The following is a 56,679-nucleotide window of genomic DNA, read 5'->3' on the forward strand; positions in this document are numbered from 1 at the left end:
GAGCATTGGAACCACCTGATCCCATCCCGAACTCAGCAGTGAAACGATGCATCGCCGATGGTAGTGTGGGGTTTCCCCATGTGAGAGTAGGTCATCGTCAAGATTAAATTCCGAAACCCCTATCTGCGTATGCAGGTAGGGGTTTTGTTTTGCCCGCAGGAAAGTTCACAGGACTCGTTCAGGCGTCATGGCGGTGGATTGAAGCTTGAATCATGGCTATATCTTTTTTATCGAATATCGCAATATATAAAACTATATAGCGAAAAAGCTGTGCTTTCGTACAAAAGGAATGAACGATGACAACGGCCCTGAGCGGTAAAGAAGCGGTAGGCGAGCGTTACACGCTGGAAACGATGCGCCATGCACAGCAGATGACCTGGAAGGCCATCGAACAGATTGCCCGGGTTATTTCGCCCGGCATTCGCGAGTCCGAGGCCCAGGCGCGGGGTAAACAGATTCTGTCGGAACTTGGCATGGATCGCATTTGGCACCCACTGCTGATTCGCTTTGGAGCCAATACACTCAAGACGTTCAAACAGCGCTCCGATGGCGATCCTGAACTGGGTGCCGAAGACATTTTCTTCATCGACATGGGCGCGGTCTGGCAAGGGCATGAAGGTGATGCAGGGGCGACTTTCACCACCGGTTCCGACCCGGAAATGATCGCCTGTGCCGCAGCCGCCCAGGAGCTTTTCAATCGAGTCGAAGGCTTTTGGCGTAGCGAGCGGGTTTCCGGCATGGAGCTTTACAGCTATGCGGCCGACCAGGCGCAAGCCATGGGGTGGAAGCTCAACCTGGGCATCAAAGGCCACAGAGTCAGCGATTTCCCTCATGCCATTCACCGTGGTGGTGACCTCGGGGATTTAGACAAATACCCGACGACCGGCCTGTGGATTCTGGAAATCCAGATCGCCCACCCTGAACGTCCTTTCGGCGCGTTCTACGAAGACTTGCTCATCTGATCGAGGAAACTTTATGCCAAACCAAACAGAGCAACCGGTTCTGCTGTTTTCCTACGGTACCTTGCAGGATCAGGCGGTTCAGTTGTCCACCTTCGGGCGCACGTTGAATGGTCGTTCCGATAACCTGCCGGGCTACAAGCAGAACCTGGTCAAGATAACCGATCCGGCAGTGTTGGCCGCGAGTGGGAAAACCCATCATCCCATCGTGCAGGAGAGTGCTGACCTGTCGGACGAGATCACCGGCACAGTTTTCCAGATCACGGCTCAGGAGCTGGTTGCGGCCGACGAATACGAGGTGGCGGACTACAAGCGCGTCAGGGTGACCCTAAAATCCGGCACCAGCGCCTGGGTCTACGTGCGAGCCTGATTGCTGGAGCCCCCCGGTTTCGCTGTAGGCCTTGGGCGTGTTGCCGACCGGAAGACGTCCCCCCTCCATATGATCACCCTGAAATCAAGGCAGTGACGGGCTATGCGCTCGTATGACCCCCGCCTCACCATTGGCCACGAGCCAACGAAACAGCTCGGTCACCGACACCGTGTGGCTACGCTCTATCCAGCGTACCAGCGCCGGGCCGTAGTGTTCGGAGTAGCGGGTGAGCACCAGTTGGCGACAGTCCGGTGACAGGCGCAGGGTGATTTCCCGACAGTGCAGATGCAGATTGGCCGGGTCGTCCCGGATCATCCGTTGCTGCAGAAGCAGGCTATTGCTTTCAGAACCCATCGGCCGCTGCTCCTGTGCACTGTGGGGTGGTGTGCTCTGGCGAGCCTTGTTTGCCATCGGCTACGTAAGCGGCACGATGCTCGGCAACCACGTTACGCAGAGCGCTGTAGTAGTCCGGCAGTTTTTGCAGGCTGTCGGTCAGCGGTAAGGCTTCTGCCCGACCGTCGACGATGCCACCGACCGTGTTAATGGTGGACAGCGTGACCACGGTATCGCTGTTGCTGCCGAACGGATCGACCACAAAACCGAGCACGCGCCCGACGGCGTCGCGGCTGTTGGAAGTGCCGAGCAAAGGCAACTCGACGATCGGGCCGTTGCCAATGCCCCACACGCCGAAGGTCTGGCCAAAGTCCGCGTCGTGACGCGGGATACCGAGCATCCCGGAGACGTCGATCAGGCCCACTACCCCGACTGTAGTGTTGAGCGCGAAACGCCCCAGGGTATTAGCCGAGCGCATCGGGTTGCCTTGCAGCAGGTCATTGATAAAGACCTTCGGCTCGCCAAAGTTCGCTACAAAGTTATGCACACCAGTCTGGAAAAAGTCCGGCGTGTAGCGGTAGCCGCGCGCGACCGGCGCCAGGGCGTAATCATCAACCACCCGGTTAAACGCGAAGACGCCACGATTGAACGGTTCCGCCGGGTCGTACACCGAATAGGCGATGTCGGCGCAGCTCACGTTAGTGGTGGACGGCGGCTGGCTGCTGCAACCCGCCAACCCTGCGGCCAGCACAGCAATCGAAGTATTACGGGCCAGCCAGGGAGCACACTTGAAAGGCAACATGGATGCAGGTCTCGGGAGGAATTCGCCGAGATACTGAGCCTCATGCCTTGCGCGAAGATGTCTGGTTTATTGCGGTGCTGACGTTTTATTGCAGAGTTGAAATATATGACGTGCGGCCATGAATGGTTTTAGATGGCGGTTCCATTCGCCCTTTAAGTGACCTTCGGTGAACAGCCTTTTAATTGTGGACGACGACCTCGAAGTCCTCGATCTACTGAAAAAATTCTTCGTGCAGCACGGCTATAGCGTCGAGGTCGCCACAGATGGCGCGTCACTATGGGCGGCCATAGAGCGCCAGGCGCCGGACCTGATCATTCTGGACGTGATGTTGCCCGGCGACAGCGGGCTGATCCTGTGTCAGCAACTGCGGATTCGACACGCAATACCGGTGATCATGCTGACCGCCATGGGCGAACTCAGCGACCGGGTGGTCGGCCTGGAGCTGGGCGCCGATGATTATCTGACCAAACCCTTCGACGCCCGTGAACTGCTGGCCCGAGTGCGTGCTGTGCTGCGTCGCGTGGACGAGCGTCGTCCGGTTCCGCAAGAGCGGCCACGGCCTCTGATTGATTTTGCCGACTGGCATCTGGACGTCACCTGCCGTGAACTTCGCTCGCCAGACAACGTGATGATCCCGCTGTCGGCCGGTGAATTCGACTTGCTGCTGGTCTTCGTCGAACACCCCCAGCGCATTCTCACCCGCGAGCAATTGCTGGACCTGGCGCGCGGGCATTGCCATGAGGCGTTCGATCGCAGTGTCGACGTTCAGGTCAGCCGCTTGCGGCGCAAACTCGAGTCCGACACCAAACGCCCGGCGATGATTCGCACCGTGCGCAATGGCGGGTATCTGTTTACACCCAGCGTGACGCGGCGATGAGCTGGCTGAAGCGAATTCGTGCCCGAGACTGGCCGCAAGATACGGTCGCGCGCTGGATCGCGTTGACGATCATCCTGGCCATGCTTATTTCACTGGCGCTCAACGGGCTGTTTATCCAACTGGCCGGCGTGTGGGCGCGTCCGCCGCTGACCGAAATCGGCCTGCTGGAAAAAGCCGCCGCCATCACCCGCGTCATCGAGGCTGCTCCGGCGCCCCTGCGCCCCTCATTGGCGCAAGCCGCCAACGAGAGTGGCTTCACTATCACTTGGCACCCTGATCGGCACGATCTCAATCTGCCGACAGTGGACGATCCGAAGTCCGACATCGGTTCGAGCATCCTGCAGCCGATGCTCAGAGCCCATGACCGGCGCATCGAAGCCTATGAGCCGGCCGACTGGAAGGAGCACACCGCGGACGCACATTACGCGCTGCTGATCGAGCTGTCCGACGCATCGTGGCTGATGTTCTCCGCGCCCTCGCGCAGCTGGGGGCTCGACGAAGCGCCACGCTACCTGATCGTGATCCTGCTGGTGCTGATCTCCACCGCCCTGGTCGCGCTGATCGCCACCCGGCGCCTCGCCACACCTTTGCAGCACTTCACCGAAGGCGCCCGCCGCTTCGGTGTGGACTTCCGCGCACCGCCGATCAAACCGCTCGGCCCCCACGAAATCCGCCAGGCGATCCTCGCGTTCAACGCCATGCAGGCGCAGCTGCAACACTTCATCCGCGACCGCACGCAAATGCTTGCCGCCATCTCCCACGACCTGCGCGCCCCTCTGACGCGGATGCGCTTGCGTGGTGAGTTCATCGAAGATACCGAGCAACAGCAGCGGCTGTTTCGTGACGTGGATGAAATGCAGGCCATGATCAACTCGGCGCTGGAGTTCTTCCGCGACGACGCCCGGCTTGAACCGGCCACCCAATTTGATCTGGCGGAACTGCTGCAAACGTTGCTTGATGATTATCGAGATCAGGGAGTCGACATTACGTTTAGCGGGCCGCTGCGGTGGGTGTATTTCGGGCGTCCGTTAGGGCTTAAGCGGGTGATCACCAACTTGCTTGATAACGCCATCAAGTACGGTAGCAAGCCGGAAATTGAACTGATTCCCGGTGCTGGAGAGGTGCGGATCAAAATACTGGACCGTGGGCCGGGTATTCCTGAGTTCAGTCTTGAACAGGTGTTTACACCGTTTTTTCGTCTGGAAGGCTCGCGGAACAAGAGCACCGGTGGGGTTGGTTTAGGGTTGTCGGCGGCGCGGGCAATTGTGCTGGAGCATGGCGGAGAATTACGGCTGCGTAATCGGGCGAAGGGTGGGTTGGAAGCGTTGGTGCTGTTGCCGGTGCAGGTGGAGTAGGGCACAGGTCATCCCAATCGTCTTCGGTCACTTTGTGCGCGAAGGCTCTATGCCATCACTTTTTCGTCTGCTAAGGTTCTGCCGCATAAATAGATCCACATCTCATGGAGTAGCAGATGTTCAAGTCTCTTACGGATAAAGCGCGAGCTCTGTCAGGCGGGATCACCGACAAGGCCATGGCAGCCAAAGACAGTGTGTCTGGCAATTTTTCGGCAGGTACATCGAAAGCCTCGGAGTTTTTGGAAAATAACTGGGGCAAGGTCGAAAACGTTTTGGTCAATGGCCTGCTGACTGTCACGGAAGAAAAGCTCAAGGATGATGAGGTCTTCATCCTGTTGGTCGAAAAAGCTTATGAAATGCTGCCAACGCCTGTCCGTTTGATCCTCTCTCGTACGACGTTCATCAATCACACCCTGACCCATCGAGAAAGCCTGGTCGCCAAGTTGCAGGAGAAGAAAGCCCTGCGATTGCTAAACGACAGTGCGTTGACTAATCAAGCGCTGCTCATTGATGACGGCAGTGTGATCGAGACTGTTGAGGCCCCGCGGTAGTTGTTGCCAAGGTCTGATCAGGACCAGGGATCGACGTTCAAACAGAGAACTAATATGGACTTTAAATGGCACCGCTTCATACAGATTGAAGCGATCCTTCTGCTGCTCATCACACCGCTTTTTGCTCAAGCGGATATTACCGCGGAAGAAGCGACTGCCCATTGCCTCAAGATCAGCGAGTATTCCACCAAGGGCGGTGAGTTTTACAATCTCAAGCAATACGCCAAGGCTCGGGAGCAATATGAGCAGCAAGCAGGTTGGTCTGAAAGCTGTCAGCTGGACGAAGATAAAGTCGCGATGGCCTACAACAACGTTGCGCTCACCTACATACATGAGGGCAATTACCTGAAGGCCCGAGCGTGGTTGAGTATTCTGCCCAACGACAAAAAATCGATCTTCAACCTTGGCAAGATCCGTGGCGATATAAAAAACGCCCTTGAGAAACAGTCGAATAGACCGCAGGGGCAGTATTGGCAATATGCCGGGGCTTCGTTATGGAATTCCATGACGATCAAGCCAAAAGGCAATCAATACCAAGTTGATTTCGAGGGCTATTACGCTGGCTTGATGGCGATGTATTACGGTCCCAATCTCGGTGAGTTTTCAACGGTATTAACGTTTGATAACGGCAAGGCGCATTACGCCATGAGCGGAGATGATGGCGACTGTGAATACAACTTCGACATTAAAAAGGATTTGCTCACGGTGAAGCGCACGGCAGGTGAGTCATGTGGTTTTGGCCACAATGTGGGTGCTGAAGGCACTTATCACAGGGTCGAGCTGTAGTTTGAAAAGATTGAAAGCCCCGAAAAACTCGGGGCTAATCCCAAGGATCGTGTAAATCTAAGCCTCCCAGCCCGCTCCACTAACCGCCGCCTGCGCCAGTGGGTGCAAGTCTGCCCCTTGGTGCTCCGTCTGCCAGGCCAGCAACTCCATGCGCATGCCGGGCGTCCAGTACATCTGCAGATGATTGCGCACGCCGAGCACGGCCTGTTGCTGATCCGGTTCGCTGGCGAAGTATTGGGCGATCTGGTTGGCCATCTTGATCAGGTTGGCGGTACTCATCGACGTACCTCGGCTTTTGTCCCGGCGCTGCGTTCATGGCGACGTTCGTCGAGCAGGCGTTGTTGTTCGTCGCTGAATGCCTGGTAGCGTTTTTGCCATTCGGAAGGGTGGTAGACGCGGCTGACCTCCACGGCGGTGACCTTGTACTCCGGACAGTTGGTGGCCCAGTCGGAGTTATCCGTGGTGATGACATTGGCCCCCGATTCCGGGAAGTGGAAGGTGGTGTACACCACGCCCGGGGCAACCCGTTCGGTGACCCGCGCACGCAATACGGTCTGGCCGGCGCGGCTGCCGATGCCGACCCAGTCACCTTCGTTGATACCACGGCTCTCGGCGTCGGTCGGGTGGATTTCCAGGCGGTCTTCGTCGTGCCAGGCGATGTTTTCGGTACGCCGGGTCTGGGCGCCGACGTTGTACTGGCTGAGGATGCGCCCGGTGGTCAGCAGCAGCGGATAGCGACTGTTGACCTTTTCCTCGGTGGGCACGTAGCCGGTGAGCATGAAGCGCCCCTTGCCGCGCACGAATTGCTCGATGTGCATGGTCGGCGTGCCGTCCGGTGCCGCGGCGTTGCACGGCCATTGCAGGCTGCCATGGCGCTCCAGTTCGGCGTAGCTGACGTTGGTGAACGTCGGCGTCAGGCTGGCGATTTCATCCATGATTTGCGACGGGTGCTGGTAGTTCATCGGGTAGCCCAGGGCGTTGGCCAGAGCCACTGTGCCTTCCCAGTCGGCCTTGCCGCCCAGCGGCTCCATGACCTTGCGCACCCGGGAGATGCGTCGCTCGGCGTTGGTGAAGGTGCCGTCCTTTTCCAGGAACGAGGCGCCCGGCAGGAACACATGGGCGAACTTGGCGGTTTCGTTGAGGAAAATGTCCTGCACCACCACGCATTCCATGGCCGACAGCGCCGCGGTGACGTGCTGGGTATTCGGATCGCTCTGGGCGATGTCTTCGCCTTGGCAATACAGGCCCTTGAAGCTGCCGGCCAGGGCAGACTCGAACATATTGGGAATGCGCAGGCCCGGATCGGGTTGCAGGGTAACGTTCCAGGCCTGTTCGAACTGCGCCCGTACCACCTCGTTGGAGATGTGCCGGTAGCCAGGCAGCTCGTGGGGGAAGGAGCCCATGTCGCAGGAGCCCTGAACGTTATTCTGCCCACGCAGCGGATTGACGCCCACGCCTTCGCGGCCGATGTTGCCGGTGGCCATGGCCAGGTTGGCGATGCCCATGACGGCGGTGCTGCCCTGGCTGTGCTCGGTGACGCCCAGGCCGTAGTAGATCGCCGCGTTGCCGCCGGTGGCATACAGACGGGCGGCGGCGCGGATATCGGCGGCGACTACACCGCAGATGTCGGCCAAGATTTCCGGCGAGTTTTCCGCACGGCTGACGAACTCGCTCCAGCGGGCGAAATCGCTGCCCTCGCAACGGGCGTCGATAAAGGCCTGGTTGAGCAAGCCTTCGGTGACGATGACGTGGGCCAGGGCGTTGAGCATGGCGACGTTGGTGCCCGGGCGCAGGGCCAGGTGCAGTTCGGCGCGGGCATGCACCGAGTCCACCAGATCAATGCGTCGTGGGTCGATGACGATCAGCCGTGCGCCTTCACGCAGGCGGCGTTTGAGCTGGGAGGCGAACACCGGGTGGGCGTCGCTGGGGTTGGCGCCCATCACCAGAATCACATCGGCCTGCATTACCGAGTCGAAACTCTGGGTGCCGGCGGACTCGCCCAGGGTTTGTTTCAGGCCATAGCCGGTCGGCGAGTGGCAGACCCGCGCACAGGTGTCGACGTTGTTGTTGCCAAAGGCGGCGCGTACCAGTTTTTGTACCAGGTAGGTTTCTTCGTTGGTGCAGCGGCTGGAGGTGATGCCACCAATGGAGTCGCGGCCGTATTTTTGCTGCAGCCGGCGGAATTCGCTGGCGGCGTAGGTCACCGCTTCATCCCAGCTGACTTCCTGCCAAGGGTCGTTGATGTGCTTGCGGATCATCGGCTTGGTGATGCGATCCGGGTGGGTGGCGTAGCCCCAGGCAAAGCGCCCTTTGACGCAGGAGTGGCCGTGGTTGGCCTGGCCATTCTTGTCTGGAACCATGCGCACCAGCTGCTCGCCTTTCATCTCGGCGCGGAACGAACAGCCCACGCCGCAATAGGCACAGGTGGTGATCACGCTGCGTTCGGGCTGCCCCAGTTCCACCACGCTTTTTTCCATCAGCGTCGCGGTAGGGCAGGCTTGCACACAGGCGCCGCAGGACACGCATTCGGAGTCGAGGAAGTTCTCGCCACCGGCGGCCGCGACCCGGGATTCGAAACCGCGCCCGGTAATGGTCAGGGCAAACGTGCCCTGGGTTTCTTCGCAGGCGCGCACGCAGCGGTTGCAGACGATGCACTTGCTCGGGTCGTAGTCGAAGTAGGGGTTGGAGGTGTCCTTCACGTCGGCCAGATGGTTCTCGCCTTCATAGCCGTAACGCACTTCCCGCAGGCCGACCTGGCCGGCCACGGTTTGCAGCTCGCAGTTGCCGTTGGCCGAGCAGGTCAGGCAGTCCAGCGGGTGATCGGAGATGTACAGCTCCATGACATTGCGGCGCAGGGTGGCGAGCTTCGGCGTCTGGGTGTGCACGCTCATGCCTTCGCTGACCGGTGTGGTGCAGGACGCTGGGTAGCCGCGCATGCCGTCGATCTCCACCAGGCACATGCGGCAGGAGCCGAAGGCTTCCAGGCTGTCGGTGGCACACAGTTTGGGAATGGTGGTGCCCAGCAGCGCGGCGGCGCGCATCACCGAGGTGCCTTCGGGCACGCTGATGCTGCGGCCGTCGATGTTCAGGGTGACTTGCACCTGGCTGTCGCGGGCCGGAGTACCAAGGTCAATGTCTGTTTTCGGGTCGAAGAGAGTGATCATTGGTCGGCCTCCGAGGCTTGCAGACCGAAGTCGGCGGGGAAGTGCTTGAGGGCGCTGACGACCGGATAGGAGGTCATGCCGCCCAACGCGCACAGCGAACCGTATTGCATCGTGTCGCACAGGTCCTTGAGGATGATCACCTGCTCATCGCGACCGTTCTGGTCAGGCGCGGCCAGCAGGCGATCGATCACCTCCACGCCCCGGGTCGAGCCGATGCGGCATGGGGTGCATTTGCCACAGGATTCCTCGGCGCAGAACTGCATCGCGAAGCGCGCCATGCGGGCCATGTCCAGGCTGTCATCAGCCACCACCACACCACCGTGACCGAGCATCGCGCCCATGGCGGCGAAGGCTTCGTAATCCAGCGGCGTGTCGAATTGCGAGGGCGGCACCCAGGCGCCGAGAGGGCCGCCAACCTGCGCGGCCTTCAGCGGCCGGCCACTGGCGGTACCACCACCGTAGTCTTCCACCAGTTCCCGCAGGGTCAGGCCAAAGGCCCGTTCCACCAGGCCGCCACGACGAATATTGCCCGCCAACTGGAAGGGCATGGTGCCCAGGGAACGGCCCATGCCGTAGTCGCGGTAGAACTGCGCGCCCTTGGCCAGAATCAGCGGCACCGAGGCCAGGGTCAGCACGTTGTGCACCAGGGTCGGCAGGCCGAACAGACCCTGCAACGCGGGGATCGGCGGCTTGGCGCGGACAATCCCGCGCTTGCCTTCGAGGGAGTCCAGCAGCGCGGTTTCCTCACCACAGATATAAGCGCCGGCACCGACCCGCACTTCCATATCGAAGGCCAGGCCGCTGCCGCCGACATTGGCGCCGAGGTAACCGGCGGACCGGGCGATGTCCAGCGCCGTGCGCAGGGTGGCCACGGCTTGTGGATATTCCGAGCGCACATAGATGTAGCCGTAGCTGGCGCCGACGGTGATGCCGGCAATGGCCATGCCTTCGATCAGCAGGAAGGGGTCGCCTTCCATCAGCATACGGTCGGCAAAGGTGCCGGAGTCGCCTTCGTCGGCGTTGCACACAATGTATTTCTGCGCCGCTTGAGTGGCTCGCACCGTGCGCCATTTGATCCCGGCCGGGAAGGCCGCACCGCCACGGCCACGCAGACCCGAATCGAACACCTCAGTCGCGGTCTGTTCGCCACCGATGGTGACGGCTCTTTTCAAACCTTCGAAACCGCCGTGCGCCCGGTAATCGTCGAGGTACAGCGGCCGGGTGATGCCAGCGCGGGCAAACAGCAGGCGTTGTTGAGTCTTGAGATAAGGCAACTCTTCCACCAGGCCCAAGGCCAGCGGATGAGCGGATGGCTCGCCTTGCAGCGCATCGAGCACGGACGGCACATCGGCAGCTGTCAGCGGGCCGAAGCCGATACGGCCTTGCGGGCTGTCCACTTCCAGCAGCGGTTCCAGCCAGTACAAGCCGCGAGAACTGGTGCGTTGCAGGTCCAGATTGCGTTCCGCAGCTTGAGCGGCGAGGGCCACAGCCACTTCATCGGCACCCACGGCACGGGCAAGAGAATCACAGGGCAGATAAAGACTCAGCATCATGCGTCCTCCTGGCAAGCATCGAGCAGGGCATCCAGACGCTCAGCACTGAGCCGCGCATGCACCTGACCATCCAGCTCCAGGGCCGGCGAGCAGGCGCAGGCGCCGAGGCAATACACCGGCCGCAAACTGATGCTGCCGTCGGCGCTGCTACCGTGATCATCCAGTTGCAGACGTTCGCGCAACTGCGCGGCAAGCTGCTCGGCGCCACGGCTCTGGCAGGACTCGGCCCGGCACAGACGCAGGATATGCCGGGCCGGAGGCGCGGTGCGGAAGTCGTGGTAGAAACTGATCACCCCGCGAACCTCGGCCTGACTCAGGTTGAGGGCGTGAGCAATCTCGGGAATGGCGGCATCGGGGATGTAACCGATGCCCTCCTGAATCTCATGAAGGATCGGCAACAGTGCGCCGGGCGAACCCTTGTGGCGCGCCAGCAGGCTGTTGACCATAGGCAGGTGCAACATCTCATCAGGCATACAGCATTCCTCACGGTCACGGACAAACCAGGCGGTTGTCGGTCGTCCGAAAGTGTCGGCTGCGGCATTCACACCACGTCACGGTATCGTGGCATTGTCAGGCCGTTGGCCAGGGCACCCTGAGCGGGCATCTTGTTGTGCCCGGCGCGGTCTTCGCCGCACCTCTTAAAGGGCATTAAGGCAGCTTGCCACGCTGCCTTTGATTCATCTGCACCAAAGCGACGTGTTCGATTCTGTCTACGACTATCTATTAAGTCTAGAAGAGCGCAGGCCGAGGCGTTCGCTCTCTGAGTATTTTTCAGGTAATCCTCGAGCTCGATGAGCGAGCTGTCAAAACACTCACTTGGCGGGAAGGATCATCACCCACAACACCACCGTGATCATTGCCGCCAACACACTGCACGCTCCGGCGATCAAATGACGGACGACGGGGTATTCAGACTGCTTGAGCCTGGCGATCACCAGAAGCCAAGTTCCGACAAAGGCACCTAAAACCGCCATCATCGTATAGAACATGAATACAACGCCCCGTGCAGAGTTTCCTCCGGGGGCAAGCCATTTGTTGAACAGAATCAGCACCGCCATCCCGACAATAAAACTACCCACGGCACCCGCCAGATTAGCGAGCCACAGATTCACGGTGCCACGGTTCCTCACCACCCAAATCCACATCCCCACTGTCGCAGCGAAGAACACCAACATGGCGATTAGCTTCATTCAATCCCTTTCCTTGTTAACACTGCCCCGGAAACCGCCTTTGGTTTCTTTGATGAGATGAGGCGATGGAGGCACGATATCAAACCGATGGCTCTGCGCTGAAGGGCGTTGTTGTCCCGCGTGGGTTTGGGTATCGCTCACTGAATATCTTTCAGGTAATCCTTGAGCGCGCTAAGTGGTGCATCGAGTTGTTCCAAGGTCTGAGCGCCGCGCAAATCAGTCGACAATCTATGTAGCTCGCGCCCTAGCGGCGTATTTACGCCGCCTATAGCGTCCAGCGCCAAACCCACACAATGCGCCACTCTAAACTGGATACCCTCGACATCCCCCCGACGCACCAACAACCCAAACACCTCCCGCTCATAATCACTCATGATCGGATCATCCCGCAAAATCGGACTTTCACCTTCCGTCTCATAAGCCAGCTTGAGGGCGAAAAGGGCAACGGTTTCCAGTGGCAATTCCATTGTGTGAATCCTTGATTCGTTAGCTGAGCGGTTTCGGTTGTGGCGTGAAAAGCAAGATCAAAAGATCGCAGCCTTCGGCAGCTCCTACGGGGCGGCGGGGCGAGGTCACTTTTCTACAGACGAAAAAAAAGGCCTTGCAATGCAAGACCTTTCTTAATTTTGGTGCCCGAGGGAGACTAGAGACATCCAAATAATACGTGGCTTGCAGCCCTATTATATAGTTCGGGATACAGATAGGGATACACGAAAGTCGCTGTTAAGGCGTCTCCTTGTTTTGGATCTGCACCGCTCCCGAGCTTCTTACCCCAGCCACCTGAAATCAGTACGTTTGCAGGGAATCACCTGTGCCTTCAGGGCTTCAGTAATCTGAAACCCGGAGGAAGTTTCGGAGGAGGTACACCTGCTCACTGAACGTCTGGCCACTCCTCTAACGCCCAGTCTGCGAATTGCTTCGACCTTCTTTGAATTTGAGCTTTATCCCAGTTTTTTGCTGTAGCTGCCTTCTGGGTTATTTTCCAATTTGACCCTTTTATATGGACCTTTTTTTTGACCCAGCTCTGGTCTTTTATTCTTCCATTTTGTCCTTTCGTGAGAGGGACAAGATTTCCAATGGTGTGTAGTAGAGCTTTATGTTCCACCCGAGTGAACCAAATCGACCATTCAGCAGTTAGGCTTTGCGGTAAAACATGCTCGACGGTGAAGTCATCTGTAGCATTATCGTAACCATTCTCTTCGTTAAAATGCAGCTCTCTTTGGATTAACAAGTACTTGGTGATTTTTCTAGAGTACATGTCTCCGCTGCTAAGGGTTTCCCTAATGAGCTGGTCGTTGGGGCATCGTATAGTGCCAGTTACTATTTTATCCTTAAGTGTCGTTGGGTCTGCGCCAGCTTTCCCCCAAAGCCCTTTGAATACGGCGTGCAGCCCGGTCGGCTCTAAGCCAACTATTGCTCGACGGACCAAGAACGACTCGACGATGGATAAACATTGGAGTGTGTTGCTCTTTGACGCAGTTCCAGTTCTAAATGCGTTCAGTAACTCTATGATATATGGCCAGGTGACAGTTGTTTTAGGCATCAAACTAAAACGTCGTGTTCTTTCACCTACTGCCTCAATAATACCCGTCAGTGGGCTATATTTTACTAAGGCACAATACAGGTCGGCGTATACGCTCATTTCTGTCACGATGGATTTAGGGCTATTACCAATCCACGCCTTCTGGAGCTCAGGAAAAGCGCGTGATTTAGATATAAGTCCTTTAAACTTTATAAATGAGTAAACCGTTATATACTGATCGAACGAGTTACCTGGGAATTTTTTTTCAAATGGCTTCCAGGTGGTTTCATAAAATTTATCCAGAGCATCTCTGCTGTTGTCTGGAACTCTAGATATTACATCGTTTCTGACAAGGTCGGAGAGCGAAAGTTTTATGCCCTCATAATTTAGCTTGGAGAAGACGGTGTTGGCATCGTCTGACGCTTCAAGAGTTACTTGAATAAATACAATTTTACTTAATAGTCTTTCTTTAAATGATTCGATTTTTCCTTTTAGAAGACGGCCAGTTTCACTAAAAAAATCTTCAGTAAATTGCTTCTTGATATTGTCCCATTGAAAGGATATCCCTTGTCGATTGGAATGCTCATCAATACTCTCACCTTTCAAATTCCAATTAATGCAGGTTATTTCATCTTGTAGAATGTTAAAAAGTTGTCTGCGATCTTGAACGGTAGGGAGGAGTTTGGGCATCCCTGCGTATTTCCCGGCCGAGAAAGAGAGATAGGTTTGTGTGAGAGTAAGTGCATCCTCATCTTTTCCTGCCTTAAGATAGGACCAGGCTAGCCCACAGATAAGCATATAGATCGTCGTCAGTCGCTGCTGACCGTCAATCATTAAGTATTCGTTCGGCGATTGGCTGCCGCCTCTTTTTCCAAAGTCTTGCACAACGGTGGCGCCAATAAATTGCTCTAAATTTCCATCGCCTGAGCTTTCAATGTCCTCAAGAAGCGCCTGCAAGGGTTCATTTCCCCAGACGTAGTATCGCTGATATACGGGGGCCGAGTATCTAACAGATCCATCAAATGTGTCGTGTACATCAATTTTTTCAGGAGTTTTCATTTTTTATCTTTATTCCATTGATCGCTCGGCACGACATCGACGTCTGGACGATTCGGCTTATACTGTAAGTAAGCACCAACCTCAACTCTTGGTGGCTTACCCCGCAATATCTTGTCCCACTTGCAGTCATGTCAATGTGTCATTATTTATCATCTAGCATGATGCATTTGCCTTTTGCCAAATCTTCCTTGATTTGTTTGAATTTAACAGTGACTGGCCTGCTTTCTCCATATTTGACTTGGACTTTTTGGTTTCTGCCGATATGACGATATGGATCGTGCTCGATCCTAACTCGTAATATCTCTTCCGCTTGCCCTCGGATTGATAGGAAATCCTCCGATGAACCGCTTGAAAGAAGTTCCTTTTGATTTAGCTCGATAATTTCTAAAGTTAATGTCGCATATTTTTTTGCTTTGGCGATTTGCTTTGTTTCTCTATGGAATAGCATTCCATGAGCCATAACAAAAACAGACCAAAAAAGAGAAAGCTCACACGCCTTAGCTTGTATCTTTTCCCAAAAACTATACAGCCTATCTAGCTGTGCAAATTGTTTGTCTTTCCGAAGGTAATACGAAGTAAAGCTTAGCGATTGAATATCGTCTAGTAACAAGTGGTCGTGGTTGCTATGTCTTTCTATTTCGTCAAGGTAGCGAATTCTCCACATCATGGCTTGAGGTAATGGTGTGGATGACGATATCTCTCTATATAATTTCAATCGTGTAGGTGCTGGTACTGAATCATCCAAATAATTTTCTGCACAGTAAATTAATAGCCCTACGTTATTTACGCGCTCTTCTTTGGATGGGATGCTGTTTATGCATGTAAGTACTACATCTACTCGACATAGCACAGTGGCGAATATTTCGCTGGTTACATAATTGAGGAAGTCATCAAAGAGCTCCGTCATGTTTTGCTTGAGTAGGCAGCTTAGTATTTGAGCAACTTGTTTGTTGTCAAAATGAAGGTCTGCACCATCAAAAGTTAGTGTTACAAGGGAATTGTCCATGACAATTCCACATAGCTGAACCAAAATGTCCTGTTGCTCCAACGGGTCCGTGACACATTCATATCGAAGCAAAAGTAGTTTTGGTTGAGTACTATATACCGCCATTGGGAAAGCTTTTTGCAGTGATACATCCGCTTCCTCATGACGGTCCATTTTCATTAAGATTCCAGCTTGGCATACCGACGCTGCAACATATAGATTGCGTCCTGCCTCGCTTGCATGAATGTCCGGTGTGTCAAGTTTTAGCAAAAGATTATTAATGATTTCCAAGGTCTGGGAATCATTTTCGAGTCCTGAGGCTCGATATGTTTCAGCTAGATTTAACTGAGCATTAAATTTAAGAATTAGACTCGGGCCTTCTGAGGCTGATTTAAAGAATTCAACAGCGCTGGAGTATTCCTTGAAGTAGGATAGTACATTTCCTATTCTGAGTTCAGAATCTTGGCGGTTTGCAGATCCCGTTGTGCTTCCTAAGCAATGTCTAAATTCTTCTAGTGCTAGTTCTGGTTTTTTTGTCCAAAGGTAAGAACTGGCAAATTGTAATCTTTGTGTAAGTGTTAGCTTCGCTGCCCATACAGGGTCTGCCTTTATTTCTTCGAATTTAGTAATGACAGACGAGTGATCACCAAATGCATGGTATGACAGAGCAAGCAATATAGGAGAGGCAACGTTAGGTGTGACGCTCTTTATCCAAGAGTCAGATAGGGCGTCGTCAATGATTTTATTTTTGATACGTGCTTCACCACCTGCACTACCTGTGATGCCAGATAAGTATAGCCTGCTCTTTGTTTTGTCATCAATGAAATCGGCTTTGCCCCATCTAATGGATATAACAGCGTCCCTAACTATCTTGTCTGTCTCAACCAATGTTCTGATATGATCAATTGGTGCTCGATCGAAGTCGCGCAAATATAATTTGTGCACAACATCTTTCACTGTGGATATTTCGATCTCATTTTTTGAGATTATTAGATCTTCAATTTCAGTGCATATATCCCACGTTATACGAGGGTTACCGCTTGTCCAGTTATAAATTTCATTGCGTACGTCGCTGCTCAAAACTAGATTTGCGCGACTGATGAATTCTTCATACTCTGTTCTATCAAAGTCCTCTAAGTAGATTTTTTCACCGATGTTAAAAGGTGAAATGTTTTTATTTTTAATAAGGTCGGTTGGCTCGGCGACGCCCGACAAAACGTATGTTAATTGTTCATATTCAGGGAAGTTAATCCTGGAAAAATACATACTTCGAATTTGTGCGAAAATAACATCTGAAAATGGTGAGTTTACGAGCGAGTCGATTTCATCAAGAACGATCACTACTTTCTTTGTAGTGTTCTTGAGTAACATTCGTAGATGACGATCGTACTCTATGTTGGGCTCAAGTTCGTTGTTTCGAAGTGAGGCGATGGAAATATCATTGTTCTGAAGTTCGGGAAACGACTCTAGGAGAGAGTCTATAATGTCTCGAAAAAAAGCTCTCGATGTTTCAAATTGAGTTGAAAGGTCTTTATAGAGAACTAGGTCATTTACTCTTGTTCTCTTCATATGTATGAGTAGATTGGTTTTTCCCATTTGACGGGCTACAAGCACATAGCCTGGCCGCCCCATATCGTCAACGATTGACTTCAGCTGGCGATCAGCAGCGCGCTCAATGTAAAGTCCGCTTGGTATTATCGTGGACCGCCGGAGGATTTTATTAGTCATCATCGTGCAACCATAGAAATTGAAGAGATAAGTTCTGCAACCGACTTTTTCGACCCGAGCTCAGTACGGCAAGCCTTTAGAAGCATTTTAAGATATCTGGGTGAGTTGTTAATTCCAGATAATATTTCTTCTTTTTCAGTATTGGAGAACTGTATATTTAACTCATCGGTGAGCATATTCATAAGCGCATTTATCTCAAAGGTGCTCCATATGTCAGCCTTCAAGAACTCATACCGTTCTTGGAGTTTTATATTTTGGCTTTGAGTATATTCCATTGGATCAACGATGGAGCTGAAAACCCACACCACCCCGTGAGGGAAGGTGCACGAATCCTGAATCATTGATAAGTGACACGCCAGATCTAAGAATTTAGAGTACTCTTCCACTGAGGTAATAGGTATCTCTTCTATAAATATAGCTATTTTGCAAGTTTGAACGCTTGATGTAAAAGCCAATGAAAAAGAACGAAGGATATCAGGAAGCGAGGACGATTTACTCAGGTCCTCATCTGGTAGTCCTAGGCGGTCATATAATAGTCTACAAACTTCTTTTAACAGATTCTCTGCTGGAAGTTCGCTAAAGCCATCAAGTGTGAAATAAAATGGTTGCCAGCCCTTGAGTAAAATGGCACGGGTCAATGCAACTGTTTTTCCCACGCCAGCTGGACCACTTAACCAAACATTTGAGCCGGATAAAGCTTGCTCTATTACTTTGTCTGAACTTCTTATGTAATAGAATTTTTCACAAGATAGATCGTACCGATAGAATAGTGGCCAGCCTACAGCGTTTGGCTGGGCCACATTAAACTTTTTTGCTGGGGGGAGCTCAGTAATGAATTTTTTAATAACTATGTATCGAATGTCAGCGGCGTGATCGGGCTTGATAACATCTATATGTCCATAATTTATCAGATTTTCAAATTTGACGTTACCGTAGTATGGCATCGAACTTTGACGATCTACAATCGCGTCCAGTCCACCAGTTATGTACAGCGTATCAATACGATTTTCAATATTTAAGGTGGCCCAATCCTCTAATATCGATCGTAATATATCTTGCCCTTTGGCTAGCTGTTTTAAATGCGTGTGCTTCCATGAAAGGTTAGAGCCGATGCTGGCGAGAGCCGCCCCAGTATGGGGGGTTGCGATCATTATCGCGGCGCGTATAGAGGTCGGAGTCGGTTTCTTTAATTCATTTGTTATATATTGCCGAAGTACCAGTCCGCCCATGCTATGCCCGATCAAGATAATTTCACTCTTGTCGCCGTGATATGCACTTATGTAGCTTCTCAAACCTTCCGCTAAGTCCTGGATTCCAGGCATTTTTTTTCCGAAGGGTAAACGAAACTTAGCTGTAGGATATTGATAAGAGTCCAAGTGAAAGTCAGAGAAGCCTTCATCTCGCCGAAAAAACTCAATCATTTTCCCCCATGTTCCTTCGGCAGAACCTGACAATCCATGCACGAATAGAATAACTTTCCTTGTTGCTGAAGCTGAGACCATTTGCCACCTGATTGATGGAAAGCTGCAATCAAATACGCTGTTGGTGAACCCAAAAATGGCCCAACAGCTCCATGGGTAGCAGTGTGCCACATCAGCCTGCCCGTTGTGGGATTATGTCGGGTGAAAGCGTCGGGTGAAAGCGGGTTTTTAGGGGACAGAATTTGGGCTTTTCTGTGCTTCCTATCCGGTGACGAGCCCTCAGCACCTACAGGCCTAGGTGGCGTCTCTGAAGACTGCAGCGCAGAGCGGCATTGGACTCAAAGAGAATCACGTCATTAAGGCTCTCCAACACTATCGTCGTTGCATAATTCAAATTATTCGCTGTATGTTTTTAATTTTTATAAGAAAAAGTGGTTTTATTGCAGATATAAATGAATGAGAAATTTAAGTGTAATAAGTTGTGCTAATTCCTAGTAAGGGGGGTTGCAGTTGGGTTGTTTTCCCAATGAAGAAAAGACGGACATCTAAGCGAGAATCTCTGCTAGAGAGAATCCGCGAGTCTGATAACCCGTGTAGGGAGCCCCCCTTTGGGAGGACCCGTAAAATCTGCCGTGTCGGGTGCCCAGGTTGCGATGAGTCAGAGCAGACCTTCGACGATCCGGAGCTATCAGCCGCGTCCGTTCTCGCTGAAGGTTCACGCTGTGAAAAGGGGCGAGGGGAATGCTAATGCGAAAGTGTGCAAATACAAGTGTTCCATGTGTTCCATGTGTTCCAGATTGGCTAGAGGCCACGTCTAACAAGGCTTTCAGAGGTGGAACACCAAAAACGAATAACCGGAACACCAGTTGCGCGGAACACGTTTGGTGTTCCGCGAATGATGTTCCGGTTAGAGGGGAGAGCATCACCGCCTGAAGTGGCGATGCGTAAATGGGTCATGCAGCCAGTAGTTGCTCGATAGAGATCGCGTCTGCCTTCTCACGTATTTCACTTTGGCTAATGTGTTGCCGGCCCATAGGCGCCTGCAAAGGCAGGTAAAGATCCTGCAGTGAGCTATAACGGCCCAATGCTCTTTCGGCGGCGGACAACTGCGCTGCAACGTTTGCAAAGTCCTGAGCCGCTTTGTCCAGGCGGTCGGCCCAGAGGAAGCGAGCTGCTCGTAGCTGGTCTTGGCGCAGATCGGTCAAAAGCTGCTTGGTGATGGTGATGGTTTCGTCGAGCTTTTCGACTTCGACCGTCAAGGCATTCACAACGGTTGCCACTCCGCGCTTGCCGCGTGTCGCCAGTGTCAGGGCCTCTGATGCCTGCTTGAGAAGCTTCTCTGCTCGTTGTTCGTCCGCGTCGTCTCCTTCACTTAATGCCGCTGCATAACCGGCTGCCGCTTGTTGCTCAGCAGATTGAGCCTTCTCAATTTCGGTGCGTTTTTCGTTCTCCAGTTTCTGAAGTTTGGTTGAAAGCTTTGCACGCTTATCCTGCAGCTTTTGGAGATCCGTCTGCGCTTGGCTGATTTCCTTCTGGGCCTTTTTGATATTGGTGTTCGCGAATCGCACACCATCTTCCCAATCAATCAGGATTTGTAGCCGTTTGATCTCGGATGTGTGCTCCTCAATCGCCGTTTTGGCGTTGTTGTAAGCGCTAACAATTTCATGCGGGTACACGGGCCTACCGGCGCGGCTTCGTGCAAATTCCTTTTTAGCTTCTTGGGCGTTTGCTCGTAGGCTCGGCAACTGCTTTTTAAGTTGTTCGATGGCGGTTTGATGTTGCTTGAGTTGCTTCTGATAGTCGCTCATTGAAAATTTCCGTATCTTAAATTGATGGTTCGTTCGGTTTGGTTCGGGCGGGCCAGACCCGTAGCGGCCGGCTCTCCCTCGTTACGCCTCAGCCTCACGCGGCTTCGGTTTCAGAGGAGAGGAGAGCGTTGGCATGCACAACGTAGGCTCTCGTTTTGGCCAAGCCGGGAAGCCGTACAGATTGCGCAGCACGGCCCTCTGCGCTGGCTTCCAAAATTCCGCGTTCGATCAGTTCACGATTGACCAGGGTGAGGCTCATTCCCTTGAAGACTTCCGCCCTCCATGCGGTGGGCAGGAAGTAGTAGGTAACGAGCGTGTAAACGCCGTCGCCCATGCCGTGTTCAACCGTGCGCCGGAAGCCGAGTCGGTCGGCGGTTCGTGGAGCGTGATCGTCCGTTTTGGCAGCAAGCCCATCCCAGCGAGTGAAACGGCTCTCGCCAAATCGCTCAATGATCTGTTGCAGTCGGGTCACGATGGCGTCGCCTTCCATATTCCCGGCGCCACCCCGTTCGTCGAGCCAAGCGTTTAAGCAAATCTGAGCTGCAGTGGTGGCGGTGCCTTCTGGCCAGCCGGTGACGCCCAGCGCTGTGGCCAGCTCACCAGCAGCAGCGGCGAGACCGAATCGGGCAGCGGCACGGTGCGCTTGACCACTGGCCGACGAAGGAAGCGCCTTGGCGATAAAGCGCTCGACCGTGCGCCGCAAGATGGCTGTCCAGCAGAGCATTTCGCCGGTTTTGCACAGCGCGGACAGGAAGGCGGTCAGCGGCGTGCCGTAGTATTTGGCTACTCGCGCTTTGAGAGCGTCCGACAGGGCGGCGGCGTCTTCGAAGCCGCTCAGCACGTCGAACATTCCCAGTCCTTTGCTGGCGTCCGCAGGCACCGCGAGCATGCGGATCTCCATCCCCGCCTTGAGTTCTTTGTTGGCGTCGGCCATGTGCTGCGCGAGTGTCTTCTCACCGGTCGAGAGGAACAGCAACCGCCACTCTTGCACCTGTCGGCCTGCTTGCCCACGATCATTGGCACGGGCCTTCCCTGTGCCGTTCCCGAGCATGTACACCGTTTCACCGATGATGCGCGGATCGCACATACCGATCTCATCGAGCACCAGCACGCCGTCTGAGTGCGCAGCGGCAATCGATTCCAAAGCGTTATCGGTAGAACGCCATGACCGGACCAGTCGCGGCCCACCGTAAACCGATGCGGCGACTTGCAGGTGTGTCGTCTTGCCGCCGGAGCTATCGCCATAGAGGTGAAAACCGCCTGACTCGTGACCCAGCAAGTGCAGCAGCGGCCCGGCGAAGGCCACGCTGACGACGAACGCCAAGCGATGATTGCCTACGCACAGCGCCCCGATTTGTTGCTGCCATTGCTCCAGCGTCCCGGCCTCGCTGATCGGCGGGAGCTGCGCGCCGGAGTCGCAGAAAAACAGGTGTTCGTGACTGTTGCCGACCTGCTGATCGGGCAGCAGGTACGCAGGCCCATGCCATCCAAGCCGAGTGACCAAACGCGCCCGCTCGTTGCTGTCGAACCCTTGCAGATAGCTTTGAAGATCGTTGCGCGCATTGCGGCCTGAGCGGGTGCCCGGCAGACGTAATCCCATATCCACCAACGGCCCTAAAACATCCTTGCCGAAGTCGCCGGTCATGTTGCGAGCGGGAATGTTCCAGCGCTTTTTCGCTCCGTCCGGGTCGTCGAACTCAACCAGCAAGCCCCAGTTGTGGCCTTTGTCGTCGCGGGTACGAGCGAGGATCTCCAAGGAAGAGCAAACAGGTCGCGACTCCCCATCATCGCCGGTATAGAACACGCCTTCGGGGGCCAATCGAAAGCCGCCGGGCAGCAAATCGGTTTTCGATTTTGCCGGTTGCTTAGCTGCGACTTTCGGTTGTGCGGGCTCGTCGGATGGCTCATCAGCAGGAGAGACGAAAAGACCGCCGTCGCGCTCCAGCTCGGCGACGTGTGCCGCCGTCCAGCCCTTAACGAGCGCGTCGGCAGCGTCGTCCCCTTCGTCCCATTGACCACCTTTGGCGAAGGTGGCGCGATCATTCTTCAGCGTGGGCTTGCGCTCGAAGGCATCCAGCGCAATGAATTGCACCGATTCAGCACCGATCTCGTGCAGCTTTTCGGCGATGTCCTTCATGCACGTTTTGCCGCTGCTGTCGTTGTCCGGCCAGAGAATCACCGAGCGACCTTTGAGCGGTGTCAAGTCGGCCTTGTGCCATGAGTTGGAACCGTTCGGCCAGCACGTGGCCACGTAGTCAGGCATCAATTCGCCTGCGGCGTCGGCGGCCTTTTCGCCTTCGCACAATACGACCGACGCTGTGTCGCGCTGAGCCAGTTCATCCAGGCGCAGCAGTGGACGCGGATCCGGCAGCCCCTGCCAGCGCCATTGCGTGGTTTGGTTGTCGGAGCGCTGGCACCAAGTTAGCGGAGCAAAGACCTTCTTCGGCTTACCGTCCTCGTCCAGGCCGAGGTCGAAGCGGTACAGGGCCATGAGTGGCTGGCCGTCTGCATCCCGGTAGATCCAGACCTTTGAAGGAGCACCGTGCTGCCGATGCCTTACGGGGCAGCGTTTCATGGCTTCGGTCGGGATCGGCTGTATGGCCAACCATGTCGGCGCTTTGCCCTTGCTGGAAGGTGGCGCCGATTGCGCTACACCTGCTGTCACGTTCAGCAGCTCGGTCAGTTTAGCGCAGGCCTTGACATCGGTGCCGCCGTCCAGGTAACGCACCAAATCAATGAGGTCACCGCCCTTGTCGCCCGTTGCGAAGTCGGCCCACGTGCCTTTACTCAGGTTGACCTTGAGCGAACCGGCACGTTTGTCGCTGCGGGTCGGATTTGGGGCGGTGTATTCCTTGCCGCCGTCCACGCGCTTGCCGTTGGGCAGCCAGTGCGATAGGACGCGATCAACGTTTCTCAGCGAGGCGGCTTTCACGTCGGCGAAGCTCGGACGTTTCGCGGCACTGTTCGGGCGTTGGCTCATGTGTCAGCCCTCGGCAGGAACAGGGTGTCGGTCACTTCATCGATCAGCGCTTTTGCCATTTCGCCGAGGTACAAGGCTGGCCAACTGAAGCGTTCGCCTTGGTCGCTCATGGCGGCATCGAGGGTGAGTTGGTTGGCGTGATGCTGCAACTGAGAAACCATCTCCAGCGCGGTCTCCACTGGGATGCCAGCATTGACCCGGAACAGCTTAAGGTCGGTGGAATCGGCACGTGAGAATGTGGTGCGGCCAAGCGTGGTCAAAGTGGTCATAGCGCACCACCTTTTTGCACCGCAGGAACCGATGTGGTGTCGCCGTGCATGGCGAGCGTCCTGATCAGGCCGAGCGTGCCGCGTACGTCCCAAATGACCGCGGAAAGGATATGCCCGGCAAGACGCGGTTTGTCGTCGTCGAAGTGATCTTCGAGCAGGGCCAGCACGGAGTCGGCGCGGTCGATGGCGCAGGTAATGGCGTCAATGGGCACGCCCGCTTCGGTGTTCGTGCTGACACATAGCAGGTCTTCTGGAAGGGCGAAACTCAGGGCGCTATTCATTGGGCACCGCCTGCGGCTTCCAGTGCGCGGGCTTTGGCCATGTGATCGTTGTAGCGGGCGAGACGTGTAGCGAGACTGGAGTTGGCGTGTAAAGCGGCGAGAGCCATTGCACGGTGTGCGGCGGCGCGATTTTTGGACGGAATGAGGGCGTGCATGGATGAGGCTCCTACTTTCTGACTGGAGCCGCCACCGTCCTTCCTACGGGATTGGGTGGCAGCTGTGCGCGGGGTAGGAATACCGGGATAGTAGGCACCCGGCCAGGCCGAAGCCTGCCCACACACAGCCGCCATAACACGTAACTGCGGACGAAAAAAAACGCCGGCAGTTGTGATCTGGGCGCTGATGCGCCTACTAATTCTCGGGTTCCTACGCCCGGTCGCTGAATTTGCAGCGACGGCGGCAGAATAACGCCGAGATTTCAGAAGCGCAACTGGCACGAAGCCTTGCGCATTTTTTTGATGCGACATAAATTGACCGGGCATACAGATTGACCTCAAACGCCCCCGGTTGCCGCCGGGGGCGTTTTCGTTAGTGCGGGGCTTCAGTCGAGCGACTGAGCACTAGCCATTGCAGATGACGACCTTCGCGAGCTGCTTCTTGCGCCTGGCGCAGCGCGTCCGGGTTCAGCAGCAGGTTTGGGATCAGCTCGAAAGCGTCATTGACCTGAGCGTCTGCGGGCGGCTGGATAGCTAACAGCGTCCACTCCAGGTTCTGCCAAAGAACGATCAGAACGTTAGCGCCGGAGGCAATCGCTTGATCGCGGAGCGCGCGCAGACGCTCACGCCCTTTGTGCTCTGCTGGCGAAGGCAAGGCGGCTTCGACGGTACCGATAACGTCTAATACGGTGTGCGGAAGGAAGGTCGGATTCATGCAACCTCCTGCGTGCTGGCGAACAGCGGGGGAGGGGTTTCACCTTTGAGCCACGCGAGGATCTTGCTGTCCTCGGCACAACGGCGACGGTGTTGCTCAGCTAATGAACTCCGTCGCTCGACCAGGCACTCTTCCATGTATTGGCTGAGGTCGGACGTAATGCGCAGGTCAGCGTACAGCCGCTCGCTGATGAGCTTTTCTTGTTCGATATCCTTTTCTACGTACCGACTCCAGACTTGGGGATCATTCGCGTAGCCGTCCTTTTGATCGATCAGCCAGTACGTGACCCAGTTGTTCAAGGCGAACTGGCTCAATCCAGCACGACGCCCTTCTTTCATCGCGAAATGACCGTGGCCATGAATACTGGAAAACTCGCGCCGAACGGCGTGCTTGCGGATGATCTCGGGCAACTCCCAAGGGTTGGGCGTGATTGGCAAAGTGAGGCCGTCAGGATTGAAAAAGAAGGCCTCTTTCTCCTCACCGTTCCAGCTCACACCTGCGATGGTGCGATGACGCCAGTTGATGTCACCCTGAGAGTAGAGATGAAAGCCAATGCTGTACGAGTCGTGGTAAGGACCACTGAATGGGTAGTAATGACGTTTCATGCGGCCACCTCATCGCGAGCTTCGATGCGACCACGCGCCCAAGCTTGAATTTCCGATAGCACCCAGGCGACAGGTGCGCCGCGAGCGTTGCTGTTGGTGAGTTTTACGGCTTTTGGGAAACCACTTTCCGGCTGGCTCATCAGCTTGTAGATGGTTGGCCGAGCGAGGCCGACGGTAGCCATCACCTCGCCAATTCGGATGAGCGTCACCGTCGGGTCGATTGGCGAAGAGTCGTTTGCTGAGGAGTGGATGCGAGAGGTTTTCATTTCTCGCTCCTCGCATTTGTGGCAGAGCTGTGCGTGCGGCTTTCGAGCCACGTGGACACATCTTTAGGTCGGTAGCGCACGCGGCTTCCGACTTTCACATACGGCAGCGGATTGCGGCGCGAACTGCGCCAGGCGGCGAGCGTGCGGTGCGATAAACCCAGAGTGGCGGCGACTTGATCGGGGGTGAGCAAATCGGTGGTGGAGGGTGAAAGCGGGATGATTGATTGAAGCGTCGTGGCAGTCATTGAGCGTTCCCTGTAGTCGTGGAGAGTTACAGGGCTAACGCTAAGTGGGGAAAGGGAAACGAACGGCGGTTCGCTTCCCTTTAAACATGCGAATTGATCAGGAATTTATATAGTCTTGAGCAAGATGCATCGTAGTGACGGTTGGATAGGGCTGACAAAAAAGCTGATGGTGACGACGCGGGCATTCGCTACGGTTGATCCCTCGCTATCAGTGAACGTTGGGTAAGAAATAATTACGTAAAAAGGATCACCCGCACTTAGCGTCCGGCCTCATCCATAGACCATGAACGTGAGGAATAACTTCGCCAATACATTGAGATTGGACAATCGTTCATTCATCCACTAACGTTTTATCTGTATCTCGGTTGGCGTGATTTTTACTGATTCCTGGCTATGTAGAGAATGGAGGTTATATGGACAATTATCACATTACAAAAAATGGTGACAAATGGTATCTAACCAAAGAGGGGAATGAGCGCCCGTCAAAGAGTGCCGAAACCAAACAGCAGATTATTGAGAAAACAAGAGAGTTCATGTCTGATAAAACGGGGTCAGTGAAAATTCACAAAGAGGATGGAAAGTTTCAAGAGGAGCGAACCTATCAGAGGAAGGATGATCCGAAAAACTCGAAAGGTTAATTGTAATAAATCAGTTTTCTGTTTTGGTAGTATAGGGTGGGTAGGCTAAATGCTATACTCATATGAGAGTATGCATTTGGCCTCGCTTTCGAGTTAATTAATATGGTCGAGGATCTAATGGCCTTTCGGTACGATTAATACCTTTAGTTCGAAGTTGTCATCCTTTTTATTAAGATCATTTTCCAGGCCTCTGGGGTTGGAAATCCATCCCTCAGGATCGTATACGAAGCAAAGAAGTTTTTTACAGTCTGGATGAGCTTTGTATCGCTGCGAATCGACGATTAATTCCGCGCCAACATCCTTGCCTCTCAGAGTGGGTCTGGTCTTTTTGACTTCAATAATAATTTTTTCATCTTTTAACAAAAAGTCTACTCTAGATCCACCGCCAGCATAACTAGGCGTCCATTCTTCAGGTCTGATGTCATCAAAATAAATATGCAGAAGTGCGTGCAGCAGGTCCTGGGTGTCGTACTCATCGTTAATTTCTAGGCCATCGCGCCCTCCGTGACGAGATTGCAATTGTTTGGCGACGAGATGAAAGCGTGCGCAGATTTTTTCCACTAATGCAAAATAGTCTGCATCTTCTAACTCTATGGTTGGCGGATTTTTATCGTCAATAGAGAAGTATCCTTTTAAAATAGATTCTTCGAGTTCAACCAACGCCTTGGGCGGTCGATTTAAAAATACAAAAACTCCGACTGCCAATAGTCCTCCCAGCAGTAGAGTAAAGAACATTAGATGAATTAAGTTTAGTGAAACTTTAAATGAATTCTCGAACTTATACTTGCTTCCGCCGCCTGGACGTTTCTCTTCACGGGGAGCCAAGGTCATTTCGTGTTTTACCGTTACCCCTTGATAAGGGTAGAAAAATTTAAGGTCGATTGCCCTTCCGTTTATGTTTCCTTCGTTGTACAGGTCCAGTTGTTTTGCCGCATCTTCAGACTCTGTTTTGTAGAAATCAGAAGAAAGATAATTTCTTACTGCTGTGTTCCCAAAGTCAGGGTCTTCAAATATAGGGAAAATCCACATGGCATAATTGATGCCAATCGAAATCACAGCAAGCGCGCTGGTTGCGATTGCAAAGCTCCTCCCCCTTCTGCTATTCAAGACTATGTCCGCGAACGATTTTTCCGGTCGCAATATGCCCGTCCAAATCAAAAAACGATTAAACAATTTTCTTGCTCCTAAATATTTTTTGTCAAAGAAACAGCTGGTTTACTTTTAACGGTAACCGTCGCCCATACGAAATATTCCGCCAGCAACTAGGATATTGCGAATTTGTTTTGTGGAAAGCTTGGCGGTACTCCCTGGCGTTTTCAGTGCAGACTCGGTGCCAACAATAATGCCAACGATCTCTCTTTCAGATCGTCCATCACTGAGTAGCCGCTTAGCGTGGGAGCAAATGCTTTCATTGCGATCTATCGTGGCCTCACGGCGTATAGCTGCCGAGCTGTTGCCTGCTTTGCGCGCAGTTGCACTAATCCGGATCTTATCTGCGCTGCTCAAGAGTGGAGAGGCGTAGACGTTCGCCAAGGTCATGTAATACTGGGCTGTACCCATCAAGTCTGCTGCGGTCTCTCGTGCTTCGATTTCCAGATGAGCTTGCTCGTGGCGTACCTCCTCCACAAACTCTGCAAAGTCGTCCGACGCATCTGCAATCAAAGCGGCTAGATTCTCAAAGTTCCCCGCGCACAGATCCGTATCGAAACCGCTCAACCACCGCTCGAACGTCTCAATGACACGGCAAGCGCGATCAATCGCCAGCGCGGCAATGTATTGGCTATCGGTGATAACCGAATTGGACGACTCCCCTACCGTCCAGCGAATGCAGCGAGGCAAGTCGTCCGTGAAGCGTTCAAATTGTTGGCGTATGTTGTGGGAGAGCGACCTTACATTAGCCAGGACTCGAACGGATTCAACCGACCATTCTCCATCTGTCTGATGACTCAACCAATGCTCCTGGCCCTGTCGGATGAGTTCGAGAGCATCATCAATGCGGTCTGCAAATTCGTCGTACAGTGTGAATCGCTCAAGCGTCTCGACAACCTCCCAGCCTTCAATGTTGAGGGGAGCGCTCAGGTAAAACTCTTTACTCATCATTCATCCCCCCGCCCCGTTTGCGTGACCGAGAAAACGCGAGCATCTGCGCCCGGCGAAGCTTGGAAACCGCCAGTGAGGAGATGGTGTTTCTCAAGAAAGTGTCGGCGATTCTGGAACACCTTTTGTGTAGCATCGACAACGTGTTCCAGTCTATCGCTGGTTGTGTTCCAGTCTCGCAGGCCCCGGATTTAAAGGCTGTCAGCACCTTTGGAACACATGGAACACGCGGAACACGCGCTTTTTGAGTAGTTAGGAATTGCATGCTCAAATCGCTTGTCCGAATTGGCCCAGCACGATGTTCCCTTTCTGCAAGCTATCAAGGTGATCCGCATACCACTGCATCATGGCAGTCCTTTGTTCGAGATATTGAGCCTTGTTGTAGACCCCCGAGATTCCCTCTTCTTTATGAGCTAATTGCGCCTCTACATGCTCCTTAGGCCAGCCATGTTCACGGAGCAGCGTGCTTGCGGTATGCCGTGTGCCGTGCCCAACAAGGCGTCCTTTGTAGCCAATGGTTGCGAATACCTTATTGATAGTGTTTTCACTGATGGTCGGATTCTTCGCACCGACTCCAGGGAACAGCCAACGGCTACGCCCGGTTAAAGAGTGCAGCTCTTTCAATGCGATCAGTGCTTGATGTGGAAGGGGGCAAACGAAATCTCGGCGCATCTTCATTTTCGACGCCGGTGTCGTCCAAATGGCCTTATCGAGATCAAACTCCTTCCACTCTGCCAGTCGAACCATTCCCGGTCTTGAGGCTGTCCATAGGCAAAGCCAAGCTGCGGTCCGAGCTGTGAGTCTGCTGGGGGTATTCTTGAGCGCGGTGAGAAATTCGCCGAGTTCAGGCTCTAGCAAATGAGGGTGTTGTTGAGTCTTCGGTGCTTGAGCTGCAATGTCGCGCAGACGACTACCCGGATCGTTTTCGGTTAGGCCTAAGCCGATTGCTCTACCGAAGATCTGGTTGACCCAGGTCCGACACTTCTCCGCTACGTTGTGCGCCTCACGAGCTTCGAGGGACGCTTGGAGATTTGCACAATCGGTTCGAGTTATTTCATCCAGAGGTTTATCACCAAGCGCTGGAAGAATGTCCTTGTCGAGGTAGGTGCGGATTTTATTGAGAGTGGAGGAGGCGAGGCCTTTTTCCTCTTTTGCCTTGAGCCAAGCTTCCGCAGCCGCTCTGAAGGTTCGTGTTCGAGCGGCATCGATTGCCGCTTTTGCTGAGCGCTTTTGTTCAAGAGGGTCGGCACCGCTACTGACAACCTTTCGTAGATCGGCTGCTTTTTCGCGGGCAAGTGCGCCGCTGACTTCTGGATAGCCGCCGAGGCCCATCCATGCCCAGTTACCTGCAGGACGCTTGTACCGGAGTTGCCATGACTTGCCCCCGTCCGGTTTGACCCGAAAGTACAGGCCGTTTCCATCCAGTTCTCGGTATTCCTTTGTTTCAGGCTCTAGCCCAGCAAGCGTGGTATCGGCGAGAGGGCGGCGCTTGATATCTGCGCGTTTCATCCTTGTATCCCAAAGTTCGGTATTTTTCTCAGGATACAAGCAGGGATACAGGGATACAACGGATAAGGGGAGACAGGGATAAACAGACAGGCACAAAAAAACCGGCCAAGTGGCCGGTTTCTCTGGGTCTGAGAGTCTGGTAGAGACTTTCAGATACTGCTATATGGTGCCCCGAGGGAGACTCGAACTCCCACTCCTTTCGAAAACGGATTTTGAATCCGCCGCGTCTACCAATTCCGCCATCAGGGCTCAATGGCGGCGAAGTATAGAGATGAGATTACCGTCGGTCAATCAGGTACATAGAGAATTTTCACTATTTCGGCTAGACTTCCGGGCCCTGCTAGACGAACCCCATCATGCGCGTTGCTGACTTTACTTTCGAACTCCCTGATTCGCTGATTGCTCGCCACCCTTTGGCCGAGCGTCGCAACAGTCGCCTGTTGACCCTTGATGGGGTCAGCGGCGCCCTGGCACACCGTCAATTCACTGATTTGCTTGAGCATTTGCGCCCGGGCGATTTGATGGTGTTCAACAATACCCGGGTGATTCCGGCGCGGCTGTTTGGCCAGAAGGCTTCCGGCGGCAAGCTGGAGATTCTGGTGGAGCGGGTGCTCGACAGTCATCGCGTGCTGGCCCATGTGCGTTCCAGCAAGTCGCCCAAGCCGGGGTCGAAGATTTTGATCGACGGCGGTGGCGAGGCCGAGATGCTGGCGCGTCACGATGCGTTGTTCGAGCTGGGGTTTGCCGAAGAGGTGTTGCCGCTGCTCGATCGCGTCGGGCACATGCCGTTGCCTCCTTATATAGATCGCCCGGATGAAGGCTCGGACCGCGAGCGTTATCAGACGGTGTACGCCGAGCGCCTGGGCGCGGTGGCGGCGCCGACGGCGGGGCTGCATTTCGATCAGCCGCTGATGGAGGCAATTGCCGCCAAAGGCATCGAGACTGCATTCGTGACCTTGCACGTGGGGGCGGGCACGTTCCAGCCGGTGCGGGTCGAGAAGATCGAAGACCACCACATGCACAGCGAATGGCTGGAAGTCGGTCAGGACGTGGTGGATGCCGTTGCGGCCTGCCGCGCTCGTGGCGGTCGGGTGGTGGCGGTGGGGACCACCAGCGTGCGTTCCCTGGAAAGCGCCGCGCGCGATGGCGTGCTCAAGCCGTTCAGTGGCGACACCGACATCTTTATCTACCCGGGCCGGCCGTTTCATGTGGTCGATGCCCTGGTCACCAACTTCCATTTGCCCGAATCCACGCTGTTGATGCTGGTTTCGGCGTTCGCCGGTTATCCCGAGACCATGGCCGCGTATAAAGCCGCCGTCGACAACGAATACCGCTTTTTCAGCTACGGTGATGCGATGTTTATCACCCGTAATCCCGCACCACGTGGCCCTGAGGAAACAGAATGAGTCGCACCAGTCGCATGTCTTTTGAGCTCCTTGCCACCGATGGCAAGGCTCGTCGCGGTCGTTTGACCTTCCCGCGCGGTACCGTCGAGACCCCGGCCTTCATGCCAGTGGGCACGTACGGCACGGTCAAGGGCATGCTGCCGCGGGATATCGTCGCCACCGGCGCGGAAATCATTCTGGGTAACACCTTCCACTTGTGGCTGCGTCCTGGCACTCAGGTGATCAAGGAGCACGGCGACCTGCACGATTTCATGCAGTGGAAAGGCCCGATTCTGACCGACTCCGGCGGTTTTCAGGTGTTCAGCCTGGGCGCCATGCGCAAGATCAAGGAGGAGGGCGTAACCTTCGCCTCTCCGGTCGACGGCGCCAAGGTGTTCATGGGCCCGGAAGAGTCGATGCAGGTTCAGCGCGACCTGGGCTCCGACATCGTGATGATTTTTGACGAATGCACCCCGTACCCGGCTGACGAAGACGTCGCTCGTGTCTCGATGGAGCTGTCGTTGCGCTGGGCCAAGCGTTCGAAAGAAGCTCATGGCGACAACACAGCAGCGCTGTTCGGCATCGTTCAGGGCGGCATGCACCAGGATTTGCGCATGCGCTCCCTGGAAGGCCTCGACAAGATCGGCTTCGACGGCCTGGCCATCGGCGGTCTGTCGGTGGGCGAGCCCAAGCACGAGATGATCAAAGTGCTGGATTACCTGCCGGGCCAGATGCCGGCTGACAAACCTCGTTACCTTATGGGCGTTGGCAAACCGGAAGATCTGGTTGAGGGTGTGCGCCGCGGTGTGGACATGTTCGATTGCGTGATGCCAACCCGTAATGCCCGCAACGGGCATCTGTTCATTGATACAGGCGTGCTGAAGATCCGTAACGCGTTCCATCGCCATGATGATTCGCCGCTGGATCCGACCTGCGATTGCTATACCTGCCAGAACTTCTCCCGTGCTTATCTGCACCATCTGGACAAGTGCGGCGAAATGCTGGGTAGCATGTTGAATACCATCCACAATTTGCGCCATTACCAGGTGCTTATGGCTGGTTTGCGCGAGGCTATTCAACAGGGTACATTGGCCGCCTTTGTCGATGCCTTCTACGCCAAACGCGGGTTGCCTGTTCCGCCTTTGGACTGAGTTTTCTGACCCCAAGATTCAACATTTGCAACTGGAGTGCTAAATGAGCTTTTTTATCTCTAATGCCATGGCTGACGCTGCTGCACCTGCGGCAGGCCCGATGGGCGGCGGTTTTGAGTGGATTTTCCTGGTCGGCTTCCTGGTCATCTTCTACCTGATGATCTGGCGTCCACAGGCCAAGCGCGCCAAAGAACAGAAGAACCTGCTGGGCAGCCTGCAAAAAGGTGACGAAGTTGTGACCACCGGTGGTATCGCCGGCAAGATCACCAAAGTGTCCGACGACTTCGTGGTTCTGGAAGTTTCCGACACCGTTGAAATGAAGTTCCAGAAAGGCGCCATCGCCGCCACGCTGCCAAAAGGCACGCTCAAAGCGATCTAAGTTTCAACTTCTACTCAATCGACGGGGCGCGCAAGGCGCCCCGCGTCATAAGCGGGCGGCGTGATGCTGAACAAATACCCTCTGTGGAAATACATTCTGATCCTGGCGGTGCTGGCGGTCGGTCTGATTTATTCCGCTCCCAATCTATATCCTGATGACCCGGCCATTCAGGTCAGCGGTGCAAGCACTGCGCTGCAAGTCAATCAGGCTGATCTGGACCGTGTGAGCACCGCGCTCAAGGAATCCGGGATCAACGTCAAGGCGGCCACGCTGGCGGCAAACGGCAAGGGCGGTCTGATCCGTCTGACCAAGGCTGAAGACCAGCTGCCGGCCAAAGACGTCGTGCGCAAGGCATTGGGTGATGACTACGTCGTTGCACTGAACCTGGCGCAAACCACCCCGCAATGGCTGCGCAGCCTGGGCGCGCACCCGATGAAGCTGGGTCTGGACTTGTCCGGTGGTGTGCACTTCCTGCTGGAAGTGGACATGGACAAAGCCCTCGACGCACGCCTGAAAGTCTACGAAGGCGACGTCAAGAGCCTGTTGCGTAAAGAGAAACTGCGCTATCGCAGCCTGCCGCAACTGGGCGGTGCCATTCAGCTGGGCTTCACTGATGAAGAAACCCGCGAACAGGCCCGTGCGCTGATCCGCAAGAACTTCAACGATTTCGACATTGTTCCGGCCGACCTCAATGGCCCGGTACTGCGTCTGGCGATGACCCCGGCCAAGCTGGCGGAAATCCGCGAATACTCCATCAAGCAGAACTTGACCACGGTACGTAACCGCGTCAACGAGCTGGGTGTTGCCGAACCTATCGTTCAGCGTCAAGGCGCCAACCGCATCGTGGTTGAGCTGCCGGGCGTGCAAGACACTGCAGAAGCCAAGCGTATCCTCGGCAAGACGGCCAACCTGGAGTTCCGTCTGGCGGCTGAGCCTGGCGCTTCGAAAGCCACTTCCGAGGAATTCGAGTTCCGTGAAGGCAAGCGTCCTCCGGCGTTGATCGAGCGTGGCCTGATCATCACTGGTGACCAGGTGACTGACGCCAAGGCCGGCTTCGGCGAGCACGGCACGCCAGAAGTGAACATCCGTCTGGATGGCCACGGTGGCGAGCTGATGAGTCGTGCGACCCGCAGCAACGTCGGTCGCAGCATGGCAGTGATCTTCATCGAACAGCGTCCGGTGACCACTTACACCAAGCAAGTGGTCAACGGCGTCGAGAAAGAAGTGCCGGTTCAGACGTTTAAAGAAGAGAAGAAGATCATCAGCCTGGCGACCATTCAGTCGCCGCTGGGCGCCCAGTTCCGCATTACTGGCCTGAACGGTCAGGGCGAATCGTCCGAACTGGCGCTGCTACTGCGTGCCGGTGGTCTGGCGGCACCGATGTACTTCGCTGAAGAGCGCACCATCGGCCCAAGCCTGGGTGCCGACAACATCACCAAAGGTATCGATGCATCGTTGTGGGGCATGCTGTTTGTCTCGCTGTTCATCATGGCCATCTACCGCTTCTTCGGCCTCATCGCCACCGTCGCGCTGTCGGTGAACATGGTGATGCTGCTGGCCTTGATGTCGCTGCTGGGTGCAACGCTGACCCTGCCGGGTATCGCCGGTATCGTGTTGACCATGGGGATGGCGGTCGACGCCAACGTGCTGATCTTCTCGCGGATACGTGAAGAGATCGCGGCTGGCATGACCGTACAACGGGCAATCAACGAAGGCTTCGGCCGGGCATTCACCGCGATTCTCGACGCCAACCTGACAACCTTGTTGGTGGGCGGGATTCTCTTTGCCATGGGCACCGGCCCGGTCAAGGGTTTCGCCGTGACCATGTCCCTCGGGATCTTTACCTCGATGTTCACGGCCATCATGGTGACCCGCGCGATGGTCAACCTGATCTTCGGCGGTCGTGACTTCAAGAAGTTGTGGATTTAAGGGGCTGCCATGTTACGTACAATCAACTTCATGGGCGTTCGCAACTTTGCGTTCGGCGTCACATTGTTCCTTACCGCGCTGGCAATGTTCAGTGTCTTTCATAAGGGCATGAACTGGGGCCTGGACTTCACCGGCGGTACGCTCATCGAGCTGACCTACGAGCGTCCGGCCGATGTCACCAAGGTGCGTGAACAACTGGTTACGGCCGGTTATCACGAAGCTATCGTGCAGAACTTCGGTGCAACCACCGATCTGCTGGTGCGCATGCCTGGCGAAGACCCGCAACTGGGTCACCAAGTGGCTGAAGCGCTGCAAAAAGTCGGCGGCGACAACCCGGCTCAGGTCAAGCGTGTCGAGTTCGTCGGCCCGCAGGTCGGTGAAGAGCTGCGCGACCAGGGCGGCCTCGGCATGCTGATGGCGCTGGGCGGCATCCTGATCTACCTGGCGTTCCGCTTTCAGTGGAAGTTTGCGGTCGGCGCGATCGTTTCGTTGATCCACGACGTGATCGTGACCATTGGTATCCTGTCGTTCTTTCAGATCACCTTCGACCTGACGGTGCTGGCGGCGGTGCTGGCGATCATCGGTTACTCGCTCAACGACACCATCGTGGTATTCGACCGGGTTCGTGAGAACTTCCGGGTGCTGCGCAAGGCCAGCCTGATCGAGAACATCAACATCTCGACCACGCAAACCCTGCTGCGGACCATGGCGACGTCGATCTCCACTTTGCTGGCGATCGCGGCCCTGTTGTTCTTCGGTGGCGACAACCTGTTCGGCTTCTCCATTGCCCTGTTCATCGGTGTTCTGGCGGGTACTTACTCGTCGATCTACATCGCGAACGTGGTGCTGATCTGGCTGAACCTGAACAGCGAGGACCTGATTCCTGTGGCGACGAGCGAGAAGGAAGTCGACGATCGTCCATAACGGTTATCGTTTTTCTGCTGAAAGCCGAGAAGGCGCGAGTGTTGAACTCGCGCCTTTTTTTATGCTCCAAGGCTGGGAGAAGCGCGGGTTTGTCCCGCCTGTGATAGCCAGGAGGTTCATGTGAACAAGTCGTTGCTGGTTGGTGCGGTATTGGGTGCTGTCGGTGTGACTGCCGGTGGTGCTGTTGCCACCTACAAACTGGTTAAAAGCGGCCCTGAGTATGCACAAGTGCTGGCCGTTGAACCGGTCAAGACACAAATCAAGACTCCACGTGAAGTGTGCAAGGACGTTGCAGTAACCCGGCAAGCGCCGGTGAAAGATCAACACCAGATCGCCGGTACGGTGGTCGGTGCGCTGGCTGGTGGCCTGTTGGGCAACCAGATCGGCGGCGGCACAGGCAAGAAAATCGCCACAGTGGCCGGTGCGGTCGGCGGCGGTTATGCGGGTAACAAGGTGCAGGAAGGCATGCAGGAGCGTGATACCTACACCACGACTCAGACTCGCTGCAACACGGTCAATGACATCAGCGACAAGGTTGTAGGCTACGACGTTCGTTATTCGCTGGACGGCAAGGAAGGCAAAGTGCGGATGGATCGCGATCCGGGCAACCAGATTCCGGTCGACAAGGACGGCAAGCTGATCCTGGGGCAGAACGAACCGGCCCGGTAATGAGCTGAGCGTCTCACGCAAAAAGAAGCATCCCGCAAGGGGATAATGCCAGTCAGTTAATGTGCGAAACCTGTGGGAGCTAGCAAGCCCGCTCCCACATGGATTGTGTTTAATTGACAGGCATTACCCGCAGGGGATGCTTTTTTTGTGCCTGAATTTTAGGTGTCACCACCCACGTGCTATGAAAGACTAGCGTCACTCTTCATTTTCGCGGCCTTTTGCCTGCCTGTCTTGAGCCCCCATGCCTGCCATCGATCATCCCTTGATAGACCAGTTCCTAGACGCCCTGTGGCTGGAGAAAGGCCTTTCCGATAACACCCGCGATGCCTATCGCAGCGACCTGGCCTTGTTCAACGGCTGGTTGCAGGAGAAGGGCCTGGAGCTGATCAACGCCGGCCGTGAATTGATCCTCGATCACCTGGCCTGGCGCCTGGAGCAAAACTACAAACCCCGTTCTACTGCGCGATTTCTCTCAGGTGTGCGTGGTTTCTATCGCTATTTGCTGCGGGAAAAGCTGATTGCCGTGGATCCGACCCTGCGCGTCGATATGCCGCAACTGGGTAGGCCGTTGCCTAAATCCTTGTCGGAAGCCGATGTGGAAGCGCTGCTGGCCGCGCCAGACCTGAGCGAAGCCATCGGTCAGCGTGATCGCGCCATGCTTGAAGTGCTTTACGCGTGTGGCTTGCGGGTGACGGAGCTGATCAGCCTGACGCTGGAACAGGTCAACTTGCGCCAAGGCGTGCTGCGGGTGATGGGCAAAGGCAGTAAGGAGCGGCTGGTGCCGATGGGGGAGGAGGCGATTGTCTGGGTCGAGCGCTACATGCGCGATGCCCGTGGCGAGCTGCTGGGCGGGCGTCCCAGCGATGTGCTGTTCCCCAGCCAGCGCGGCGAACAGATGACCCGCCAGACCTTCTGGCATCGCATCAAGCACCAGGCCAAAGTCGCCGGGATCGGCAAGTCGCTGTCGCCGCATACTTTGCGCCATGCCTTCGCCACGCACCTGCTCAACCACGGCGCCGACCTTCGGGTGGTGCAAATGTTGCTCGGCCACAGCGATCTCTCCACCACCCAGATCTATACTCACGTCGCCCGCGCGCGGTTGCAGGACCTGCACGCCAAGCATCACCCCAGAGGCTAGCGCAAATCCTGTGGCGAGGGAGCTTGCTCCCGCTGGGTTGCGCAGCAACCCCAAAACCAGGCGCTGCATTTATTCAGGAAAGCCCGACTGGCCTATTTGCGACTGCTACGCAGCCGAGCGGGAGCAAGCTCCCTCGCCACAATAATGGATGTCAGTCAGGCATGCGTGTCTCACGTCACCCGCATTCGGCCACACGGGCCTTATGTGGTAGGCTTTGCGGGTTTGTACGATGGGCGGTTATGACCCGGTGTTTCGGCACGGGCGTTCTGATCGTTCCATTTGTCCGCCTTCAGGAGTTCTCATGCGTCTGACCCAGATTTTCGCCGCCGCCGCCATTGCGTTGGTCAGCACCTTTGCCGTCGCCGATGATGCGGCTGATAAAGCCATTCGTAAAAGCCTGGAAAACCTCCAGCTCGACGTGCCGGTCGAAACCATCACCGCCAGCCCGCTGCCAGGCCTGTACGAAGTCAAACTCAAGGGCAGCCGCGTGCTCTACGCCAGCGCGGACGGCCAATACGTGGTTCAGGGCTATCTGTTCCAGCTCAAGGACGGCAAGCCGGTCAACCTGACCGAGAAGACCGAACGCCTGGGCATTGCCAAGCTGATCAATGACATTCCAGTGGCTGAAACCGTGGTCTACCCGGCCATCGGCGAAACCAAGTCGCACATCACTGTCTTCACCGACACCACCTGCCCGTATTGCCACAAGCTGCACGCCGAAGTGCCTGAGCTGAACAAGCGCGGCATCGAAGTACGTTATGTGGCGTTCCCGCGCCAGGGCCTGGGTTCGCCGGGTGACGAACAACTGCAAGCCGTCTGGTGCTCCAAGGACAAGAAAGCGGCCATGGACAAGATGGTCGACGGCAAGGAAATCAAGGCCGCCAAGTGCGATAACCCGGTTTCCAAGCAGTTCGCCCTCGGTCAGTCGATTGGCGTGAACGGTACGCCGGCCATCGTTTTGGCTGACGGTCAGGTCATTCCGGGCTACCAGCCTGCGCCACAAGTCGCCAAACTGGCACTGGGCGCGAAGTAAATTCGCATCGTCACGGTCAGCCATTGACGATCGTGGTCCGGCGGCAGCATTTGCCGGGCCATCAATAGAGAGCCGCGAACCTGCGGCTGTTTTCACGGCCGGCCTTGAGTCGGCCGTTTTATGGGGAGTTCACAGTGAAACCGGTCAAAGTAGGCATCTGTGGGTTAGGGACCGTCGGTGGCGGTACCTTCAACGTACTTCAGCGCAACGCCGAGGAAATTGCTCGTCGTGCCGGGCGTGGAATCGAAGTGGCACAAATTGCCATGCGCACGCCAAAGCCTCAGTTCCAAACGACCGGTATTGCGATTACCAACGATGTCTTCGAAGTGGCCACGAACCCTGAGATCGACATCGTTATAGAGCTGATGGGCGGCTACACCGTTGCCCGCGAGCTGGTACTCAAGGCCATCGAGAATGGCAAGCATGTGGTCACCGCGAACAAGGCACTGATTGCCGTTCACGGTAATGAAATTTTCGCCAAGGCTCGCGAGAAGGGCGTGATCGTTGCGTTCGAAGCGGCCGTGGCCGGCGGTATTCCGGTGATCAAGGCGATCCGTGAAGGCCTGTCCGCCAACCGCATCAACTGGGTGGCCGGCATCATTAACGGCACCGGTAACTTCATCCTTACCGAAATGCGTGAAAAAGGCCGGACCTTCGAAGACGTGCTGGCCGAGGCGCAAGCCCTGGGTTACGCCGAAGCCGACCCGACGTTCGACGTGGAAGGTATCGATGCGGCCCACAAGCTGACGATCCTGGCGTCCATCGCGTTCGGTATCCCGCTGCAATTCGACAAGGCCTACACCGAAGGCATCACCAAGCTGACCACCGCGGACGTGAACTACGCCGAAGCGCTGGGCTATCGCATCAAGCACCTGGGCGTGGCGCGCAGCACCGCGGCCGGTATCGAACTGCGCGTGCACCCGACGCTGATCCCGGCCGACCGCCTGATCGCCAACGTCAATGGTGTGATGAACGCCGTGATGGTCAACGGTGACGCCGCCGGTTCGACCCTGTTCTACGGCGCTGGCGCCGGCATGGAGCCGACCGCTTCGTCGGTGATCGCCGACCTGGTGGACGTGGTGCGTGCCATGACCTCCGACCCGGAAAACCGCGTACCGCACCTGGCCTTCCAGCCAGATTCGCTGTCGGCCCACCCGATCCTGCCAATCGAAGCCTGCGAAAGCGCTTACTACCTGCGCATTCAGGCCAAGGACCATCCTGGCGTGCTGGCCCAGGTGGCGAGCATCCTGTCGGAGCGCGGCATCAACATCGAATCGATCATGCAGAAGGAAGTCGAGGAGCACGACGGCCTGGTGCCGATGATCCTGCTGACCCACCGCGTGCTGGAACAGCACATCAACGATGCGATCGCTGCCCTGGAAGCCCTGACGGGCGTGGTCGGGCCGGTCGTACGGATCCGCGTCGAGCACCTGAACTAAGCCGTTATCGTTCACCGGGCCCGCGTGCGGGCCCGGGTTTGCGAACACTGTCTATTGGAGCCAGTCATGCGTTATATCAGTACCCGCGGCCAGGCACCGGCCCTGAATTTCGAAGACGTCCTGCTGGCCGGTCTAGCTACCGACGGCGGTCTGTACGTCCCGGAAAACCTGCCACGTTTCACCCAGGAAGAGATCGCTTCCTGGGCCGGCCTGCCGTATCACGAGCTCGCCTTCCGGGTGATGCGCCCGTTCGTCACCGGCAGCATCCCGGATGCCGATTTCAAAAAGATTCTTGAAGAAACGTACGGCGTGTTTTCCCACAACGCCGTGGCACCGCTGCGTCAGCTGAACGGCAACGAATGGGTGCTGGAGCTGTTCCACGGCCCGACCCTGGCGTTCAAGGACTTCGCCCTGCAACTGCTGGGTCGTCTGCTCGACTACGTGCTGGAAAAGCGCGGCGAGCGCGTGGTGATCGTCGGTGCTACTTCCGGCGACACCGGTTCGGCGGCCATCGAAGGCTGCAAGCACTGCGAAAACGTCGACATCTTCATCCTGCACCCGCACAACCGTGTGTCCGAAGTGCAGCGTCGCCAGATGACCACCATCTTCGGCGAGAACATCCACAACATCGCCATCGAAGGCAACTTCGATGACTGCCAGGAAATGGTCAAGGCGAGCTTCGCCGACCAGAGCTTCCTCAAGGGCACACGCCTGGTAGCGGTGAACTCGATCAACTGGGCGCGGATCATGGCCCAGATCGTTTATTACTTCCACGCAGCCCTGCAACTGGGCGGCCCGGCGCGTTCGGTGTCGTTCTCGGTGCCGACCGGCAACTTCGGCGATATCTTCGCCGGGTACCTGGCGCGCAACATGGGCTTGCCGATCAACCAGTTGATCGTCGCCACCAACCGCAACGACATCCTGCACCGCTTCATGAGCGGCAATCAGTACGTCAAGGAAACCCTGCACGCCACGCTGTCGCCGTCGATGGACATCATGGTGTCGTCGAACTTCGAACGCCTGCTGTTCGACCTGCACGGTCGCAACGGCGCGGCGATTGCCGGTTTGATGGACACCTTCAAGCAGGGCGGTGGTTTCAGCGTCGAACAGGAACGCTGGACCGAGGCGCGCAAGCTGTTCGACTCCCTGGCCGTGGATGACGCCCAAACCTGCGAAACCATTGCCGAAGTATTCGAGCAAACCGGCGAGTTGCTGGACCCGCACACCGCCATCGGTGTGAAGGCCGCGCGCGAATGCCGTCGCAGCCTGGATATCCCGATGGTGATCCTGGGCACGGCTCATCCGGTCAAATTCCCGGATGCAGTGGAGAAAGCCGGTGTAGGAAAAGCGCTCGAACTACCTGCACATCTTTCTGATTTGTTTGAGCGAGATGAACGTTGCACGGTATTGCCGAACGACCTGAAAGCCGTGCAGGCCTTTGTCAGTCAGCATGGCAACCGCGGCAAGCCGCTGTAACCGGCAAAAGCTGTCACATTTTGAAGCCCGTCTCCTGACGGGCTTTCTTGTTTCTGCATGCCACACTTGCCGGGTTTCGTAAATGAAGAGCCGCCCATGAAGGACGGGCGAGGCGATCACCAAGGAAGTGGCAATGCTGTTTTTTAGAGGGTTTAAACCAGCTGTGTGCTGGATGTTTTTGGTCGGTGCCATGAGCGCGGCTCAATGGGGGCTGGCGGCGCAATTGGCGGCTTATGAACCCCGGGAGTCAGTCGTCGGCACCGCGATCGGGCTGGATGCTCAGGAGCGGCAATGGATTGTCGAGCATCCGACGGTCATCGTCGCGTCGACGCAGTACCCGCTGTATCTGTTCAAGGATGAGCACGGTCACTGGAGCGGCTTGAACAACGATGTGCTCGACCGAATCAGCGCCATGACGGGGCTGCGGTTTGTCCATGAAGAGACATTTTCCACCGAACAGTTGCTGGAGCGGCTGGAAAGTGGCGCGGCGGACATGAGCACCACGCTGGCGATGAGTGAAGAGCGCAAGGCCTTTCTGGAATTCAGTCATGCGTTCGGTGGTGCGGGCTGGGTGTTCGTTGGGCGAGCGGGAGCGCCCTCGGTGCAATCCATGACGCAGCTGTCGAAACGGGTACTGGTGCTGCCGGCCCGGCACGCACTGGAAGCCACTATTCGTCGCGACTATCCGGCCATCGATCTGCGCTCGGTCAAGACCTACGCCGAAGCCAGGGCGCTGGTCGAAAGTGGCGAAGCCTACGCCACCATCGAGAACGAAACCGGGGCGCAGCTCTATCCGTCCGGGCTGCTCAAGGTGGGCCACACGGTGGACGGTAAATGGGAGGCCGATCATCTGGCGGTACGCAAAGGACAGCCGCAATTGTTGAGTATCCTCAACAAGGCGCTCGAAGCGTTTCCGCCTGCGCAGTTACGCGCCATCCGCCTGAAGTGGCTCGATGGCATTGTTCCTGTACAGACGCCCTCGACCTGGCAGCGAATAACCGAGTGGTGCTGCTGGGGCGTCTTTGCCGCCAGTGTTTTTGTGCTGTTATCCCTGCTGTGGAACCGGCGACTCACGGTGTTGATCCAGCAACGTCGGGACGCCGAAAAAGACCTCAATGACCAGCTCGCCTTCCAGCACGCCTTGATAGACGCCATGCCCGATCCAATGTTCGTGCGTGACCTGGAAGGGCGTTTGATCATGTGCAACAACAGTTACGAGGAGGGTTTGTCGACCCGTTTCGATCAGGTTCAGGGTCGACAACTGATCGAGCTCGATGTCTTGCCCAAAGAGACCGCCGAGCTGCTCCATGCCGAGTTCATGGCTCAGCTCGGTACTCGCAAGACCCGCTTCAGTGAACGTCAGTTGATGTTCAACGACGGCGTCAGGGACATCTACCAATGGACGGTGCCGTTTTACGGTGCGGACGGTCAATTGCGCGGACTGCTGGGCGGATGGATCGATCTGGCCAAGCGTATAAGGCAGACATGAGGGTAATGCCAGTCAGTTAAGGCGCAGAACCTGTGGGAGCGGCGCCTAAGCGTGAAGCGGCTGTTTTTTTGTTGTCATCTTTACCGTGCATGCTTTATCCACCAGAGGCGTCGGTGCGCCTGCCGTTGGAATTCAGAACTTTCTTCTCGGGCCGGTGGTCATTGACTGTGGACACGCCCCGGCACTTTGTTTTAGGACTATTGAGTGGTGATCGAGATGGAAAGTATCAGTCTATTGCTCGGTGAGGCTCTGAGCCCGTATCAGGTCACGTTGACCCCAGCGGGCGCCCAGGGCGAATGCTTGGTGACACTGAAGGGCGCGAGCGGCGCTATTGTGGTCGAACGGCTGTTCAATGAGGCCCAGTTAACCGATAAACGTCTGCTGACGGATGTCGTCGACGGGCTGCACCGCGACGTACTGATCGCTGAAGGACGTCTGGAGCCCTGTGTCATCGCGGCATTGCGCAATGCTGCTCAGGACAAGATCCTGGCCAGCCGAAATTGAATTGTTTTTTGTGGGAACCTTCCTGCGCCAAGGTCAGTCAGACCATGTAACAGCAGGATCAAGCATTGTGCTCCGGTGCTTGTAGCTTGCTGCTACTGGTCTTTAATAGAGGCCACGTTTAACCCCGAGTCGTCTCCCCACTTCTCGGGGTTTCTTTTTGCCTGCGATTTGTCACTGCGTGGCCCGCTTCAGCTTAGATGGCCCCGACTTCTCGCAGCCGTGCGATCTGTGCCGGGTCGTAGCCAAGATCGTGAAGGACCTGCGCATTGTGTTCACCCAACTGCGGCCCGACCCATTCGGAGCTGCCGGGTGTTTCAGAGAGTTTTGGCACTATGCCGGGCATCTTGAAGTCCTTGCCGTCGGGCAGCTTGGCTTGCAGGAACATTTCCCGGGCGAGGTACTGCGGATCGCTGAACATGTCTTCGGCGCTGAAGATCCGGCTGGCGGGCACGTCAGCCTGGTTCAGTTGCGCGATCACCGCGTCCAGTGGCAGTGAGTTGACCCAGCGATCGATCACCCCGTAAATCTCGTCGCGACGGCTATCGCGCCCGTCGTTGCTGGCCAGCACAGGGTCGTTGGCCAGGTCTTCGCGCCCGATGATCAGCATGAACCGCTTGAAGATCGCATCGCCGTTGGCGCCGATCTGTACGTGTTTGCCATCGGCACTGGTGTGAATGGAGGAGGGCGTGATGCCCGGCATGATGTTGCCGGTGCGTTCGCGGATGAAGCCGAACACGTCGAACTCCGGGACCATGCTTTCCATCATGGCGAAGATCGCTTCGTACAGCGCCACGTCCACCACTTGGCCCAAGCCGCCGTTGACCTCGCGATGACGCAAGGCCATCAGCGCGCCGATCACGCCCCAGAGCGCGGCAATCGAATCGCCGATGGAAATCCCGGTGCGCACCGGCGGCCGGTCCTCGAACCCTGTGATGTAGCGCAGGCCGCCCATGGACTCACCGACCGCGCCGAAGCCTGGCTGATCTTTCATGGGGCCGGTCTGGCCGAAGCCCGAGAGTCGCACCATTACCAGTTTCGGATTCAATGCGTGCAAAACTTCCCAGCCCAGGCCGAGCTTTTCCAGCACCCCGGGGCGAAAATTCTCGATCAGGATGTCCGCTTCGCTGAGCAGCTGTTTCAGAATCGCCAGGCCGTCCGGGTGTTTCAGGTTCAGGGTCAGGGACTTCTTGTTGCGCGCCTGAACGAACCACCACAGCGAGGTGCCTTCGTACAACTTGCGCCATTTTCGCAACGGATCACCGCCGTCCGGAGACTCGATCTTGATCACTTCGGCGCCGAATTCGCCGCAAATACGCGAGGCAAACGGCCCGGCAATCAACGTACCCAATTCGATGACTTTCAGACCCGAGAGCGGTTTGTTGGAGAACGGCATACTGAATCCTGTAGGACAAAGGCTGAGCGAGAGCAGAGTTTTAACATAGGCCGACGTCCATCGCCCAAAGTTGATCGCCTTCAATTCGTTGATTGCCCGTTGCATCGGTTAGACTTGCCGCCTTTCCTCGTATCAAGAAGCCCGTTCATGGCCCAGCCGTCCACGACCTACAAGTTTGAACTGAACCTCACCGACCTCGACCGCAGCGTCTACGAGAGCGTGAAGCAGACCATCGCCCGTCACCCTTCGGAAACCGAAGAGCGTATGACCGTGCGGCTGCTGGCCTACGCCTTCTGGTACAACGAGCAGTTGTCCTTCGGTCGCGGTCTGTCAGACGTGGATGAGCCAGCGTTGTGGGAAAAAAGCCTGGATGATCGTGTCCTGCACTGGATCGAAGTCGGCCAGCCAGACGCTGATCGCCTGACCTGGTGCTCGCGCCGCACCGAGCGCACCAGCCTGCTGGCCTACGGCAGCCTGCGTGTCTGGGAAGGCAAAGTGATCCCGGCGATCAAGACCCTGAAAAACGTCAACATCGCCGCCGTGCCCCAGGAAGTGCTGGAAACCCTGGCCAAGGACATGCCGCGCGTTATCAAGTGGGACGTGATGATCAGCGAAGGAACGATTTTCGTCACCGACGACCGTGGTCAGCACGAAGTCCAGTTGCAATGGCTGGCCGGCGAACGCGGCTGATTATTCGCCGCTTAGCCGCGTCACCCGGTTTTATCCTACGTATTCAAGAGAAGCACCTGTCACCCCATGCGCATCGAACCTCGCCTGTTGCCCGACACCCTGCCATTCCTCGGTGATATTCCACCGCTGTTGACCCGCCTTTACGCGGCGCGGGGCGTGCAGTCCGAGGCTGAACTGGACAAGAGCCTGGCGCGGCTGATTCCGTATCAGCAGCTCAAAGGTATCGATGCAGCGGTGGATTTGCTGGTGACGGCCCTGGAACAGCGTCAGCGGATTCTGATCGTCGGCGACTTCGACGCCGATGGTGCGACGGCCAGTACCGTGGGCATGCTGGGGTTGCGCCTGTTGGGCGCGGCGCATGTCGACTATCTGGTGCCGAACCGGTTTGAGTACGGCTACGGCCTGACCCCGGAAATCGTCGAAGTGGCGTTGACCCGCGAGCCGCAACTGCTGATCACCGTGGACAACGGCATCTCCAGCGTCGAAGGCGTGGCGGCGGCGAAAAAGGCCGGGCTCAAGGTGCTGGTCACCGATCACCACTTGCCCGGCGACGAGCTGCCGTTGGCCGATGCCATCGTCAATCCGAACCAGCCGGGTTGCATGTTCCCGAGCAAAGCCCTGGCCGGTGTCGGGGTGATCTTCTATGTGTTGATGGCCCTGCGCGCGCGCTTGCGCAGCCTGGGTTGGTACGAAAACAAGCAGCAACCGAACATTGGCGAGTTGCTGGACCTGGTGGCGCTGGGCAGTGTCGCCGACGTGGTGCCGCTGGATGCCAACAACCGGATTCTGGTGCATCAGGGCCTGGAGCGGATTCGCGCCGGGCGCGCTCGACCGGGGCTCAAGGCGATCCTTGAAGTGGCCAAGCGTGACCATTCACGTATCACCTCCACTGACCTGGGCTTCATCCTCGGCCCGCGTCTGAACGCGGCAGGAAGGCTGGATGATATGAGCCTGGGCATCGAATGCCTGCTCACCGAAGACGCGGGCGCCGCCCGTGAAATGGCCGCTCAGCTGGACGGCATGAACCAGGACCGTAAGTCCATCGAACAGGGCATGCAGCGCGAGGCGCTGGCCCAGCTCAAGGATTTACCGGTGGAATCGATGCCGTTCGGTTTGTGCCTGTTCGATCCCGAGTGGCACCAGGGCGTCATCGGTATCCTCGCGTCGCGTATGAAAGAGCGCTATTTCCGTCCGACCATTGCCTTTGCCGATGCCGGCGATGGCCTGCTCAAGGGCTCGGGGCGTTCGGTTCAGGGGTTTCACATTCGCGATGCTTTGAGCGTGGTGGCGGCGCAGCATCCAAACCTGATCAGCAAATATGGTGGTCACGCCATGGCGGCCGGCCTGACGTTGCCGGAAGCGAATTTTCCGTTGTTTGCCGAGGCTTTTGACGCAGAAGTGCGTAGGCAATTGCGTGAAGAAGACCTGACCGGGCGCCTGCTGTCGGACGGCACTTTGGCGGTCGAAGAGTTTCACCTGGAACTGGCCCGCGCCCTGCGCCACGCCGGGCCTTGGGGGCAACACTTCCCGGAGCCGCTGTTTCACGGTGTGTTCCAGTTGGTCGAGCAACGGGTGGTTGGCGAGCGGCATCTGAAAGTGGTGCTGAAGAGTGAATGCGGCTCGGTGAAGCTGGATGGAATCGCCTTTGGGATCGACCGGGATATCTGGCCGAATCCGACCATCAAGTGGGTCGAATTGGCCTACAAACTCGACCTCAACGAGTTTCGTGGCAACGAGACGGTGCAGTTGATGATTGCCCACATCGAACCGCGATAACGGCACGATGCTTTTGTGGCGAGGGAGCTTGCTCCCGCTGGGCTGCGAAGCGGCCCTAAAACCCTTAAACGCTTTTTTCCTGTTGTAACACTCCGGATGGTTGACGACTGCTGCGCAGTCGAGCGGGAGCAAGCTCCCTCGCCACAGGTATCGCCCGGACCTCAAATTTGGGTGTTTCATTTCTTGAACCCTCCCTCATCCCCCGATGTCGACTAGGCTCTAAGCACTGCTTGATTATCCTTGTGACGTCTTGTCGAATTTTTTGCCCGCGGGGGCGGGTGCTGCACCTTTTTCCTGTCACTCGTCGACTATTCAAACAGAACCCTGGAGCCTGCCCACTGATTCGAGAGGTGCCCCATGAGTCTGCTGCTTGAACCCTATACCCTTCGTCAATTGACCCTGCTTAACCGCATCGCGGTGTCACCGATGTGCCAGTACTCCAGCGTCGATGGGCTGGCCAATGACTGGCATCTGGTCCACCTCGGCAGCCGCGCTATCGGCGGCGCCGGTCTGGTATTCACCGAAGCCACGGCAGTCACCGCCGACGGGCGCATCACCGCCCAGGACCTCGGCCTCTGGAATGATCAACAGATCGAACCCTTGCAACGTATTACGCGCTTCATCGCCGCCCAAGGTGCTGTCGCCGGCATTCAGTTGGCCCACGCCGGGCGCAAAGCCAGCACGCATCGGCCGTGGCTGGGCAAGCATGGCAGCGTCAAGCCGGAAGACGGCGGCTGGACCCCGGTCGGCCCTTCGCCCATCGCTTTCGACCCCCAGCACACACCACCGAAGCCGCTCGATGAGGGCGAAATAGCCGACATCATTCAGGCCTTCGTCGATTCGGCCAAACGAGCGCTGACCGCCGGTTTCAAAGTGGTCGAAGTGCACGCCGCCCACGGTTACCTGCTGCATCAATTTCTTTCGCCCCTGAGCAATCAGCGGCGCGATCAGTACGGCGGTTCGTTCGAGAATCGCATTCGGCTGGTGCTGCAAGTCACCGAAGCGGTGCGGGCCGTATGGCCTGAAGAGTTACCGGTGTTTGTACGAGTATCGGCCACCGACTGGGTGGAAGACGGCTGGAACCCCGATGAAACCGTGGAGCTGGCGCGACGCCTCAAGGATCTGGGCGTGGACCTGATCGACGTCTCGTCGGGCGGTACGGCGGTAAACGCCGAAATTCCTACGGGCCCCGGTTATCAGACCCGTTTTGCCGAGCGGGTACGCAAGGAGTCAGGCATTGCCACCGGCACCGTAGGAATGATCACCGAGCCGGCCCAGGCCGAGCATATTCTGCGCACCTGTCAGGCCGACATTATCTTCCTTGCCCGGGAGTTGTTGCGCGATCCGTATTGGCCGCTGCATGCCGATGACGATCTGGGTGGGCACAAGGCGATCTGGCCGGCGCAATACCAGCGGGCCACTCATCGTGACCAGCCGATTCATGAATCGGATTTACGTGATTGAATGCCGCTGTAAAACCAAAAAGCCCCGGTCGAGTTGACCGGGGCTTTTGCATTTTTGTGTCGAGAGGTTTGTCGGCTGTCCTGCCGCCTTCGCGGGCAAGCCCGCTCCCACAAGGATCGGCGGCGTACACAAATTTTGTGAACAACCCCATCACTGTGGGAGCGGGCTTGCCCGCGAAGGGGCCGGTTCAGGCGCCCACTTACTGTCAGGTGTACTTACGCTTCTCCGGTGCCGGCGGGAAGTACTGGTACAACCAGGTTTCACTCAACGTCCGGTCATTGGTGCGAATGAACAACCGCAGCTCCACCGGTGCCACGCTGTCATTGGTCGGGTACCAGTCGAAGGTAATGCGGTAGCCCTTGATGTCATCCAGCACCAACACATTGAAGTCCTTCACTTCGCCGTTCGAGCAGGTCACCACCGGCTCGATCCCCGCACCTTCGGGCAGGCGGTCGAGCCCGCCGCCGGTGAAGTCCACGGCGAAGCGGCGTGCCCAGACTTGCGGGTAATGCTCACCCGGTGCCCAGCCTTCGACGAAGCCGCCCATGCCCGAACGGGTCGCATTGACCCGTGCCAGCGGCGTGCCCACTGGCGGCAGGGCGCTCCAGTAGAGCTTGTAGCCGTAGTTCAGCGAATCACCGGCCGCGACCGGTTTCTTCGGCGTCCAGAACGCGACGATGTTGTCCAGGGTTTCACCGGTTGTAGGAATTTCCAGCAAATCGATAGAGCCTTCGCCCCATGCGGTCGTAGGTTCTACCCACAGGCTCGGGCGCTTGCTGTACCAGTCGACGGTGTCCTGATAACTGGCGAATTCATGGTCGGTCTGCACCAGACCAAAGCCTTTCGGGTCGGTGTCGGCGAAGGCGTTGAATTGCAGGGTGGCCGGGTTGTTCAACGGGCGGCAGATCCACTCGCCGTTGCCGCGCCACATGGCCAGGCGATCAGAGTCGTGGATTTGCGGGTGAATGGTGTCGCACATGCGGCGCTCGTGGGTGCCGCAGCTGAACATGCTGGTCATCGGTGCGATACCCAGTTGCTCGATGGCGGTGCGGGCATTGACGTGGGCGTCGACTTCCATCACCACGCGCTCGGCCTGGCAATCGATGTCAAAACGGTAGGCGCCGGTGGCGCTCGGCGAATCGAGCAGGGCGTACACCACGAAACGGGTGCTGTCCTTGTCCGGTGTTTCGAACCAGAACTTGGTGAAGTCCGGGAATTCTTCACGCTTCTTGGCGTAGGTGTCGATCGCCAGGCCGCGGGCCGACAAACCGTACTGGCCGGTGGCGTCTACCGCACGGAAATAGCTGGCGCCGAGGAACGACAACACGTCGTGCTGATCCAGCTCCGGGGCCTTGAACAGCTTGAACCCGGAGAACCCCAGGTCGCCTTTGAGCTGTTGGGTGTCGACGGTGGTTTTTTCATAGTTGAACAGCGACGGGCGGAAATGCACCTCGCGCGCCAGTCGAGTCTTGGGATCGACGCTGTACATGCGCACCGGCTGCTTGAAACCCATGCCAACGTGGAAAAACTGCACGTCCAGCTGACCTTTCAGATCCTTCCACAGCGAGTGATTGCCGTCATAGCGGATCGCATTGAAGTTCTGTGGCGTCATGGTCGCCAGCGTCGGCGGCAGCACCTGTTTGGTGTCCTGGTACGACTTGCCGGCGAGCTGTTTGGCTTGGCTCTTCAGCGCTTCGAAGTCGAACGCCTGAGCATCGCCATCGGCAGCGCCGCTACCAGCCCAGGCGTTCGCAGCCAACAGACCGGTGGCCGAAAGACCGGTGTAAGCCGCGATGGCCATGGAGGCTTTGAGCAAATTCCTGCGGTGCATAAGTACAACCTGTCGTGAACAATCCCGCGCCGTTCCTGGCGCGTGCTGGATCAGAAATAACGGTTCGGACATGCCTTGGCCAAACGCAACGGACTTTAGAAAGATGCCAAATAGCTTAAACCGTTCAGTTGCAGAGCAAAAATGATTGATAGCACCGCGACAGCGCAGCAATGAAACAAGACATGTCAGGTAACGTTTCTCGCAGTGCTTTCTGATTTATAGGGCATATCTGCTTTTTTCGACTAATTACTCTAAAAACTGCTTTTCAGCACCGATTTAATTTCTATTCTATGGGCATGACCGGTTTCGGCCCTTCAGGCCGGTGGATTCAGCGGGCACAAGGCGGCCGCTGAAAGTGATAGGGCGATGCGGTTTTGAAGTTTTCTCTGACGTATAGAAGGACATCGTCCATGTCAAAAGTACAAGGCATCACTGAAATGTTAGGACTCTTTCCCTGTCTGGCCACCGGGCGGCGAAGGCGTCGGCTCAGTTCGGAGGAGTTGAAGTTGGTGGAGCGCTATCGCGAGCTGTCGGAGAGCGACCGGATTGCGATGCGCTACCTGGTGGATGCGATGAGGAGTGTTTCGCGGTTTTGAGGATGTTGGAAAATCAAAGGGACGGACTGCAAAGTCCGTCCCTTTGTGCATCAGCTCATCGGCTACCAATCGTGAAGGGTCGCTGTGTTTGCATCAGATCAGGCATGTCGCGCCATTTGATCCAGGCCTGATGCTGCCAATGCAGTAGCGGCACAGAAATCCCAGCCCACTGCAACGAACTCAGGCTCGGGATGTTTTCCACCGATGCCGCGTTCGAATCACGCAACATTGGCATGACCTCGTTGCTCAGCCACTGGCGCAGGTTTCGGTTTTCCGGGACGAAATGATGAACGAGCAGGGCATACATCCCTGATTCGCTGACCATCAGTGATTCGACCGTTTTGCCGTTCTTCAGCAGCCAGACATATTGGCGCTGATCAGGGTCGAGCTTCAGGGTGAGTCGTTGGTCCAGCGGTCGTCCCATTAAGCGACCAAGGTCCTGGACGCAGAACCAGGCCTGGTTGTCCCGCATAAAAGCGTGGAGGAAACGGTTGTGGCGGGTGAAGACAGTAGGGGTGAAATGAGGATGGATTTCAGACGGATTTTGCGTGTGCTTAAGCATTTGTCGACTCCATGTTGAAAAGGAGCCGCCACTAATCCTTCGACAGATTTGGGTGGCGGACCGAGTGGCGTTCGAAGTCGGAACATTCTCGATCAACATGTAAGCCGAGAGGCCCGCGCCACACGGCCCACCATAAAGCGAAGCTGAAAGGCAAAAAATGCCCCAGTTCATATGGGGGCGCGGATGCGCCATGTTGATAGTGTTCCGGCTTCGACCCCGGGTCACTGATTTGGCAGCGACGAGGTGAAGCCTATCGTTCAGGCGCTCGCAGTGCCAAGTCTACTCTGGCGCTGCGTGCTGTAGGAGTTGGCTTCTTTAACGGAAGGTTCGATCCGTAGGAAATGCCTGTTTTTGCAAGAGGGTCAATGTCATGCGACGGTCGACTGGCACCGAGGTAGGAGAGGCAACCTACCAGCTCAAATACCTGAAGGATTGGAGTCAGGTGGGGCCTCTTGCTCAAGCTGTAGCGACGAATGTTTTTCCTAAGCTAACTCAAGTAGGATTCGTAGTTCCTATGCCAGCCTCGAATGTACGTGCGCGACAACCAGTTACTGAGGTTGCCGTGGAGTTAGGAAGATTAATAGGAAAGCCTGTATTCTCGGATTTGCTCCGAAAGGCCGCTACAGGAAAATCGCTTAAAGATTTACATTCTAAAGCCGAAAAGATTGCTGCTATTGGGGGTAGCTTCAGTGTTAATGATGAAATTACCAATGTAGGCTGTTGGAATGTGCTGGTCGTCGATGATTTGTTTGGCAGTGGTGCATCAATGGATGCAGCCTGTGCTGTTTTACGTAAATATCCAAAGGTTGGAAAGATTTACGTCGCGGCATTAACTTGGAAATGAGCTAAATGACAACTGTATTTATTGCTGGCTCTATTAATATCAAATACCTTGATCCTAAGGTTAAAGAGCGTATCGATAATATTGTTGCTTCGGAGTTTGATGTCGTGGTTGGTGATGCTGGCGGCGCCGATACCTCTATCCAAGAGTATCTGTTGAGCCTATCTCGATCTAGAACTACTATTTATTGTAGTGGCGTGACCCCGCGAAACAATCTTGGAGAATGGCCGGCTAGAACAGTAGAAACCAAACACTCCAAAGGGTCGCGAGCATTTTTCACGGCGAAAGATATTGTAATGGCTGAAGCCGCTGATTACGGCTTGATGATTTGGGATGCAAAAAGCACAGGAACTTTAAGTAACGTAATTGAACTGCTGTCTCGAAGGAAGAAGTCGCTCGTTTTTGTTAACAAAGAAAAGGCCTTTAAGGTGGTTGGGAATGTGAGTCAACTTGAGGAGCTTGTTGCGTTTATGACGGATCACGCTAAACAAAAAGCAAATGAAAAAATTAAGCTTTTCGATCGCATATCTTTGCTGAAGCATGATCAGGCAGAACTTTTTATTTGATGTTTTTCTCTTCAGTCAATAGTCGATACTGTCGTTAATTCTCTTTCTCTAGGAGTGTGAGAGCGAGGAATGTTTCAGTCTTGGCACCGCTGCCAGGCACAGGCCGAACAGGGTATAACCCACTAAGACCGGCATCGCGAACAAGCTCGCTCCCACAGGTTGAGCTCAGTGCCTGTAGGAGCAAGCCTTGCCCGTGAAGCTTTTAATGCTTGAACATCACATGCCTTACAACTGTGTAGTCCTCCAATCCATACATCGACATGTCTTTCCCATAACCAGACAGTTTCTGACCCCCGTGCGGCATTTCGCTGACCAGCATGAAGTGGGTGTTCACCCAGGTGCAGCCATACTGCAAACGTGCAGACAGGCGATGGGCGCGGCCGACGTCCGCGGTCCAGACTGACGACGCCAGGCCGTAGTCTGAATCGTTGGCCCAGGCCAGTGCTTGCGCTTCATCGGTAAACTTGGTGACCGACACCACCGGCCCGAATACTTCGCGGCGCACGATCTCGTCGTCCTGTTGCGCATCGGCCAGCACCGTCGGCTCGAAGAAGAAACCATTGCCTTCCACCGCTTTGCCGCCAGTGATCAAACGAATGTGCGGTTGCGCCATGGCACGTTCGACCAAGGCGGTCACGCGGTCACGATGTTGCGCGCTGATCAATGGGCCCAGTTCCGTCGATGGGTCATCCTGCAAGCCGTACTTGAGGCTGCTGACGGCGGCGCCGAGCTTCTCGACGAACTGGTCGTAGATGCCTGCCTGAGCGTAGATGCGGCAGGCGGCGGTGCAGTCCTGGCCGGCGTTGTAGAAACCGAAGGTGCGAATGCCTTCCACGGCGGCGTCGATGTCGGCATCGTCGAAGATGATCACCGGCGCCTTGCCGCCCAATTCCATGTGCATGCGTTTAACGCTGCCGGCGGTGCTGGAAATGATGTTCGAGCCGGTGGCGATGGAGCCGGTCAGCGACACCATACGCACTTTCGGGTGCGTGACCAGTGGCGTGCCGACTGTAGGGCCACGACCGAACACCAGGTTAAGCACGCCAGCCGGGAGGATTTCCGACGCCAGTTCTGCCAGGCGCAGTGCGGTCAGCGGGGTTTGTTCCGATGGCTTGAGCACCACGGTATTACCCGCGGCCAGGGCCGGGGCGATTTTCCAGGCGACCATCATCAACGGGTAGTTCCACGGCGCAATGGAGGCAATCACGCCCACCGGGTCGCGGCGGATCATCGAGGTGTGGCCGGGCAAGTATTCGCCCCCCAGCGCACCGCTCGTGCAACGGCTGGCGCCGGCGAAGAAACGGAACACGTCGGCAATCGCGGGAATCTCGTCATTCAGCGCGGCGCTGTAGGGTTTGCCGCAGTTGTCCGACTCCAGTTTGGCCAGCTCTTCGCCATGGGCTTCGATGATGTCGGCGAGTTTGAGCAGCAACAACGAGCGTTCTTTCGGCGTGGTTTGCGACCAGGCTTCGAAGGCAGTGTCGGCGGCCCGCACGGCGGCGTCGACCTGGGCTTCGCTGGCTTCGTTGATTTCCACCAGTACACGACCGAGTGCCGGGTTGAACACGGCTTGGGCGGGGCCGTCGCCGGCAACGAGTTGGCCATTGATCAAGAGTTTGGTTTGCATGGCTTTGTCCTCATCGAAGCTGTTTTTGTTTTCCTGCTGAAACCGGCCCCCTGTGGGAGCGGGCTTGCCCGCGATGACTGACATTCAACAGAAATGTCGACTGTAAGACCGCTATCGCGGGCAAGCCCGCTCCCACAGGATCCGGTTTCCACATTGGGAATGAGCTGTCAGTTATTTCCCGCCACTGCCCGCAACGCTTTCCCCGCCGCGGGTCAGGTAATAGGCGCCGAGAATCGGCAGCATGGTCACCATCATCACCAGCATCGCGACGACGTTGGTCACCGGCACGTCCCGTGGGCGGCTGAGCTGATTGAGCAGCCACAACGGCAAAGTGCGTTCATGGCCGGCGGTGAAGGTGGTGACGATGATTTCGTCGAACGACAGGGCGAACGCCAGCATGCCGCCGGCCAGCAACGCCGAGCCGAGGTTCGGCAGCACGATGTAGCGGAAGGTCTGCCAGCCGTCGGCGCCGAGGTCCATCGACGCCTCGATCAAACTGTAGGAAGTGCGGCGCAACCGGGCGATGACGTTGTTGTAGACGATCACCACACAGAAGGTCGCGTGACCGATCACGATGGTGAATACCCCAGGTTCGATCCCCAGGGTCTTGAAGGTTGCCAGCAGTGCGATCCCGGTGATGATCCCGGGCAGGGCAATCGGCAGGATCAGCATCAGCGAGATGCCTTGTTTGCCGAAGAAGTCCCGTCGGTACAACGCCGCCGAGGCGAGGGTGCCGAGGATCAGCGCAATCAGCGTCGCAATGGACGCGATCTGCAACGACAGCTTGATGGCTTCCAGCACATCAGGCCGGGAGAACGCCACGCCGATCCACTTCAGGGTGAAGCCCTTGGGCGGAAAGCTGAACGCCGCGTCTTCGGTGTTGAAGGCGTAGAGGAGGATGATCAGGATCGGGAAGTGCAAGAACACCAACCCGCCCCAGGCGGCGATGCGCAGGCCCAGGGATGCCCGGTCTTGAGAGGAAGAGTCAGAGCGCATCGAAGGCCCCCAGACGTTTGACGATGGACAGGTAAATGGCGATCAGCACGATCGGCACCAGGGTGAAGGCCGCTGCCATCGGCATGTTGCCGATCGCCCCTTGTTGGGCATAGACCATGCTGCCGACGAAATAGCCCGGCGGACCCACCAGTTGCGGCACGATGAAGTCGCCCAGGGTCAGTGAAAAGGTGAAGATCGAACCGGCGGCGATGCCTGGAATCGACAGCGGCAGAATCACTTGCATGAAGGTCTGACGGGGCTTGGCGCCGAGGTCCGCCGAGGCTTGCAACAACGACGGCGGCAGGCGTTCCAGTGAGGCCTGGATCGGCAGGATCATGAACGGCAACCAGATGTAGACGAACACCATGAACCGCCCCAGGTGCGAGGTCGACAAGGTGCTGCCACCCAGCCCCGGGATCCCGAGCACCCATTGCAACACCGGCTCCAGCCCCAGGTGCTGAACGAACCACTGTGCCACGCCGCCCTTGGCCAGCAGCAAGGTCCAGGCGTAGGCCTTGACGATATAACTGGCCCACATCGGCATCATCACCGCAATGTAGAAAAACGCCTTGATGTTGCCGCTGGTGTAACGCGCCAT

Annotated in this window: 54 protein-coding genes, 1 tRNA gene and 1 rRNA gene (1 of these 56 only partly in view); 26 read left to right on the plus strand and 30 right to left on the minus strand. The window is 56.4% G+C overall.

The window, feature by feature from the left end; all coding sequences use genetic code 11:
- The 3 genes from rrf to AACY49_RS04490 form a co-directional block, all read left to right on the plus strand.
- Positions 1-103: ribosomal RNA gene (gene rrf / locus AACY49_RS04480) — 5S ribosomal RNA — on the plus strand; the annotation flags it as partial.
- Positions 104-296: 193 nt separating this feature from the next.
- Entirely contained in the window at positions 297-962 is a 666-nt protein-coding gene (locus tag AACY49_RS04485) for a M24 family metallopeptidase (RefSeq protein ID WP_320393375.1), read from the plus strand.
- 13 nt (positions 963-975) lie between these two features.
- On the plus strand, positions 976-1,329 hold the full coding sequence (locus AACY49_RS04490; RefSeq protein ID WP_339521892.1) for a gamma-glutamylcyclotransferase family protein: 354 nt from the start codon (positions 976-978) through the stop codon (positions 1,327-1,329).
- Between the two features lie 84 nt (positions 1,330-1,413).
- On the opposite strand, the gene AACY49_RS04495 is transcribed toward AACY49_RS04490, so the two are convergent.
- Both AACY49_RS04495 and AACY49_RS04500 read right to left on the minus strand, forming a co-directional pair.
- A complete protein-coding gene (locus AACY49_RS04495; protein WP_258699180.1) occupies positions 1,414-1,683 on the minus strand; it encodes a hypothetical protein in 270 nt (89 codons plus the stop codon).
- Positions 1,673-2,464, minus strand: coding sequence for an MlaA family lipoprotein (locus AACY49_RS04500; protein ID WP_320393377.1), 792 nt, complete (start codon positions 2,462-2,464; stop codon positions 1,673-1,675). Before AACY49_RS04500 ends, AACY49_RS04495 begins: the two co-directional genes overlap by 11 nt.
- 166 nt (positions 2,465-2,630) lie before the next feature.
- Here AACY49_RS04500 and AACY49_RS04505 point away from each other — a divergent pair, with 166 nt between their 5' ends.
- From AACY49_RS04505 to AACY49_RS04520, 4 genes are all read left to right on the plus strand, one after another.
- On the plus strand, positions 2,631-3,341 hold the full coding sequence (locus tag AACY49_RS04505) for a response regulator (RefSeq protein ID WP_339521900.1): 711 nt from the start codon (positions 2,631-2,633) through the stop codon (positions 3,339-3,341).
- Positions 3,338-4,696 (plus strand): sensor histidine kinase, encoded by a 1,359-nt coding sequence (locus AACY49_RS04510; RefSeq protein ID WP_339521902.1) that lies wholly within the window; start codon positions 3,338-3,340, stop codon positions 4,694-4,696. Before AACY49_RS04505 ends, AACY49_RS04510 begins: the two co-directional genes overlap by 4 nt.
- A 116-nt stretch (positions 4,697-4,812) precedes the next feature.
- Positions 4,813-5,247, plus strand: coding sequence for a hypothetical protein (locus AACY49_RS04515; RefSeq protein ID WP_339521904.1), 435 nt, complete (start codon positions 4,813-4,815; stop codon positions 5,245-5,247).
- A gap of 54 nt (positions 5,248-5,301) precedes the next feature.
- Entirely contained in the window at positions 5,302-6,033 is a 732-nt protein-coding gene (locus AACY49_RS04520; RefSeq protein WP_339521906.1) for a tetratricopeptide repeat protein, read from the plus strand.
- 57 nt (positions 6,034-6,090) lie between these two features.
- Here AACY49_RS04520 and AACY49_RS04525 read toward each other — a convergent pair whose 3' ends face one another.
- From AACY49_RS04525 to AACY49_RS04610, 18 genes are all read right to left on the minus strand, one after another.
- Complete coding sequence (locus tag AACY49_RS04525; RefSeq protein WP_258699186.1) at positions 6,091-6,312, minus strand: formate dehydrogenase subunit delta; 222 nt, start codon at positions 6,310-6,312, stop codon at positions 6,091-6,093.
- A complete protein-coding gene (gene fdhF, locus AACY49_RS04530) occupies positions 6,309-9,197 on the minus strand; it encodes a formate dehydrogenase subunit alpha (protein ID WP_339521909.1) in 2,889 nt (962 codons plus the stop codon). Before fdhF ends, AACY49_RS04525 begins: the two co-directional genes overlap by 4 nt.
- Positions 9,194-10,747 (minus strand): formate dehydrogenase beta subunit, encoded by a 1,554-nt coding sequence (locus tag AACY49_RS04535; RefSeq protein ID WP_445262626.1) that lies wholly within the window; start codon positions 10,745-10,747, stop codon positions 9,194-9,196. The genes fdhF and AACY49_RS04535 overlap by 4 nt, the downstream gene beginning before the upstream one ends.
- On the minus strand, positions 10,747-11,223 hold the full coding sequence (locus AACY49_RS04540; protein WP_339521913.1) for a formate dehydrogenase subunit gamma: 477 nt from the start codon (positions 11,221-11,223) through the stop codon (positions 10,747-10,749). The genes AACY49_RS04535 and AACY49_RS04540 overlap by 1 nt, the downstream gene beginning before the upstream one ends.
- Before the next feature lie 339 nt (positions 11,224-11,562).
- Positions 11,563-11,940, minus strand: coding sequence for a hypothetical protein (locus AACY49_RS04545; RefSeq protein ID WP_339521915.1), 378 nt, complete (start codon positions 11,938-11,940; stop codon positions 11,563-11,565).
- 137 nt (positions 11,941-12,077) lie between these two features.
- Positions 12,078-12,407 carry a hypothetical protein gene (locus AACY49_RS04550; RefSeq protein ID WP_320393383.1) on the minus strand — a complete coding sequence of 110 codons (330 nt, stop codon included), beginning with the start codon at positions 12,405-12,407 and terminating at the stop codon, positions 12,078-12,080.
- Positions 12,408-12,811: 404 nt separating this feature from the next.
- On the minus strand, positions 12,812-14,521 hold the full coding sequence (locus AACY49_RS04555; protein ID WP_339521918.1) for a DUF262 domain-containing protein: 1,710 nt from the start codon (positions 14,519-14,521) through the stop codon (positions 12,812-12,814).
- 142 nt (positions 14,522-14,663) lie between these two features.
- Complete coding sequence (locus AACY49_RS04560) at positions 14,664-17,234, minus strand: AAA-like domain-containing protein (RefSeq protein ID WP_339521920.1); 2,571 nt, start codon at positions 17,232-17,234, stop codon at positions 14,664-14,666.
- Entirely contained in the window at positions 17,234-18,736 is a 1,503-nt protein-coding gene (locus tag AACY49_RS04565; RefSeq protein ID WP_339521922.1) for an esterase/lipase family protein, read from the minus strand. The genes AACY49_RS04560 and AACY49_RS04565 overlap by 1 nt, the downstream gene beginning before the upstream one ends.
- Positions 18,737-19,608: 872 nt before the next feature.
- Positions 19,609-20,463: a hypothetical protein gene (locus tag AACY49_RS04570; RefSeq protein WP_339521924.1), complete on the minus strand. Its 855-nt coding sequence runs from the start codon at positions 20,461-20,463 to the stop codon at positions 19,609-19,611.
- A gap of 94 nt (positions 20,464-20,557) precedes the next feature.
- Positions 20,558-23,443, minus strand: coding sequence for a DUF927 domain-containing protein (locus AACY49_RS04575; protein ID WP_339521926.1), 2,886 nt, complete (start codon positions 23,441-23,443; stop codon positions 20,558-20,560).
- Positions 23,440-23,712, minus strand: coding sequence for a DUF3077 domain-containing protein (locus tag AACY49_RS04580; RefSeq protein ID WP_339521928.1), 273 nt, complete (start codon positions 23,710-23,712; stop codon positions 23,440-23,442). Before AACY49_RS04580 ends, AACY49_RS04575 begins: the two co-directional genes overlap by 4 nt.
- Positions 23,709-23,993, minus strand: a complete 285-nt coding sequence (locus AACY49_RS04585) for a hypothetical protein (protein ID WP_339521930.1) — start codon at positions 23,991-23,993, stop codon at positions 23,709-23,711. Before AACY49_RS04585 ends, AACY49_RS04580 begins: the two co-directional genes overlap by 4 nt.
- Positions 23,990-24,148 (minus strand): hypothetical protein, encoded by a 159-nt coding sequence (locus AACY49_RS04590; RefSeq protein ID WP_339521932.1) that lies wholly within the window; start codon positions 24,146-24,148, stop codon positions 23,990-23,992. The genes AACY49_RS04585 and AACY49_RS04590 overlap by 4 nt, the downstream gene beginning before the upstream one ends.
- Positions 24,149-24,521: 373 nt before the next feature.
- Positions 24,522-24,863, minus strand: coding sequence for a hypothetical protein (locus tag AACY49_RS04595; protein ID WP_339521934.1), 342 nt, complete (start codon positions 24,861-24,863; stop codon positions 24,522-24,524).
- Positions 24,860-25,468 carry a hypothetical protein gene (locus AACY49_RS04600; RefSeq protein ID WP_339521936.1) on the minus strand — a complete coding sequence of 203 codons (609 nt, stop codon included), beginning with the start codon at positions 25,466-25,468 and terminating at the stop codon, positions 24,860-24,862. Before AACY49_RS04600 ends, AACY49_RS04595 begins: the two co-directional genes overlap by 4 nt.
- Positions 25,465-25,734: a helix-turn-helix transcriptional regulator gene (locus AACY49_RS04605; protein WP_339521938.1), complete on the minus strand. Its 270-nt coding sequence runs from the start codon at positions 25,732-25,734 to the stop codon at positions 25,465-25,467. The genes AACY49_RS04600 and AACY49_RS04605 overlap by 4 nt, the downstream gene beginning before the upstream one ends.
- Positions 25,731-25,979, minus strand: coding sequence for a helix-turn-helix domain-containing protein (locus AACY49_RS04610; RefSeq protein WP_339521940.1), 249 nt, complete (start codon positions 25,977-25,979; stop codon positions 25,731-25,733). Before AACY49_RS04610 ends, AACY49_RS04605 begins: the two co-directional genes overlap by 4 nt.
- A gap of 413 nt (positions 25,980-26,392) precedes the next feature.
- Here AACY49_RS04610 and AACY49_RS04615 point away from each other — a divergent pair, with 413 nt between their 5' ends.
- A complete protein-coding gene (locus tag AACY49_RS04615; RefSeq protein ID WP_339521942.1) occupies positions 26,393-26,617 on the plus strand; it encodes a DUF2188 domain-containing protein in 225 nt (74 codons plus the stop codon).
- A gap of 114 nt (positions 26,618-26,731) precedes the next feature.
- On the opposite strand, the gene AACY49_RS04620 is transcribed toward AACY49_RS04615, so the two are convergent.
- From AACY49_RS04620 to AACY49_RS04635, 4 genes are all read right to left on the minus strand, one after another.
- The gene (locus AACY49_RS04620) at positions 26,732-27,790 is read right to left on the minus strand and encodes a PD-(D/E)XK nuclease domain-containing protein (RefSeq protein ID WP_339521944.1); all 1,059 of its coding nucleotides are present in this window, start codon (positions 27,788-27,790) and stop codon (positions 26,732-26,734) included.
- A gap of 48 nt (positions 27,791-27,838) precedes the next feature.
- Positions 27,839-28,717 carry a hypothetical protein gene (locus tag AACY49_RS04625; RefSeq protein WP_339521946.1) on the minus strand — a complete coding sequence of 293 codons (879 nt, stop codon included), beginning with the start codon at positions 28,715-28,717 and terminating at the stop codon, positions 27,839-27,841.
- A 264-nt stretch (positions 28,718-28,981) separates the two neighbouring features.
- Positions 28,982-30,223, minus strand: a complete 1,242-nt coding sequence (locus tag AACY49_RS04630; protein ID WP_339521948.1) for a tyrosine-type recombinase/integrase — start codon at positions 30,221-30,223, stop codon at positions 28,982-28,984.
- A gap of 164 nt (positions 30,224-30,387) precedes the next feature.
- Positions 30,388-30,472, minus strand: a tRNA-Leu gene (locus AACY49_RS04635).
- A gap of 107 nt (positions 30,473-30,579) precedes the next feature.
- Between AACY49_RS04635 and queA the strand changes: the two genes are divergently transcribed.
- From queA to AACY49_RS04695, 12 genes are all read left to right on the plus strand, one after another.
- Complete coding sequence (gene queA / locus AACY49_RS04640; RefSeq protein ID WP_339521950.1) at positions 30,580-31,629, plus strand: tRNA preQ1(34) S-adenosylmethionine ribosyltransferase-isomerase QueA; 1,050 nt, start codon at positions 30,580-30,582, stop codon at positions 31,627-31,629.
- 14 nt (positions 31,630-31,643) lie between these two features.
- Complete coding sequence (gene tgt / locus AACY49_RS04645) at positions 31,644-32,759, plus strand: tRNA guanosine(34) transglycosylase Tgt (RefSeq protein ID WP_258700667.1); 1,116 nt, start codon at positions 31,644-31,646, stop codon at positions 32,757-32,759.
- Positions 32,760-32,802: 43 nt separating this feature from the next.
- On the plus strand, positions 32,803-33,138 hold the full coding sequence (gene yajC / locus AACY49_RS04650; RefSeq protein ID WP_008014002.1) for a preprotein translocase subunit YajC: 336 nt from the start codon (positions 32,803-32,805) through the stop codon (positions 33,136-33,138).
- Positions 33,139-33,201: 63 nt separating this feature from the next.
- Positions 33,202-35,067, plus strand: a complete 1,866-nt coding sequence (gene secD / locus AACY49_RS04655; protein ID WP_320393384.1) for a protein translocase subunit SecD — start codon at positions 33,202-33,204, stop codon at positions 35,065-35,067.
- A gap of 9 nt (positions 35,068-35,076) precedes the next feature.
- Positions 35,077-35,991: a protein translocase subunit SecF gene (secF, locus tag AACY49_RS04660; RefSeq protein WP_019581633.1), complete on the plus strand. Its 915-nt coding sequence runs from the start codon at positions 35,077-35,079 to the stop codon at positions 35,989-35,991.
- Positions 35,992-36,111: 120 nt separating this feature from the next.
- Positions 36,112-36,660 carry a glycine zipper 2TM domain-containing protein gene (locus tag AACY49_RS04665; protein WP_258699217.1) on the plus strand — a complete coding sequence of 183 codons (549 nt, stop codon included), beginning with the start codon at positions 36,112-36,114 and terminating at the stop codon, positions 36,658-36,660.
- A 241-nt stretch (positions 36,661-36,901) separates the two neighbouring features.
- On the plus strand, positions 36,902-37,798 hold the full coding sequence (gene xerD / locus AACY49_RS04670) for a site-specific tyrosine recombinase XerD (RefSeq protein WP_007934017.1): 897 nt from the start codon (positions 36,902-36,904) through the stop codon (positions 37,796-37,798).
- A gap of 301 nt (positions 37,799-38,099) precedes the next feature.
- Complete coding sequence (locus AACY49_RS04675) at positions 38,100-38,831, plus strand: DsbC family protein (protein ID WP_007934018.1); 732 nt, start codon at positions 38,100-38,102, stop codon at positions 38,829-38,831.
- A 134-nt stretch (positions 38,832-38,965) separates the two neighbouring features.
- The gene (locus AACY49_RS04680; RefSeq protein WP_258699219.1) at positions 38,966-40,270 is read left to right on the plus strand and encodes a homoserine dehydrogenase; all 1,305 of its coding nucleotides are present in this window, start codon (positions 38,966-38,968) and stop codon (positions 40,268-40,270) included.
- Between the two features lie 66 nt (positions 40,271-40,336).
- Positions 40,337-41,746, plus strand: coding sequence for a threonine synthase (gene thrC / locus AACY49_RS04685; RefSeq protein WP_007897604.1), 1,410 nt, complete (start codon positions 40,337-40,339; stop codon positions 41,744-41,746).
- A gap of 133 nt (positions 41,747-41,879) precedes the next feature.
- Complete coding sequence (locus AACY49_RS04690; RefSeq protein WP_258699220.1) at positions 41,880-43,235, plus strand: transporter substrate-binding domain-containing protein; 1,356 nt, start codon at positions 41,880-41,882, stop codon at positions 43,233-43,235.
- 216 nt (positions 43,236-43,451) lie between these two features.
- Positions 43,452-43,739 (plus strand): DUF3509 domain-containing protein, encoded by a 288-nt coding sequence (locus AACY49_RS04695; RefSeq protein WP_320393386.1) that lies wholly within the window; start codon positions 43,452-43,454, stop codon positions 43,737-43,739.
- A 193-nt stretch (positions 43,740-43,932) separates the two neighbouring features.
- Here AACY49_RS04695 and AACY49_RS04700 read toward each other — a convergent pair whose 3' ends face one another.
- On the minus strand, positions 43,933-45,132 hold the full coding sequence (locus AACY49_RS04700; protein WP_339521972.1) for a CaiB/BaiF CoA transferase family protein: 1,200 nt from the start codon (positions 45,130-45,132) through the stop codon (positions 43,933-43,935).
- Positions 45,133-45,279: 147 nt separating this feature from the next.
- Between AACY49_RS04700 and AACY49_RS04705 the strand changes: the two genes are divergently transcribed.
- From AACY49_RS04705 to AACY49_RS04715, 3 genes are all read left to right on the plus strand, one after another.
- Positions 45,280-45,822, plus strand: a complete 543-nt coding sequence (locus AACY49_RS04705) for a YaeQ family protein (protein ID WP_095054212.1) — start codon at positions 45,280-45,282, stop codon at positions 45,820-45,822.
- A 66-nt stretch (positions 45,823-45,888) separates the two neighbouring features.
- Entirely contained in the window at positions 45,889-47,598 is a 1,710-nt protein-coding gene (gene recJ / locus AACY49_RS04710) for a single-stranded-DNA-specific exonuclease RecJ (protein WP_339521976.1), read from the plus strand.
- A gap of 357 nt (positions 47,599-47,955) precedes the next feature.
- Positions 47,956-49,062, plus strand: a complete 1,107-nt coding sequence (locus AACY49_RS04715; protein WP_258699224.1) for an NADH:flavin oxidoreductase/NADH oxidase — start codon at positions 47,956-47,958, stop codon at positions 49,060-49,062.
- Positions 49,063-49,267: 205 nt separating this feature from the next.
- On the opposite strand, the gene AACY49_RS04720 is transcribed toward AACY49_RS04715, so the two are convergent.
- Positions 49,268-50,893, minus strand: coding sequence for a glucan biosynthesis protein D (locus AACY49_RS04720; RefSeq protein WP_258699225.1), 1,626 nt, complete (start codon positions 50,891-50,893; stop codon positions 49,268-49,270).
- Between the two features lie 410 nt (positions 50,894-51,303).
- On the opposite strand from AACY49_RS04720, the gene AACY49_RS04725 reads away from it, so the two are divergent.
- On the plus strand, positions 51,304-51,489 hold the full coding sequence (locus tag AACY49_RS04725) for a hypothetical protein (RefSeq protein ID WP_007940616.1): 186 nt from the start codon (positions 51,304-51,306) through the stop codon (positions 51,487-51,489).
- Between the two features lie 55 nt (positions 51,490-51,544).
- Here the strand turns inward: AACY49_RS04725 and AACY49_RS04730 are convergent, their stop codons facing one another.
- Entirely contained in the window at positions 51,545-52,051 is a 507-nt protein-coding gene (locus AACY49_RS04730) for a BRO-N domain-containing protein (RefSeq protein ID WP_339521977.1), read from the minus strand.
- A 370-nt stretch (positions 52,052-52,421) separates the two neighbouring features.
- On the opposite strand from AACY49_RS04730, the gene AACY49_RS04735 reads away from it, so the two are divergent.
- Together AACY49_RS04735 and AACY49_RS04740 are read left to right on the plus strand one after the other, a co-directional pair.
- A complete protein-coding gene (locus AACY49_RS04735; protein WP_339521978.1) occupies positions 52,422-52,895 on the plus strand; it encodes a ComF family protein in 474 nt (157 codons plus the stop codon).
- Between the two features lie 5 nt (positions 52,896-52,900).
- On the plus strand, positions 52,901-53,458 hold the full coding sequence (locus tag AACY49_RS04740) for a hypothetical protein (RefSeq protein ID WP_339521980.1): 558 nt from the start codon (positions 52,901-52,903) through the stop codon (positions 53,456-53,458).
- A gap of 202 nt (positions 53,459-53,660) precedes the next feature.
- On the opposite strand, the gene AACY49_RS04745 is transcribed toward AACY49_RS04740, so the two are convergent.
- From AACY49_RS04745 to AACY49_RS04755, 3 genes are all read right to left on the minus strand, one after another.
- Positions 53,661-55,085 carry a gamma-aminobutyraldehyde dehydrogenase gene (locus AACY49_RS04745; protein ID WP_339521982.1) on the minus strand — a complete coding sequence of 475 codons (1,425 nt, stop codon included), beginning with the start codon at positions 55,083-55,085 and terminating at the stop codon, positions 53,661-53,663.
- A gap of 171 nt (positions 55,086-55,256) precedes the next feature.
- Positions 55,257-56,081 (minus strand): ABC transporter permease, encoded by an 825-nt coding sequence (locus tag AACY49_RS04750; protein ID WP_258699230.1) that lies wholly within the window; start codon positions 56,079-56,081, stop codon positions 55,257-55,259.
- Positions 56,071-56,679, minus strand: partial view of an ABC transporter permease gene (locus AACY49_RS04755; RefSeq protein ID WP_258699231.1) — the 3' portion only. The gene runs 336 nt beyond the window's last position; only the last 609 of its 945 coding nucleotides appear in the window; its start codon lies off the right edge, out of view; its stop codon occupies positions 56,071-56,073. Before AACY49_RS04755 ends, AACY49_RS04750 begins: the two co-directional genes overlap by 11 nt.

The organism is Pseudomonas sp. EL_65y_Pfl2_R96 (genome assembly GCF_963970905.1).
Lineage (GTDB): Bacteria > Pseudomonadota > Gammaproteobacteria > Pseudomonadales > Pseudomonadaceae > Aquipseudomonas.

Coding starts and splice junctions, on each gene's coding strand:
- AACY49_RS04485 (WP_320393375.1), top strand. CDS start 297: ATGACAACGGCCCTGAGCGGTAAAGAAGCGGTAGGCGAGCGTTACACG.
- AACY49_RS04490 (WP_339521892.1), top strand. CDS start 976: ATGCCAAACCAAACAGAGCAACCGGTTCTGCTGTTTTCCTACGGTACC.
- AACY49_RS04495 (WP_258699180.1), bottom strand. CDS start 1,683: ATGGGTTCTGAAAGCAATAGCCTGCTTCTGCAGCAACGGATGATCCGG.
- AACY49_RS04500 (WP_320393377.1), bottom strand. CDS start 2,464: ATGTTGCCTTTCAAGTGTGCTCCCTGGCTGGCCCGTAATACTTCGATT.
- AACY49_RS04510 (WP_339521902.1), top strand. CDS start 3,338: ATGAGCTGGCTGAAGCGAATTCGTGCCCGAGACTGGCCGCAAGATACG.
- AACY49_RS04515 (WP_339521904.1), top strand. CDS start 4,813: ATGTTCAAGTCTCTTACGGATAAAGCGCGAGCTCTGTCAGGCGGGATC.
- AACY49_RS04520 (WP_339521906.1), top strand. CDS start 5,302: ATGGACTTTAAATGGCACCGCTTCATACAGATTGAAGCGATCCTTCTG.
- AACY49_RS04525 (WP_258699186.1), bottom strand. CDS start 6,312: ATGAGTACCGCCAACCTGATCAAGATGGCCAACCAGATCGCCCAATAC.
- fdhF (WP_339521909.1), bottom strand. CDS start 9,197: ATGATCACTCTCTTCGACCCGAAAACAGACATTGACCTTGGTACTCCG.
- AACY49_RS04535 (WP_445262626.1), bottom strand. CDS start 10,747: ATGCTGAGTCTTTATCTGCCCTGTGATTCTCTTGCCCGTGCCGTGGGT.
- AACY49_RS04540 (WP_339521913.1), bottom strand. CDS start 11,223: ATGCCTGATGAGATGTTGCACCTGCCTATGGTCAACAGCCTGCTGGCG.
- AACY49_RS04545 (WP_339521915.1), bottom strand. CDS start 11,940: ATGAAGCTAATCGCCATGTTGGTGTTCTTCGCTGCGACAGTGGGGATG.
- AACY49_RS04550 (WP_320393383.1), bottom strand. CDS start 12,407: ATGGAATTGCCACTGGAAACCGTTGCCCTTTTCGCCCTCAAGCTGGCT.
- AACY49_RS04555 (WP_339521918.1), bottom strand. CDS start 14,521: ATGAAAACTCCTGAAAAAATTGATGTACACGACACATTTGATGGATCT.
- AACY49_RS04560 (WP_339521920.1), bottom strand. CDS start 17,234: ATGACTAATAAAATCCTCCGGCGGTCCACGATAATACCAAGCGGACTT.
- AACY49_RS04565 (WP_339521922.1), bottom strand. CDS start 18,736: ATGGTCTCAGCTTCAGCAACAAGGAAAGTTATTCTATTCGTGCATGGA.
- AACY49_RS04570 (WP_339521924.1), bottom strand. CDS start 20,463: ATGAGCGACTATCAGAAGCAACTCAAGCAACATCAAACCGCCATCGAA.
- AACY49_RS04575 (WP_339521926.1), bottom strand. CDS start 23,443: ATGAGCCAACGCCCGAACAGTGCCGCGAAACGTCCGAGCTTCGCCGAC.
- AACY49_RS04580 (WP_339521928.1), bottom strand. CDS start 23,712: ATGACCACTTTGACCACGCTTGGCCGCACCACATTCTCACGTGCCGAT.
- AACY49_RS04585 (WP_339521930.1), bottom strand. CDS start 23,993: ATGAATAGCGCCCTGAGTTTCGCCCTTCCAGAAGACCTGCTATGTGTC.
- AACY49_RS04590 (WP_339521932.1), bottom strand. CDS start 24,148: ATGCACGCCCTCATTCCGTCCAAAAATCGCGCCGCCGCACACCGTGCA.
- AACY49_RS04595 (WP_339521934.1), bottom strand. CDS start 24,863: ATGAATCCGACCTTCCTTCCGCACACCGTATTAGACGTTATCGGTACC.
- AACY49_RS04600 (WP_339521936.1), bottom strand. CDS start 25,468: ATGAAACGTCATTACTACCCATTCAGTGGTCCTTACCACGACTCGTAC.
- AACY49_RS04605 (WP_339521938.1), bottom strand. CDS start 25,734: ATGAAAACCTCTCGCATCCACTCCTCAGCAAACGACTCTTCGCCAATC.
- AACY49_RS04610 (WP_339521940.1), bottom strand. CDS start 25,979: ATGACTGCCACGACGCTTCAATCAATCATCCCGCTTTCACCCTCCACC.
- AACY49_RS04615 (WP_339521942.1), top strand. CDS start 26,393: ATGGACAATTATCACATTACAAAAAATGGTGACAAATGGTATCTAACC.
- AACY49_RS04625 (WP_339521946.1), bottom strand. CDS start 28,717: ATGATGAGTAAAGAGTTTTACCTGAGCGCTCCCCTCAACATTGAAGGC.
- AACY49_RS04630 (WP_339521948.1), bottom strand. CDS start 30,223: ATGAAACGCGCAGATATCAAGCGCCGCCCTCTCGCCGATACCACGCTT.
- queA (WP_339521950.1), top strand. CDS start 30,580: ATGCGCGTTGCTGACTTTACTTTCGAACTCCCTGATTCGCTGATTGCT.
- tgt (WP_258700667.1), top strand. CDS start 31,644: ATGTCTTTTGAGCTCCTTGCCACCGATGGCAAGGCTCGTCGCGGTCGT.
- yajC (WP_008014002.1), top strand. CDS start 32,803: ATGAGCTTTTTTATCTCTAATGCCATGGCTGACGCTGCTGCACCTGCG.
- secD (WP_320393384.1), top strand. CDS start 33,202: ATGCTGAACAAATACCCTCTGTGGAAATACATTCTGATCCTGGCGGTG.
- secF (WP_019581633.1), top strand. CDS start 35,077: ATGTTACGTACAATCAACTTCATGGGCGTTCGCAACTTTGCGTTCGGC.
- xerD (WP_007934017.1), top strand. CDS start 36,902: ATGCCTGCCATCGATCATCCCTTGATAGACCAGTTCCTAGACGCCCTG.
- AACY49_RS04675 (WP_007934018.1), top strand. CDS start 38,100: ATGCGTCTGACCCAGATTTTCGCCGCCGCCGCCATTGCGTTGGTCAGC.
- thrC (WP_007897604.1), top strand. CDS start 40,337: ATGCGTTATATCAGTACCCGCGGCCAGGCACCGGCCCTGAATTTCGAA.
- AACY49_RS04690 (WP_258699220.1), top strand. CDS start 41,880: ATGCTGTTTTTTAGAGGGTTTAAACCAGCTGTGTGCTGGATGTTTTTG.
- AACY49_RS04695 (WP_320393386.1), top strand. CDS start 43,452: ATGGAAAGTATCAGTCTATTGCTCGGTGAGGCTCTGAGCCCGTATCAG.
- AACY49_RS04700 (WP_339521972.1), bottom strand. CDS start 45,132: ATGCCGTTCTCCAACAAACCGCTCTCGGGTCTGAAAGTCATCGAATTG.
- AACY49_RS04705 (WP_095054212.1), top strand. CDS start 45,280: ATGGCCCAGCCGTCCACGACCTACAAGTTTGAACTGAACCTCACCGAC.
- recJ (WP_339521976.1), top strand. CDS start 45,889: ATGCGCATCGAACCTCGCCTGTTGCCCGACACCCTGCCATTCCTCGGT.
- AACY49_RS04715 (WP_258699224.1), top strand. CDS start 47,956: ATGAGTCTGCTGCTTGAACCCTATACCCTTCGTCAATTGACCCTGCTT.
- AACY49_RS04720 (WP_258699225.1), bottom strand. CDS start 50,893: ATGCACCGCAGGAATTTGCTCAAAGCCTCCATGGCCATCGCGGCTTAC.
- AACY49_RS04725 (WP_007940616.1), top strand. CDS start 51,304: ATGTCAAAAGTACAAGGCATCACTGAAATGTTAGGACTCTTTCCCTGT.
- AACY49_RS04730 (WP_339521977.1), bottom strand. CDS start 52,051: ATGCTTAAGCACACGCAAAATCCGTCTGAAATCCATCCTCATTTCACC.
- AACY49_RS04735 (WP_339521978.1), top strand. CDS start 52,422: ATGCGACGGTCGACTGGCACCGAGGTAGGAGAGGCAACCTACCAGCTC.
- AACY49_RS04740 (WP_339521980.1), top strand. CDS start 52,901: ATGACAACTGTATTTATTGCTGGCTCTATTAATATCAAATACCTTGAT.
- AACY49_RS04745 (WP_339521982.1), bottom strand. CDS start 55,085: ATGCAAACCAAACTCTTGATCAATGGCCAACTCGTTGCCGGCGACGGC.
- AACY49_RS04750 (WP_258699230.1), bottom strand. CDS start 56,081: ATGCGCTCTGACTCTTCCTCTCAAGACCGGGCATCCCTGGGCCTGCGC.